Source organism: Vibrio sp. YT-16, from assembly GCF_033337405.1.
In the GTDB taxonomy this organism is placed as follows: Bacteria; Pseudomonadota; Gammaproteobacteria; order Enterobacterales; family Vibrionaceae; genus Vibrio; species Vibrio alginolyticus.
Genome location: NZ_JAWOQQ010000003.1, coordinates 1 through 56452 on the forward strand (window position 1 = coordinate 1; position 56452 = coordinate 56452).

The window sequence follows — 56452 nt, forward strand, 5'->3', positions numbered from 1 at the left end:
GCCGCCAGCGTTCAATCTGAGCCATGATCAAACTCTTCAATTTAAGATTTTGTTCGGCTCAATGAATACTGAACATTACATAAGTAATGCTTGAATTGACTGTGCTGAATCTTTCGATTCAATGGTCACTTCGTTTCATTGAAACCTAATTTGATACCGCTTTCCGTTAAGAAAGAAATATCTAATTGGATTATCATCAACGAGTGCCCACACAGATTGATAGGTCTATATTGTTAAAGAGCTTGCTTCGTAAGCTTTGCTATCGAAGCGGAGGCGTATTCTAAGGAATTAATTTTCAGTGTCAAACACTTTTTTAAATTAATTTTTAGAAGTTTTCTTTCGCCTTCTTGCCAACCGCTTTTGCGTTTCCGCTTTGCCCTGACAACGGAGGCGCATTATAGGGAGATGATTTTTCTTGGCAACCCCTTTTCAGAAAAAAAATCAAAAAAAGCGTCGAATGATTAAATCTCACTCAAACGCTTATTTTTAGCACTCAGTTGTTAACTTCAAGTAGCAAATAGGCAATCAATATGTGTCTAGCCAAGACTCTTCAAAGCCTGTGATATCGAGACTCATTGATTGCGCCGCTTCGATTTGCTCGATAGCCTCCAATTCTTTATTTACACTGCTCATCGTCAGTGTGTTGTTGTCTAGCTCAAACACCTGACTTTGAGTCGTATAGTAGAACTTAAGGATCGTCAGCGCTTTTACATCGCCATTGTTCGCGGCTGCTTTAATGCTTTTTAGTTTACGAAAGATCTTGTTGTGCAGCTGCTTGAGTTTCCAAACGTACAGCACTTCTTCCATGTATGGTCGAGTTTTAATTTGATTCAATAAAGAGAGGGAAGTTGCAACTGCGAGAACGACACCAATCAAATTCCAATGGAAATTGCCCGTTGATTGTTCTGGTACGACTTCAGTGTTGCCAAACAAAACAATCAACAAGGTACTAAAGGCAAGAGAGGAGATGGCGAGCAACGCAACAAAACCGCCAATCACAAGGTTTACTTTCTTTTTATAAATGTCTTTATTTATCTGTTTGATTTCCATATACCACTCCTAACAGGGTTGCCTCCTATTCTAGCCAGCACACCCAGCTCCACAATCGAAGCTTTGTAAGTAAGTTCACATTTGCTATTAAACTCGCATCCCTTCCCTGCTTGGGTATATACTTCCGCGCATTCACTCTTCCTATATAGAGGCTAAGTTCATGCGCTCTTTTGTTTTACGAGCTCGCGCGGCGCCAACCACCAGCAAAGCACTGTTAGAAGGTGTTGGTAATGAAGCGCATACAGAGATTCTTGCTCATACCATGATGAACACTATGTTCGTTGCTCAATCACACCGTGAAGATGTGGTTGTTCACTTGGTTTTAGAAAGCACAAAAGATTTCTCACGCACCATTACTATTCGCTCTAACGACATCACCAACATTGGCGGCTTCCATGAGTCAACCTTGATTGCAGCGGTGGCTCGCGCTTTGGATGCTTCGGTTGGTATGGGCAAAGAGCAACTTCGTGAAGTCGAACCTGGTATCACCGTTCGTACCGTCAGTTTTGAACGCCTAGTGCAAGAACTGGCAGAAGATCACCAACTATATATGTTGGATAAAAAAGGCGAATTTGTTCGTGATGCAGAAATCGGTGGAAACCCATGTTTCTTGCTAACCGACCATATTCCGATGCCGAAGAAGTCTTTTAACAGCTTGAAGCGCCTTGGCACAGAGAAGATCAGCTTAGGTCCTAAGATGCTGTTCGCTTCTCAGTGTGTGGTATTGATCCACAATGAGTTGGACATTCGCGAATTTTAATTCTCACGAGTTAATCATTCGATAAAAGAAAGAGGACTCCATTGAGTCCTCTTTTTGTTTCTATAGTAATGCTAAGTTTACTTACCACCAATGCTCAAACGAGCAAAACGAACGTCTGGCGAGAAGAAAGTTCGGCTATCGTTAATTAGCTGAGTATCACCCACTGCCTCAACTTCTTGCAGCATCTTGTAGAAGTTACCCGCTACAGTGATACCACGCACTGGTTGAACGCGCTCACCATCACGGCACAAGAAACCACTCGCGCCAAATGAGAAATCACCACTCACTGCATCCGCACCAGAATGGACACCTTGAAGTTCGACTAACTCTAGGTACTCACCCGCTTTTACTTCTGACGCACTGCTGTTACCTGTCGTAATCACTTTGTGATTCGCTGATACGTCTAGGCTCGATTTTGCATCGCGAGCGGCACTTGCTGTCGAGACCGCGCCCAAGTAACTTGCGGTCTGGCTGTTGTGTAGCAAGGTTTTCAACTCACCATTAGCAATCATCACGTTGTCTTGAGTAGCAAAGCCTTCACTATCAAAACTTGCGATTGCCATACCATTTGGCATGTAAGCCGTATCAGTAAAGGTAATTAAATCACTCGCAACACGTTGACCAAGCTTGTCACCCAGTGGCGTAATGCCTTTCATCGCGCTTACGCCAGAGAAAGCACTGCCGAAAGCACCGAATAGACTTGCTAGCGCATTGATATGGAAGATAGCAGGGTAGTTACCCGTCGCAACCGGTGCACCTTCAAGAAGATCTCGAGCAAGGTTGTAACCGCCTTCTATACAGTAAGCTGGATTCAACTCATCAAAACGGCGACCAAGTGACATTCTCCCCGCCATTGACTGTTTGCCGTCTTTTTCAAACAAGGTATAAGCGTAACAAGTGAACGAGCGCTCGAAGTGTTGACACAATGTGCCTTGAGTATTGGCAATGATTAGTTGTGTTTCGCCATCGCTGTAACCATTGTAAGGTGCGCTAGAAGCGTGAGGTAGAGCGACTACGCCTTGCTCAAGTGCGAGAGACAGCTCAATTTTTTCATCAACAGAAGTCGTATCTTCTTGTGAAATCTCAGCAACATCAGTCGCAATTTGGCTGTTCACGCAACTAATTGTCTGATGTTCATCTTGCTTGGAAAAGCGAGCGCTTTGCAGTGCGTTAGTCAGCATCAAATCTAAGCTTGGTTGCTCTAACGACTCAGAATAGCTCGTTGCAACACGCGCATCTTTCACAACACGAACACCCAGAACTTGGCTTGAGCTTACTTTGTACTCATCCAGCTTTCCTTGGTTCGCTTTCAGAGAAAAGCTGCTGTTGCGGTTTACAATGACGTCCGCTTCTGCACCTTGGCGTTTTGCTTCTGATAGGACGTAATCAACCGCATTAAGAAGTTGTTGTTCTTGGCTCATTAGTTACCGCCTCCTACCAGAATATTATCGACTTTCAGCGTTGGCTGACCGACTGTTGTTGGCACTGAGCCACTCACGGAACCACACATGCCCGGCGCAAGCGCCATGTCCTTACCAACCATGCTGATTTCTTTCAACACTTTTGGACCTGTGCTGATCAGCGTTGCTGTTTTCAGAGGCTTGGTGATTTTGCCATTTTCAATGAGATAAGCTTCACGAACAGCAAAGTTAAACTCACCCGTGCCCGGTTGAACCGAGCCGCCGCCCATCTTCTTCGCATAGATGCCACGTTCGATGCCTGCCAGCATATCATCAAGTGAATGCTCGCCTTCTTCGATAAAGGTGTTACGCATACGCGAGGTTGGTGCGAACTTGTAGTTTTGACGACGACCAGAACCCGTTGGCTCGTAACCTGTCTTCATGCCACCCATTTTATCGACCATGAAGCTGGTTAGCTTACCGTCTTTGATCAATTGAGTGCGCTGAGTCTTCATACCTTCGTCATCAACATGAATCGAGCCCCATTCGTTGGTCATGGTGCCATCATCGACCGCATTCACTGCGGTGTGAGCAACCATTTCGCCCATCTTGTCGTGGAATACTGAAGCTTTCTTCGCAACTGAAGTGGTTTCTAGCAAGTGACCACATGCTTCATGGAAGATAACGCCGCCAAAGCCGTTACCAATCACCACCGGCATTTCACCCGATGGACAAGCATCTGCGCCAAGTTTTACTAACGCTTGCTGCGCGATAGTTTGACCTAGCTCTTTGGCATCAAGCTGTTCACTGAATTCCCAACCAGCAAGAGCGCCAGGACCTTCCATACCAGAAGACTGCTCATTACCTTTTTGCGCGACAGTGTTACCAGCAACACGAATGTAGTGGCGAGTATCGTCAACGTGTAGACCTTCTGAGTTGAAGATAGACACTTGTTGTTCACGCTGAAGCACGCTGCCAATAAACTGGCTGATATGCTCACTCTCAGCACGTGCGGCTTGGTCAACTTTCAATAGAAACGCGATTTTTGAATCTAGGTTAGCATCCTTACTTAGCGGCATGCGGCAACCATGTTGGATTGGGTAGCGGTTCAAATTCAAAGAACCCGCTGACGCGATTTGCTCACGCTTGTCTTTTGCAGCAAGCAGCGAGGTTACGCGCTTTAGTTCGGCTTCATCTGTGCTGTTGGTGTAACCGTAAAGCACCTTATGACCGAAAAAAAGACGAATACCGATACCAAAATCGATACCCGAGTTAACCTTATCCACTTCACCAGATGCGATCTGGACAGTGTTGGTTTGGTGATGTTCAACGAATAGTTCAGCGAAATCAGCCCCCAAAAAGAGCGCATGATCGATCACTGACTTCGCTGTTACAGAATTAAGCATGAAGTCTCCTTGCTCGATGATCGTCTTAGCCATCCTAATTAACTGTGAAAAAGTTCAACAAAGTTAAATTGGCAACACGTTAAATTTTAACAGTTTTTTAACCTTGTTTTGTGCTAATCCTTGCTTAACGAGACCACGATTATTTATTAAATATTCCAGGTTCTGCTCATTCACCAGAGCGTTGCACTAGTAAATTCCACCCAGCAAACCATTTAGGTGCTTACTTTATCACTCACCTCGCATAATTGAATACTCATTATAATTACGCTCAAAAAACGTATCCCTTCCGCAATGGTCCTGCTATCATCCGAACGAAATAGTCGGGGGGCCACACGACAAGTGTTGGCTGAGATCGAAATTCGAGACCCGTTGAACCTGATTCAGTTAGCACTGACGTAGGGAACTATGCACACTTTGCCTTTCGTCGCCCCTCTTAGGTAAGCGATAGCGATCGAAAAATCGATCTATCTGCAACGGTCAAAGTCAGTTCCTATACGTCTTGTAGTAGGAGCGACCATGACGCAGCAATCACAACCTCATTCACATCACACGCCAGCCTTGCCTACCCCTATCGTATTGACCATCGCGGGCTCAGACAGTGGTGGCGGTGCAGGTATTCAAGCCGACATCAAAGCGATGTCCGCAACCGGCAGTTTTGCTTGCTCGGTAATCACGGCGATTACTTCGCAAAATACCCAAGGCGTTTCTGCGATTTTCCCCATTCCTCTCGACCATGTAGAGAGCCAACTTGATGCAGTATTTACCGACCTCAACATCGTTGCAGTCAAAGTGGGCATGCTGGCCGATTCCAACATCATCAAAGTCGTTGCAGACAAAATTAAGCAATACCAGCCAAAACACCTCGTGATTGACCCTGTAATGGTGGCCACTAGCGGTGATCTATTACTGGAACAGTCGGCAATCAGCACTTTAAAAGAAGAATTGATTCCGCTCGCAGACATCATTACCCCTAACCTACCCGAAGGCGCAGCATTGACGGGTAAGCCAATGCCTCAATCAGAATCTGAAATGAACGATATGATTACCGACCTTCGTGCGCTTGGCGCCAAAGCTATTCTGCTCAAAGGCGGTCACCTTGAAGAAAATGAAAACAGCAACGATCTGCTTATCATGCAAGACAGTGCCGAGTTAATCAGCGTTAAACGCTTTCCAACCAAAAACACTCATGGCACAGGCTGCACGCTGTCTTCTGCTATCGCGTCTTATCTTGGCCAAGGCAACAACCTACACAAAGCGGTGCACCTGGGTAAGCAGTACATCAGCCAAGCTATCGCACACGCTGATGAATTGGATGTAGGTAAAGGCCATGGCCCTGTGAACCACTTTTTTGCGGGTCATACTTATGTTCGCTAACGCGATTGGCATTCAGCTTTCCGATGCTAGTCTGCGATACAAAGACAGCCAAACACCAACGCTAGCAGGGTTGAGTATGACTATTCCTGCTAATCAATGGACAGTGTTACTTGGTCGCAGTGGCTGCGGGAAAACCACAATATTGCGTTACTTAGCTGGCCTACTGGATGACCAAGTTGACTGGCATGGCGAACTCATCACAACGGATGGCGCTGCACTGCATGACCGTATCGCTTACATGGCTCAGCAGGATTTATTGCTACCGTGGTTGAATGTGTTAGACAACGTCTGCCTCAGTTCTCGATTTTCTCAAGTGCAAGCACCAGAGCAAAATAGACAACGTGCACTGACTTTACTAAGCCAAGTGGGACTCGCCGATTACGCGGATGCTAAGCCAGCTCAGCTCTCTGGCGGCATGAGACAACGTGTTGCCCTTGCTCGCACTCTGATGCAAGACAAGCCTCTAGTTCTGATGGATGAGCCTTTCTCTGCACTGGACGCGGTTACTCGTCATAAGTTGCAAACCTTGTCTGCCGAATTGCTGAAAGATAAGACGGTTGTTCTGATTACCCACGACCCACAAGAAGCGGTGCGATTAGCTCACCAACTCTATGTGTTGCAAGGCACACCTGCGCAAGCTCAGCACTTGGTCGTTCCAGACTCCAAGCCGCCCCGAGTTCTCGATGGAGAGTGCGCGGCGTTACAACAAGCGATTTTGGATCAACTGGAGAAAGACTATGAGTGATATGACTCAGTACAACTCCGTTTCGGCACGCATTAGTAAAAAAGAACGCGTGACCCATCCGGCTCTGCGCTTGGTCATTAGCACAGCGGTGATCTTGGGATTGTGGCAGTTGGTTGTTGTGGTATTCGACATGCCAAGCTTCATCTTACCTTCACCAATTGAAGTGCTGGATAGATTGGTCACTCGTTACGATGTCTTGCTCAAACATACTTGGGTTACCGCGCAAGAGATTTTACTTGGTTTGGCGCTTGGATTATCAATGGGTTTGCTGTTCGCATTGCAAATGCTGATGTTCGAACCGCTGAAGCGTTGGTTACTGCCCATTCTGATTGCTAGCCAAGCGATCCCTGTGTTCGCCATCGCGCCAGTACTCATGCTTTGGCTGGGTTACGGCATTGCATCGAAAGTCGTCATGGCGGCGATCATCATCTTTTTCCCCGTCACCACATGTTGCTACGACGGCTTACGTAATACACCAACAGGTTACCTCGACCTTGCCAAGACCATGGGCGCGTCTAAATGGCAGTTACTTCGTCATATTCAATTGCCAGCCGCCCTACCAACTTTAGCCTCAGGCATTCGTGTTGCCGTCGTTATTGCGCCGATTGGAGCAGTGGTCGGTGAGTGGGTAGGTTCAAGTGAAGGCTTGGGTTATCTGATGCTCCAAGCTAATGCTCGCATGATCATTGATGAGATGTTTGCGGCGCTGTTTATCCTAGCCGTGCTGTCTATCTCACTCTACTTCATCACCGATAAATTATTGAAAAAAGCCATCCCTTGGGAAAGCAAATAATTACAGAAAATAACCAAAGAAAATTGGGAAAGAAAAGGAAGAACCCCGTGAATAAAAACAAACTTATGAGCGCTGCTGCTCTACTCGCTTCAGTGGTATCAACCAATGTGCTTGCAGCAGAAAAAGAGATGACACTGATGTTGGATTGGTTCGTCAACCCAAATCATGGTCCTATCGTGATTGCCAAAGAGCGTGGTTACTTCAAAGAACAAGGTTTGAAGGTCAACATTCAAGAGCCGGCAGATCCAAGCACGCCACCTAAGTTGGTCGCGGCGGGTAAAGTCGACATGGCGATTTCTTACCAACCAAGCCTAACTATCGATGTCGCGGCGGGTTTGCCACTAATCCGCTCTGCGACTTTGATTGCTACGCCACTCAACACGTTGATGGTGCTGGATAACGGTAAGAATGAAAACCTTGGCGACTTGAAAGGCAAGAAGATCGGTATTGCGATCGCAGGCAACGAAGAAGCGACAATCGGCACCATGCTAGCGCAAGAAAACGTGAAGTTTTCTGACGTACAAATCATCAACGTAGGTTGGGCGCTGTCTTCGTCTCTTGCGTCTGGCAAGGTGGATGCGATTTGGGGCGGTCTACGTAACTTCGAAACCAACCAACTGGCACTAGAAGGTTATAAAGCTAAGGCCTTCTTCCCTGAAGAACACGGCGTGCCAGCGTATGACGAGTTAGTCTTCGTAGCCAATGCAAAAACCTACGACAAAGAAGCCATCAAGGCATTCAACAAAGCGCTAGAGCAAGCAACCACTTACATCGTTAACCATCCAAAAGAATCTTGGAAAGAGTTTGTTGCTTATTCACCAGACACGCTCAACAACGAGCTTAACCAAGCGTACACGCATTGCTCGATTCTGAAATCGCCCACCACGTGACTTACTGTGAGCAATGGGGACTGACAGAATCCGACTTAGAAAACGAGCCAGAAGATTTCGGCACTGTGGCTTACACCCGTTACGTATTAGATGCTGGCATGACGGGCGATCTTGTTGATCTATACGCGGCACTAGCGCCATGCTCCATCGGTTATGCCGTAATCGGTAAGGTGCTGATTGAAGATGAAAAGACCGTAATCGAAGGCAACCCATATGCAAGTTGGATCAACCTCTACGGTGGTGAGGAATTCCAATCTGGTGTCGCAAAAGGGGCAGAACACTTTAATCAGTTGCTAGCAGAAATTGATATCAACAGCCAGCGCGGTCAAAACCTGATTCAGGTATTCAAAACCGCAACGCGTATGGAAGTAGCATTCTGGCAACAAGGTCTGAACGCTCAGCAAGATTAATCGGAGAGTCTCATGTTAATTGAACAAATCACCCAAGCATTAACCGCAGTACGCCAGCAAAAGCCGTTAGTCGTCAACATCACTAACTACGTGGTGATGAATAACACAGCAAACGCACTATTAGCGATCGGCGCTTCTCCAATCATGGCGCACTCCAAACAAGAGATGGCAAAGATGATGTCGTTCGCTGGCGCACTGGTTATCAACATCGGTACCCTAGACAGCGTTTGGACACCGCGCATGAGCTATGCCGTAGAGCAAGCCAATGCCAACGGTAAAATCGTTGTACTCGACCCTGTCGGTTGCGGAGCAAGCTCACTACGTACCGAGACATCACGTGAGATCGCACGCCTTGCCGACAAGTTGATCATTCGTGGTAACGCCTCAGAAATCATCGGTCTCGCTGGCGAACAAGCACAAAGCAAAGGCGTCGATGCGTTAGACAGCAGCGACGCAGCACTTGGCGCAGCGAACTTCTTAGTTTCAGAGTATGGTGCAAGTGTGGTGATTTCTGGCGAGACTGATTACATCATCACGAAAGAGCAAACTGTGCAGCTAAACAACGGTCACGAGATGATGCCATACGTAACCGGAATGGGCTGCACACTAACGGCACTGACGGGTGCTTTCGCTGCTGTTGGTGATCACTCCGGACTTGCTGCCGCGGCGGTACTGGGCGTTGTGGGTGAAATTGCGGCTGAGCAAGCGCGAGGGCCAGGCAGTCTGCAAATGAACCTGTTGGATGAGCTTTACCAACTGGATGAAGAAACACTGGCAAAACGCCTAAAACTCCAAGTGAGTTAAGCTTTCTCTAACAAATACCGGCCTCTCACTCCCTGTAGATGAGAGGCCCAAAGGAAACAAAATGAACGCCTATCGTTTATATTTGGTCACCGATGACCAACAAGATTTAGCCACACTAAAGCGTGTTGTGAGAAAAGCCGTGGAAGGTGGCGTGACCATGGTACAAGTCCGCGAAAAACACGGCGATGTGCGTGCGTTTATCGAACGTGCTCAAGCCGTGAAAGACATCCTTAAAGATACCAATGTGCCTTTGATCATCAATGACCGCGTTGATGTTGCACTGGCAGTTGATGCCGATGGGGTTCACCTCGGGCAATCAGACATGCCCGCAACTATCGCTCGTGAGTTGATTGGACCAAACAAAATCCTCGGCTTATCCATCGAAAATGAAGAGCAGCTTGCAGAAGCGGACTCTCTTCCGATTGATTACATCGGCTTGAGCGCAATCTTCGCGACGCCGACCAAAACCAACACCAAGAAGTTCTGGGGTATTGATGGCTTGAAGATGGCGTTAGAGACGACTTCACTGCCGATTGTTGCCATTGGCGGCATTAACGAAAGTAACATTCCGCAACTCAGCGCCACTGGTGTTCATGGCTTAGCTTTGGTTTCAGCGATTTGCCACGCAGAAGATCCAAAAGCCGCATCAGAATATTTATTAGGGTTGATGAGCTAACCTTGCTCACGCCTGAACAAAGCGCTTATGGATGAGCGCGTTTGCCTTTCAGTACTTTCAACAACCTCTCCTTTCACAACGAAGAGCTGCAATGTCACTTTCACGCTCGAATTGACAGAGCGTTGATAAGTTTTTCACGCCAGATAACGTAAGATAAGCCCCTTATTTTCACGTGGTTGAATAACCCTCAATAAAAACAAAACGCTCTCAATGAAAACCAAAAAATATGGATTGATGATGCTCGCCTTGTTTGTTCTTGGCATCATCCCAATGTCGCTGTTTGGCTCTTATCACAATCTCACTTCACAGGTGCCGGAAAGTCTGGGTATTACTTTTACTTTGCTCACAGATTCTGCTGGTAGCAAAGGCTTTTTAATTACGTTAACACTGCTACTGCTTTCTTTATTTCGCTTTAAACCAAGTCGCATTGAGTGGATACAAAAACTCTCAATGTTAGGGTTGTTACTGGTGATTGGTTTTGCCAGCAAAACGGGGCTAAAACTGATGACAGAAAGCCCGCGTCCCTACACGGAATTGCTCGCAGCAGAACAATTGATTGAGCACCCAGACGCGTTTTATCAGTTGGATACAAAGCAGCAAGCCAACGTAATTAACCAGATTTCTGAACACGTCAGTGATTGGCGAACGCGCCATTGGCAAGGCGAGAAAGACTATTCTTTCCCATCCGGCCATACGATTTTCGTTTCGATTTGTTTGGCTTTCTTTGGCGGGTTGTTCTTACAGAACAAGTGCTATATCTCTGCACTGTCATTATGGATGTGGGGAATGAGCGTCGCATATAGCCGCTTATGGCTGGGGATGCATCGCCCTGAAGATTTAATAGGCTCAGTCTTGTTTGTCGCGATTGTATTTACTTTACTCCCGACATTTCAAATTAAGAAACAGATGCCATTTGTTTCTCTCGCTTCGCGCTAATGTGAACGATTACTAGATAAAAAAGAAGCCAGCGATTCGCTGGCTTCTTGCTTTAAAACGCTACTTTTTTCTAACCATTTCTTGGTGGTTCAAACGCTGTTAGTTCTAATTCTGGGCCAGTGTATTTTTCAATACGAACCAGCGCCGAGTTCGCCGCACAGCCGTTTGCAAGTCGAGAGGTCGGAATATCCAACGTTAACACGTTACAACCGCCGTTCTTACAAATGCCGGTTTTCGGATCCAGATCCGGCCAGCCGCCTTCATGAATACACACTGAACCTTGCTTGATTCGGTCAGTCACTTCTGCACCTACCAATACTTGGCCACGGTTGTTAAACGCACGAACTAAATCGCCCGTTTTAATACCACGCGCTTTCGCATCTTCAGGGTGAATCCAAATAGGTTCACGGTTTGCAATTGCGTACTCTTCGCGAATCTTCGCGTAGTTAAACTGGCTGTGTAGACGATGCGCTGCGTGCGCGGTCATTAGCTGCAACTCGCCGTCTTTTGCATTGCCAGTGTACTCGGTTGGTGCCATCCACGTTGGGTGTGGAGGACAGTCTTCCAACTGATAACCTTCAATGGTTTTCGAGAAGATTTCGATCTTACCACTTGGTGTACCGAGTGGATTCATGATCGGGTCTTCACGGAAATCTGCGTAACGAACAAACTGTGCGTTCTTCTCGTTCCACTTCATCTCGATCAGTTGGTTATCTTCCCAGAACTTGCTGAAGTTCGGCATTGCTACGCGAGAGCCACGGCCACCTTGTTGCGCCGCCTTGTAGAAGCCGTACAGCCATTCCATTTCGGTTTTACCTTCAGTGTATACGTCACGGCCACCCGGAGCTAGCATCTCTGCCATGTCCGCGAATACATCGAAGTCATTACGCGCTTCACCTTGCGGCTCAACCACTTGCTTCATTGGCACCAAGTGTTGGTTACTGTAGTCACCCGTCATCGTTAAGTCGTTACGCTCGAACGATGTGGTGATTGGCAGAACAATGTCCGCGTGCTTCGCAGCCGCCGTCCAGTAAGGCTCTGAAATCACGATCAGTTCAGGCTTTTGCCATGCTTTAATCAAGCGGTTGGTATCTTGGTGGTGAGTAAAGTTCGCACCACCGGCCCACCAAATCATCTTGATGTCCGGGAACGTCAGTTCATGACCGTTATGATGGTAGGATTGACCTGGGTTTTCCAACGCCTCGACAATACGCGCTACAGGGAAGCTTTGCACCGCGCCAGACACCGCCCAGTCGTTCCCCGCAGAAGAGCCACCACCCAGTGATGCCGAAATCGCAGGAAGTACGCCAGCATCACGAGCAGGGTTACCACCGTTTGAGTAGTGGTAAGAGAAACCAAAACCACCGCCCGGTAAACCGATTTGACCCAACATCGTTGCCAGTGTAACCAGCATCCAGTGACGCTGCTCACCGTATTGTTGGCGCTGCATGCCCCAACCCGCCATCAGCATGGTGCGGTTTTTACTGAAGATGTCAGCCAGTAGCTCAAGTTGCTTCGCAGGTACGCCACAGATTTGTGATGCCCATTCTGCTGATTTTTCTACGCCGTCTTCTTCGCCCATCAGGTACGCTTCAAACTTGTCGTAACCTGCGGTGTATTTATCGAGGAAGGCTTTATCGTGCTTACCTTGTTTCACTAAGGTGTGTGCGATACCCATCATCATTGCCACGTCGGTCATTGGGTGAGGAGCAATCCACTCCGCATTCTCGCCAAAGAACTCGATGGTTTCAGAACGAATTGGGTCAATCGCAATGATCGTCTTGCCTGATTTTTTCAATTGATGGAAGAATTCAAGACCAGCACAGTCTGTTGAGCTCCACGCGATTTTTAGGGTGTTGATTGGGTTTAAGCCCCAAAGCACAACCACATCACTGTGCTCTAGTACCACTGGGTACGTGGTTTGTTGCTCGTACACTTCGATAGAGCCCACAACGTGCGGCATGATGATCTGCGCAGCACCCGTTGAGTAGTCACCCAAGTGGCCTGAATAACCGCCCGCCATGCTCATGTAACGTTGCAGCAAGGTTTGTGCTTTGTGCAGCACGCCACTTGAACGCCAGCCGTAAGAACCAGCAAACACAGAAGCCGGGCCATATTCTTTGCGAATTCGCATGTGCTGTTCGTGGATCAGCTTGTAAGCCTCATCCCAAGACACACGCACAAACTCATCACTACCGCGCACACCTTCTGGCGACGATGGGTTTGCCAAGTAACCTTTGCGAACCATTGGGTACTTAACACGCGCTTTAGTGTGCACTTGGTCAGGACCGGTGCTTTGTAGGCTGTTTGGTACCGTTTGTGGCAATGCGTTCGTGGTTGAAACCAGCTTACCGTCTTGCACTTCACACAGCATTGGGCCCATGCGGCCCGCCGTTAGAATGCCTTTGCCGCGAGCATTAGAAGAAGCAACAGACATAGGTGCAAATGAAGTGAATGCCATTGCACCAGCCGCCATACCAGTGCCTTTTAGAAATCCGCGACGGGTCATATTAGTCATAATCTTATCCTTCTATTTATCGTTAGTGACCAACCACATCTTTCGCGTGGTGCTGGAAGAACTTGGTTAGAATTTCTAGGTTCTCGGCTGAAATATCAGTTCGATCACCCATACTTTTCGCTACCGGTCCCCATGCATTCACTGTGAAGTGATTTGAAGGAATTTTCGCGTGACAAGTTGCACAGTAAACGTTGTCCAACTCTTCTGCGTATGACCATACTGGTTCAAGCGTGTCAACAACTGGAGAATCAATAGCGCCAGTTAGAGAAACCGCGCGCCATTCGTTGCCGTAAACATCTGCCTCAAATTCACCAGTTTCAAGCGCTTGTTGGCCTTGCTCTGTTAGCGTTGCAACGATGGCACGTTGACCTTCTCCCATGTAAAGCACTTGCTCTGCGCCTTTCATTTGGAATGCCTTCAACTTAACAGTGCGGTTGTCGCCTTCAGAGCTGATTACTTCCAACTTCGTCGTTGGGTTAATTTTACCCATCTCACCCATTGCGATTTCAGTCACAGGGTAAACGACTTTGGCACCAGGTGATGTTTTTGTGGTGAAGCTCATCAACGTTTCAAATGCCTTGCTGTCTAGCTCTGCTTCTGGTGCAAAGTGCGCCACACCTTTATGACAATCGATACACGTTTGATCGTTTGCTTTCGCGTAAGCGTGCATCTTCGCCGCATCACGTGATTGCTCAAACTCTTCCATTGCATCGAAATCATGACACGAACGACACGTCGCTGAATCATTTTCACGGAACTGAGCCCATACCGTTTCAGCCATGTCTTTACGATGTGCTTCATATTTCTCTGGCGTGTCGATCTTACCTGTCACAAATTCATGGTAGATGTCTTTCGACGCGCGAATTTTGGTGATCAGGTAATCCATTGGTTCTTGAGGAATATGACAGTCAGAACATTCCGCGCGAATGCCTTTCGCATTACTGAAGTGCACTGAGCCTTGGTACTCTTTGTAAGGGGTTTCCATAGAGTGGCACGAGAGACAAAATTCAGTATCTGAGGTGTAATGCATTACTGCCGCACTCCCCCCCAAAGTTAACCAGCCCACACCAATGCCGGCAGCAACCAGCAGTGCAACATATCGTTTTTTTATTGACATAATTAGCAACACTTCCAAATAAAATGTAATTATAGGTCGCAAATTACTACTTTATGGGTAGTCCTCTCTTGATCCACATCATTTCCGTGTTGCTCTGTATGCCTCAAGTATGAAATTTTGTTATTTGCATCTCAAAGATGAATATATGGCAATAATCCATTACCCAGCCAACTATTCACCACATAAATCACTTTTATGAATGCAACTATTTGATTAAACAGATAAGAGGATGAGAGACTGAATCTCCACATTGATGCAGTAAGGACACGCATGTCAGTTTACATCGAGACGCACAGAAGCCAATTAAGACCCATCAAAGCCAGTGACTGGGAACTCTTTCAACGATTACTCTCCGAACAAGAGGTTATTGCGCTCTGTTTCGATCGTCCCAGCGAAACAGAAATAAGAGAAAAATTTGCTTCGCGATTATTACCATGGACCCCAAATTGTCAGCATTGGCTTTGCCTTGTAATACTCGATAGGCAATCTGAGCAACCCATCGGCATCACTGGCTTTGCTATTGAAAACGGTAAGGCAGAGGTAGGTTACTTACTTTTGCCGGAATTTCATGGCCAACAGTTTGGAACAGAAACTCGTCAAGCGCTTCTATACTGGGCAACCTCGACACATAACATCAACCACTTTTCCGCGACGGTCACTGAAGGCAATATTGCGTCAGAGCGTGTCCTGATAAAATGTGGTTTCGAACTCATTGAGGTCATTCCAGACGCATACCAAATTGGTGGCAAACCCTACGCCGATAAAATCTACTCACTACAAAAATAAGGACGTATTTTGAATAAAGTAGTCATCATTACCGGCGCAAGCCGAGGCATTGGAGCCGCAGCGGCGAAAAAGCTGGCCGAGCAAGGCTATCGCGTTTGCGTTAATTACCGCACTCAGCAAGAGGCCGCCGACCAAGTTGTGGCAGAAATACAAGCAAACGGTGGCAAAGCGATTGCCATCGCCGCAGACGTAGCCGATGAGAAGCAAGTGCTCTCCTTGTTTGATGAAACAGAACGTGAATTTGGTGCAGTGACGCACTTGGTCAACAACGTTGGCATCCTATTTACTCAATCGCCTTTGTCAGAAATCAGCTTGGAACGCTTTCAGAAAGTAATGAACACCAATGTGAATAGCTGTTTTCTCTGCTGTCGAGAAGCGGCGAAGCGATTCAGTGCAGGCGGTGCAATTGTGAATGTCTCCTCTGGAGCGTCGCGCTCAGGCGCGCCATTTGAGTATGTCGATTACGCCACATCAAAAGGCGCGATGGATACCTTAACTAAAGGGCTCTCGCTAGAGTTGGCAGAGCGCAATATTCGCGTCAATGGCGTTCGACCTGGTTTCATTTACACTGATATGCATGCCGACGGCGGAGAACCAAACCGAGTAGATAGACTCAGCCCTCAAATTCCTCTTAAACGCGGTGGCACGGTAGAAGAAGTGGCAAATGCGATCGCTTGGCTATTAAGTGACGAAGCCTCTTATGTCACAGGATCATTTATCGATATTGCAGGGGGCAGATAGAATGCAAGTCCATATCCGACAAGCGATTCCCGATGATTTAGACGGAATTTTTCAGCTTAATTTTCAAATTAATTCACTGCATTTTGCGAATGCGCCAGAAGCCTTTGTTGCGCCTTCAGAAGCTGACCGTGAATTTCTTGCACAAGCACTAGAGAACAAAGAGCGACTCTTTTTGATTGCCGAACGCGAACAGCAAATTCTCGGCTTCTTAACCGCGATGATCACCCAAAACGACACCATCAGTTTTCTGATCAAAGACCCAATTTGTCGCGTGGGAACAATTGTTGTCGATGAAGCGCAAAAGCAGCAAGGAATCGGCCGCCAACTGCTCCAAGCCTGTGAGCAATGGGCGCGCGATGCCAATGCCACACAAGTTCGATTGGAAGTGATGGAATTCAATCAGCCAGCACAGCGCTTTTACGATAATCAAGGTTTTAAAACTAACTCACGCATTATGCTGAAACATTTGTAACGATAACGACAATTAAGCGCTTTTCACGACTAAACCCACCTAAATCGCATTTATCGATGCAATTTACCCCCTGATTTTAGAAAAAGACGATATGATGTGCGGATAAGGAGATTCGAACATGATTTATCTTTTCGATTGGGGGAACACCTTGATGGTAGATTTCCCTCACGCACAAGGAAAAATGTGCGATTGGGAACACGTAGAAGCAGTTCCTCAAGCCAGAGAAACACTGGCAATACTTTCCCAAAATCATCCCATCTACATTGCGACCAGTGCATCTGATTCCAACATGGAAGAGATTCAGCGTGCATTTGTTCGCGTCGACTTAGACCAATACTTAAATGGCTATTTTTGTTTTGCCAACCTCGGTATCGCTAAAAACCAACCTGAGTTTTATCTCGCCATCGCAAAACAGTTAGGGGTTAACGTAAGTGGAATAACCATGGTTGGCGATTTACCTCACAAAGATATTTACCCTGCGATGAAAGCGGGCGTAAACACAATTTGGTTTAACCCAACGGGCGCTGATGCACCAGCCGAAGCCATTCCTAACCAAATTCGTTGTTTATCTGAGCTTATCCCCTAACCGTTACTAACCTGCACTAATCAAGGAAGATGAATGCAAATCAGATCCATCAAGGTGAGCGATATCGCGCGCTTCACCGCGCTGTGGAATCGAGTGTACTCCGAAGGGGAATTTTTGATTTCTCCGGCACCCGATAACGCAACGCTTCGCAGAATCCTGCAACGTGTGGAAAACGAGTCCATCCCTCAGTTTGTCGCGTTTGACCGCCAAAAACTTATCGGTAGTGTTGAAATCTACCCAGCTGAGATGTGCGGTTACGAAAGAGGGCAACGCCTTCGCGTCGGTATTCTTGGTATTCACATCGACAAAAACTACCGAGGCAAAGGATTGGGGCGGAAACTATTGGCAGTCGCGATCGCACGTGGTTGGGAATTTGGTTACGACCAAATCGCACTCTACGTATACACAACCAACACACCAGCGATTGCTTTGTATGAACGGTTTGGATTTGAACATCAGGGGGAACTTGGGGAAGTGACCTTGCCAAATGGTAAAGTCTTGATGAGTCAAAAAATGGTATTGTATAAAGCGCAAAGCCGTTCGAAAAACCCCGATTTGTAGAGTCACGATAACCGTTGTTCGCAACACTTATTCGGGGTTAACACCCTTGCGTCACATGCCCTCGAACAATTGAATCGTTAGAGGCTTGATTCACGTAGTAGAAATAGCATGCTTCTTCTGCCAGTGTGTAACCTTGCGGCCAAATGTACACAACGCGATCAACACCCGATTTATCTAAGAACTGATAATCAGGAATCGCGACAAAATGAGCACTGTTTGGGTGCTGCTGACCGATGATGCAAAAATCACTGCCTTTGCACGGCACGTCAATTTTCGAATAACCTCTGGCTGGTAGATCGATTTCTAACAAAGCTCGAATACTATCGGCACTCGCTTCTGGCATGCCTTTGCGTGTTTTGACATGTCGGTCAATGTAGTGAACGTGCTCTTGGCCGTAAGCGTTATCAATCACTGATTGAGCATGAAAGAATTTGAGAGCCGTACCCAAAGAAGACTGAGAACTGTGCAGCATCGCAGCGTATGCTTGGCGATGAATATCGAGTAGTACTGGTAAAGCAGCTAATGCGATGAAAGCCAAAGTGGTAAGCACTATGGTGATTTCCATCAGCGTAAATCCCTTTGATTTCACGTTTCTTATCTCAACTAGCCCAAGACAATAGCCCCACATCCATGTGAGACCGAGCCAATATATCGCCAATTTCTTACGATTAAAGGCTTAAGGGGTAAGAAGAGACAAACACCACTCAAACTTGAGAACAGCAGCCAAAGAGCAGTGTAACAAAACGACGCTATGTGTCAGATATTAGACGGTTTTTACTCTCTAGTTACTGAGTAAAGGCACATTATTTCGCACCAGACCACGACGAACATTCGTGCACATTTTGCCAAAACGACGAATCTCATCGAACTGCGGAACAATGCCGCGCTCCATGGCTGACTCCCAATAAGTGACTTCTGAATCGACCATTTCCAACAATTTCTTCGGACAGCCAATGCACTGCCCTTCTGGTCCACATACAAACGTTTCTGGTTCATAAATTGGTAGTTCCGCTTTTACTTGCTCGATGATGCTACGCATGGCGGTCATTCGATCTGGCTTTACCTTCATCATTCTGCTCCACGGATTAAGATGAAGCAGATTGTACCCACTGGTACGCAAATGTCCCTACCCAATTTAGGTATATTCTGTTTGAATCGATTTCTTTATCGTCAGATCCGGCTTTTTAACCACCAAATACACCGCCGTAGCTGCCAGTACGAAACCAGAAATCCCCATCCAATCAAATGACTCTCCAAACGCGAGCCAAGCCTGAATCGCCGTCGTTGGCGGCACCAGGTAGAATACAGAAGCTACGCTCGATGCTGCACCGTTCTTAACCATGTACAACAGCAGTAGAATAGCTACACAAGAGAGCACGACGACCAACCACAACACAGTCAAAATAAACTCCAGTTCCCACTGCACTTGCATGGTTTCAAACTGCATCGCAACGGGCAGAAACATGATGAGCGCGGCCAAATATTGCACCGTCGCACCACCGACCATATCCACTTGTTGGCAATGTTTTTTCTGATAAAGCGTCCCTAGCGTGATACCAACCAAAGCCAATAAACACAAACCAATAGCCAGCACTTTATGCTGCTCGGATTGCCACTCCATTTTGCCCATCAACACCATAGCGATACCGACAAAACCAAGAGCCAAACCCAGCCATTGCGAGGGCTTAAACTCCTCACGAACAAACGCCACCAGCAAAGCCGCGGTTAAAATCGGTTGAATACCCACCAACAACGAACTCAACCCAGCAGGCATACCCAAGGCGATAGCAAAATAAGTACCGCCCAGATAGAAACCGTGGATCAACGCACCAACTACACAGCTGTGCCAAAAATCTTTTCCTGTCGGCAACCTTCTACGCAATACCGCCACAAGAACCAAAAACAGTAAGACATTGAATGCCATACGGATAGAAAGTAGTGTCGCTGGCTCGGCATATTGCAAACCAAAACGCGCACCAACGAATCCAGAAGCCCAAAGGATGACAAATACAAAAGGGATGGCTCGGATTAACATGATCGCCTCACTCACGCTTGTTTTATGTTTTGAGATACTGCTAATGTAATTAGGTACAGTGTTTTCAAAAAGTGACAGATGGAAGTATTTTTATGGGTACAGATTTATTGGGAAGCGGTGAAGGGAATAAGTACCTCGTGGTGGAAAAACACCTCAAACAAGCCATCAATGGTGGCGTTTATCAGGCGGATGATCGACTGCCCTCCATTCGCTCGTTGAGCCAAGAATTAAACGTCAGTAAAAATACCGTGATTCGTGCGTATCAAGAGCTGGAAGCACAAAACTTGGTTTACTCGGTTCCCAAATCGGGTTATCGAGTTAAAGTCGCCTTGCCGACCTCTCGCTCAATTCCGGATCCGACTCGCGTGGATTTGCTCTCGATCTGCAAAGAAATCCTTACTTATCCTGAATACCAAGAGCGTTTGCCTACCGGTTCTGCCCACCCAAACATTGACTCCCCCGCGATCAAAAGCTTGTACGCCGAGATCGGCCGCCACAGCCGGCAGCAAACGCATGTACCGAGCCATTACCAATTACCACCCGGTGATCACCTCTTAATCAAACAACTAGCGAAAATCACACAAGATTTGGGCACGCCAGCCAAGTTGGATGAGATCATGGTGACGCACGGCGCGCAACAAGCCATTAGCCTAGCGCTGCGCGCAACGACACAAAAAGGCGATATCGTCGCGGTGGAGTCCCCTTGCTATTTTGGCAACTTATTGATGCTAGAATCACTCGGCCTCAAAGTGGTGGAAATTCCGAGTTGCCCACGCGACGGTATGTGCCCCGAAGCCTTAGCAAAAGCAATGGCGACATGGGACATAAAAGCGATCATCGTAACGCCAAACTTCACCAATCCAACTGGTGCCATGATGCCGCTAGAAAAGCGTCAACAATTACTATTGGCGTCCGGCAATATTCCTATTATCGAAGACGATGTGTTTGGCGGGTTAAGTTATGATAAGCCATTGCCAAGCTTGAGATTGCTCGATGACAAGCAACGCGTAATTTACGTGAATTCGTTATCCAAAACGCTCGATTCGCGTTTGAGAATTGGTTGGATGTTGGCGGGGCGATATCGAGACCAAATTGAACAATATCTACTGTGTGAGAACATGGGCAGTTTGAACCTGATGCAATCCGCCGTGGCAACGTTTCTAACGTCAGGCAAGTATCGAACGCATACTGCGCGAATGGGGCGGGTTTATCAAAACAACATGCGACGATTTATCCAGATGCTTCATCAATACTTGGATGAATACGAACCTCTAAAAAATCGATACCAGATCAACGCCGTACAAGGCTCGTTCTTACTTTGGTTGCGACTGCCCGAAGACACGGACAGCTATGCGTTGTATCAAGCATGCAATAAGCACAGAATCAGCCTACTTCCCGGCACCGTATTTGGCACTCAAGGGCAATATCGGCATTGCGTACGCCTCAGCGTGGCAAACTTTGGTCATGAAACCGATTGGAGTCAAGCGATGCAAACACTGGCAAAATTGATAGCAAAGCATGCCTGTTAACTCGCTCTTGCTAAATGAACTTATGCCTACACACGCAAACACGTAACAACAAAAAACTCCACGCAAAGGTGGAGTTTTTCATATCGTCATCGCCTTCAGTGCGACTTAATTTGCCACATTCTCGCGACGTTTTCGGCTAAGTTAGCAACGTTGACGTCGGCCTCTTTCATGGCCTCAGGTAAGCTCATCGCCCTTGGTACACAAGCAAACACCGCATCAATGCCGCACTCATAAACCGCCTGATAGTTGTCGCCCACACAGCCTGCTAATGCAATGACTGGTAAATTACACTGCTTGGCGACCTGAGCAACGCCCATCGGCGTTTTGCCATGTGCGGTTTGATGATCGATTCGACCCTCGCCTGTAAATACGATATCCGCATCCGCAACATGCTGAGCAAGTTTGACCGTTTCAAGCACAATCTCAATTCCCGGTTGCAAACGTGCTGGCGTGTACCCGAGCAAGGCCGCGCCCATACCACCAGCAGCACCCGCCCCTTCACGAGTCAGTACATGCTTACCCGTCGCTTGTTCCGTCAACTCGCCAAACTTGCGCAATGCGTTATCGAGCAGAGTGACGTCTGATACGGTCGCTCCCTTTTGCGGGCCAAAGATAGCCGACGCGCCTTTGTCACCACAGAGTGGGTTATCAACATCGCACGCTACCAACACTTCGCAAGTTGCTAAACGAGGGTCAAGACCAGAAATATCGATGGACGCAAGCGCCGCTAACCCGCCTCCATTTGGGGTAATTGCATGACCAGACTCATCAAGAAACGCCACCCCCAACGCGGTCAACATGCCCACGCCACCATCATTGGTAGCGCTGCCGCCCAAACCAATGATTAAGCGTTGAATACCTCTATCTAGCGCGTGTTTGATCAGCTGTCCAGTACCAATGCTGCTGGTCAGTTTTGGGTCGCGAGCGTCACTCGGCACAAGGTGCAGCCCACTGGCCTCCGCCATTTCAATAACTGCGGTTTCGCCGTCGCCGAGGATGCCATAAAACGCTTCAACATCATTCCCTAATGGCGCGGTCACTGTTGTGAAGACTTGTTCGCCTTGAGTTGCATCTATCAAAGATTGAACCGTGCCTTCGCCACCGTCTGCGACCGGAACCGTAACAAACTCAGCATCATGCCATACGCGAGCAAGACCCGTTTTGATCGCCTCGCTCACTTGTTTGGCGGTTAAGCTTTCTTTAAATGAATCAGGTGCAATTACCACTTTCATACGTACTTCCAGAGACTTATAAGAGAACGAGGCTCAAAATGTACACCAATGCCATTGCCGTGACACCTTGAACGAGCGTAGCCATGGTTTGCGCGCGGTACGCTAAGCCCACCGACATGCGGCTAAACTGCGAAACTACCCAGAAGAAACTGTCGTTTGCATGAGAAACCGTCATCGCACCTGCACCGATCGCCATCACCGTTAATACGCGGCCCATTTCTGAATCGAGCCCCAATTGCGTAAGCATAGGCGCAACCAAAGCCGATGTGGTCACCAATGCAACCGTTGATGATCCTTGCGCCGACTTTAGCGCAGCCGCAACGATAAATGGCATGAAAATACCCACGCCCAGCGCCGATAGCGTCGTACCTAAGTATTCACCTAGCGGCGTGGCTTTTAATACCGCGCCAAATGCACCACCCGCACCGGTAATCAAAAGAATAGGCGCAGCAGCCGTAATACCTTGGCTGATTCGCTCGCCAAATTCTTCAATCTTGTTGTCTGATTTGAGTAGGCGAACAGAAAGGAACAGGCCAATCACCAATGCCGTTAGTGGCTGCCCTAAGAAAGTCAGAACATCAAACACAAAACCTTCGCCCAGCGGTAGGCTTGGGAATTTCGCGATAGAGCCAAAACAGATCAATAAGATAGGAACAAAAATAGGAGCGAATGCTTGGCTCGCCGTTGGCAATTTGCCGTAAGACGCTTTGAGTGCTTGCCAGTCTTGCTGAATTTCTTCTGCGGCTTCAATGCCATCTGGTTCAACATGTTGGAATCGGTTCGCCCACAACATCCCCGCTAACGCCGCAACCGCTGCAACAAACACACCCACACCAATCACTAAACCAAGGTTAGATTCCAGGCCTAAGTTACCCGCAGCGGCAATCGGGCCAGGAGTTGGCGGCACAAACGTGTGCGTTGCGTATAGGCCAGTTGCCAACGCCACACTCATCGCAACGCTTGAGGTTTTTAAACGCTTGGCGAGTGATTCTTTGAGCGAGTTCAGAATGACAAAGCCTGAATCACAAAATACTGGAACAGAAACGATGTAACCGATGATGCTCATGGTCAATGTTGGGAAACGCTCACCCAACACTTTGATGACCGTATCGGCCATGGTGATCGCCGCACCACTTTTTTCCAAAATAACACCAATGATGGTACCTAAAACGATAACCAAACCAATGTAACCAAGGATACCGCCAAAGCCAGAAGCAATGGTTTTGGCAATGCTATCTGCCGGTAATCCGTAAGCAAATGCCGCAAGAAACGCTGCGATGATCAGCGCTAAAAAGGGATGTAATTTGAATTTGGTGGTCGTGAGCACAATAAATGCGATCACCCCAAGAAGGATTAATATAAGGTTCATGATAACTCCATTTATTCTTATTTTGCTGAGCGAGTCCGTGTTGGCTCACTCAACATGTAGGGACGCATGAATTATTAATCGTTTGCTTTCGAATTCCTTTAGGCGGAGTGACAAATGATGTGGTCAAAAAATAACGCGTATTGTGCAAATGCACAACATCACGACATTTTTGAGAGCCGAGTCGCAATATAAAGCTCCGCTAACCCCACAAAATTGGTTGTTGGTAGCCCTGTTATCTCGGTGATTTTCTCTAACCGATAGCGCAGAGTGTTCCGGTGAATAAACAGCATTTTAGAGCATTCTGTTACATTGCCATTGCATTCAAACAGTGCATCTAGGGTTTTCAATAATTGCCCAGATTTGTCTTTCTCTTTCAACCGTTTCACACCATCAATAATTTGTTCACCTTGCCAAATATCCGCCAACGGCGCTAACAAAACAGGCAAACGAAGTTCATCGAACAGGTACTTACGTTTCTCTGGGTAGAACTGCTTGCCAATGGCTAATACCTGCTTCGCACTTTGGTATGACAACGCGACATCTTTAGGCTCATTAAACAGCTGCCCTAGCGCAATGTGAAACGTATGCGAATCGTGATCGCTTAAACGCGACATCAACTTATCAATGCGCTCACTTTCAACTTGGCTATCCCACTGCTTGGCGGAATGACACGGTTTCAACACCACAATTTCATTCACCGAGACAATCGCAACTAGGTTGTTACGCTCTGGGTATTCAAGCAGTTCAACAATATTGCGCACACTCTTCATGCTTTTTGAGGCCGACGGCGTCGAGACTTCAATCACCGTTGCCACCCGTGGTTGAGTAACATCGATAGAAAGACGCATCGCCCAATCTTTCAGCTCTTCATCGGTCAATTTCCCATTGATCCAAGCCAGAATAAACTCTTCGCGATGACGTCTGTCCCACTGAAATTTTTCCACCAGCGCGGCTTGCTCGATTGTCAATTCAGCGGTCATTTTAACCAGTTTGGCAAAATCTCGGATTTTCTCCGGCTCGCCTGTGACACCAACAATACCGACCACGTCACCATGCAATTTCAACAGCATATTGATACCGGGTTTGACACCCTGCAACGTCAAACATTGCTGCTCATTAAGCTCTAGCGAATCGCCATGATTCAGAGCCAGTACCGCGCCATCATGCACTTGCCCAACACGTTTAGGGTCGCCACTGCCAATGATGATGCCTGCCGAGTTCATCACATTCACATTGTGACCAATGATGGACATGGTTCGATCAACAATTTGTTGTGCTAAAGCGTGGTCGAGAATCACCATTTCGAGTTTCCAAATTGACCGTTTAATCACTCAATAAATCACAAATGGCAAACTATCGCGATGCTGCGGTTCTAAATAACGGAAGCAGCTCAAAGCATTATCCAATTACCCATATTTAAAAAGTGGATTAAACCTTCATTTTTAGCAGAGGGTTATATACTTAGAACAAAGGTTACCAATGCATTCTTCACTGTGCATTGATGCCACTCGTCTACCTACAGAGGAGAGCTCAACATGGAGTTACGGAATAAATCGGGGGAAGTTGCAAATATTGCTGATAACCTCACTTTGAAGGAAATCACAGAAATGGGCTACACCGTAGATTTATGCGATGAAGCATTTGCCCCTGGAGAGCATTGGAAAGCGGAAGGTAAAACGCAAGGTATGGGCGAGTATCCAGAGGAGTAAACGTCCTGACTAACCAGCGCACAAAGCGCTCCACAAACAGAAAAGCCGAGCGACTTAACGCTCGGTTTTCTACTTTTGAACTTCTTGAATAAACAAGCCCATCTCTTCAAGATAATTGCCGTTTGAGCATCCCCAATCGGTGACTTCAATCAGCTCGGTAACTAACTGTCCAGATTCATCATTTTGTACTCGCTGCACAAACGCTTCAAAGCGTTCCAGTTGCGCCTGACTCTTAACGCCATGCACGGCATATTCTACAAGCAAGCCGTTGTACGTCTGCCAGCGCTGATCGCCAGCAACATCATTGCCTAAAATCACAGAACACTTTTGTTGAATGCTTTCAACCGCATCATTTCTTGGCGGCGCGACTGTGGAACATCCAACTAAAATCGTACCTACCGCCAATAACGTAACTTTTGTCTTATTTATCATATCGTTTCCAACTGTATCGCCACGATATGGAAATCTTATTACACCTGATAAGGATCATCGATAGCGCACCGCAGATTAATTACTTAATAAACTGTAAACTCCATACCAGTCTTAACACTGCAAGCTCATAACTCCTATTAACTCACCCAAATGTAAACAAATAGTAAAATCACCTTTACGCGATGCAAAATCGACAAATGAGATTAGCGTTCCTTTCTCGCGACCAAGCGTGCAATAATCAACTGTCTACATAACGAAACCATTTGAAGGATCAAAATGACCGCAACGGATTACCTCAACGACCTCAATCAACGTTACCTTGCGATTCACCGCACCAAAGAAGATTTCTTTTGGGAAACTTACATGGGGATCAGCGATGACCATGATGGCTCGACGCAAGCACAAACGGCATGGACAAGCTTTTTAAGCAACGCCGAGCAAATTACTGCCATCAAACAACAGCTTGAAGCCGCGGACTCAATTACCGACCCACAAGAGAAACAACAAACCATTACGGGTCTATCTGGTTGGCTGGCGATGTTTGAATCTCACGCTATCGAGGGCGAAAAAGCACAAGCGTTGAAAAATCAGCTCATTGCCTTTGAAGCTGAGCTCTTCGAGAAAAAACAGAACCACGTACAAACATTTACCGATGAGAACGGCGAGCAAGTAGAAGGTTCACTTCCAGTATTGAGCTCAACCATTCGCACTAGCAATCATGAAGAAGTTCGCCAATCGGCTCATCAAGCGTTGCTGAACCTTGAACAATGGCTACTGCAAAACGGCTTTATAGAACTGATCAAACTGCGCAACCAGTTCGCTCGCTCACTGGGTTATGCGACCTTCTTTGATTACTCCGTGCAAAAAACGGAAAAGATGAGCTCCGAGCAGCTATTCGAAATTTTGGAAGATTTCGAACAACGCACGCGAGATGCGCATCTAAACAGCTTAGAAAACTTGGCGAAAGAGAAAGGCGCAAGCGCACTAGCAGGCTACAACTTTGTTTACTCATTCGCGGGTAACGTTATGCGTGACCTTGACCCATACGTGCCGTTCTCAAAATCTCTGAGACGCTGGGTAGAATCATTTGGTCGCCTAAATATTGATTACTCTGGCGCGACGCTAACGCTGGATTTACTAGATCGCAAAGGTAAGTACCCGAATGGGTTCTGCCACGGCCCTATCCCTTCTTTCTATAATCAAGGCGAATGGGTCGCAGCGCAGGTGAACTTCACCAGTAATGCCAAACCAGACCAAGTGGGCAGCGGCTACGATGGCATTAACACGCTGTTCCACGAAGGTGGCCACGCAGCACACTTTGCGAACGTAAAAATGAACGCGCCTTGTTTCTCGCAGGAGTTTGCGCCGACGTCAATGGCTTATGCAGAAACTCAGTCGATGTTCTGTGATAGCCTATTAACCGATGCCGATTGGCTAAAACAGTACGCACTGGATGATGAAGGGAATTCTGTGCCTGATGAGATTATTCAAGCAATGATCAACAGCCGTCAGCCATTCAAAGCTTATGAAGAACGTAGCATCTTGGTTGTACCATATTTTGAGCGCGCGTTGTATCAATTGAGCGATGACGAGTTAACGCCAGAGCGCATCACTAAGCTCGCTCGCGATTGTGAAAAACAGATCCTTGGTTTGGAATGCAGCCCTCGCCCACTGATGGCGATTCCACATTTGCTATCCGACGAAGCAGCTTGTGCGTATCAAGGTTATCTACTCGCGCACATGGCGGTGTATCAGACCCGTGCATACTTCCTTGAGAAGTTTGGTTACCTAACGGATAACCCAGAAATTGGCCCACTGCTGGCAAAACACTACTGGCACGCAGGCAATCACTTGTCGCACAACGAAACCATTGTCAGCCTGACTGGCGAAGGCTTCAATGCCAAATACCTTGCAGACGTGTGTAACCTGTCGCCAGAACAGGCATGGGAAGTGCAGCAGAAGAAAATCGACTCACTTGCGACGCGAGAGCGAGCATCAGTCGCTTCACTGAACGCCGCGATTAAAGTCGTCGACGGCAGTAAAGAGCTGGCAAGCAACACCATCTCTGACGAACAAATGTGTGACGATTTTGAACGTTACATCGTAGAGACTTACGGTCGATAACACGCAGAAAGCCAGGAGCTTGCCTTCTGGCTTTTTATTCTTTAGCTAATGCAATAGGAAGGAAGATCCATGTACCAAGAAGTCATCAAATTTTGGTTCGAGGAGCTATCGCCCCAAAATTGGTTTGAAAACAACCCAGAACTGGACAAGCGTATTGCATCGCGATTTGCCTCGGTATTAGAACAAGCCGCTCGTTGTGAACTGTTTAATTGGCGTGACAGCGCACAAGGACGATTGGCCGAAATCATCGTCCTCGACCAGTTTTCACGTAATGTGTATCGCAACACCCCAAAAGCGTTTGCACAAGACCCACTCGCATTAGCATTGGCTCAAGAGGCTATTCGGTTAGGTCACGACAAAGAATTAGCGCCCGAGCAGCTAAGCTTTTTGTACATGCCGTTTATGCACAGCGAATCTCGCCTCATTCATGTCCAAGCTGAAAAATTGTTTCGCGCATCAGGGCTTGAAAATAACTACGATTTTGAGCTAAAACACAAAGCCATCATCGACCAGTTTGGGCGCTATCCTCATCGCAATGCGATACTGGGAAGAAAGAGCACTCCCGAAGAGTTATCGTTTTTGCAACAACCTGGGTCAAGTTTCTAAATAACAATGAATAATGAGTTAACCATGAGAGACCACGCAGTATGTTGGCCATGCTTGCTAAAACTAGACGGCGACGATGAGCTGATCTACACGCATTCCCAGTCCGACTTAGACTCTGAATGCGAAGCCCTCATTTTTGGGCAAGATGATTACGTTATCGACTCAAATGGCAACACGTTCGAATTGGAAAATAATGGTTCGAACGCCACTCTTTTACATCCAAAAGAACGAACGCTGTCCGTAGAAGAGGTTACGTCATTAATCCAATCGCATGAATTCAGCCTCGCGCAACGGTGCATTATCAAGATTCATTTCACCTCGGTGAGGCAAGCTGTTGAGGCCTTAGCTCACTAAATCAATCCCAACATGCACATCATTAAATAAAATTATCATTTTTATAATTTATGATAATTTCATGTAATCAACATCACACCATATACTCTCCCACATCGAAACAAGACAACGTTCAAACACACATGTTGGGAGCAAACAAATGAAAATGAATCATGTCGGTATTATGGTCGGAGATATGGACAAAGCGGTTGAGTTTTACACGCAAGCGCTAGGTTTAAAAGTCGTTATGGGCAACACGAAAGTGATTGAAGAACGCGAAACGGCAATTGGCAGAATGTGTATTGCGGTCTTTGGGGAAGGCTTTAAAGGCTTCAACATTGCGCACCTTGTGACAAGTGATGGCATCGGCCTTGAATTATTCGAAATGAAAGAGCGTCAAGAGCGCCATGAAGTGGATTTTTCTCGCATCGGTATCTTCCATTTCTGTTTGCAGACAGACGATTTTGAAGGTGCTATCAAACGCACCGAAGCACTAGGTGGCAAAGTGCGCATGGACATCATGCGTTACCACCCAGAAGACGATAATAAGCCTGCGAAAATGGTTTACCTAGAAGACCCATTCGGCAACCTATTCGAGCTTTACTCACACTCATACGAAGAAACTTACGCTTCTGATTACGAGTAATAGCCCCATCCATATTCCAAAAGGCTAGCAATACGCTAGCCTTTTTTGTTTGCTTTGAGTTGCAGTGTTTCTGCACTCGCTCTAGCAAAAAAACATCTGGAATTTGATCATTTATCTCACCACTTTTAAGGTCACTTTATACTTACCTCAACACAATGCAAAAAGGAGTGAAGCATGCCCACCAAAAATCCAATCGCCATCAAAGCGCTTGATCATGTTGTATTAAGGACCTGTAACCTCGATGCTATGTTGCATTTCTATCGAGACATTTTGGGCTGCCCTGTCGAACGCGAAGTAACGGAACTTGGTTTAACTCAACTTAGGGCAGGTAACGCATTGATTGATGTAGTGACGGTAGACAGCGAATTGGGCCAACTCGGCGGTAAGCCACCAGTTCAAAATGGTCGTAATATTGACCATTTTTGCCTGCAATTGGCGCCTTTTTCCGAGGATGAATTACTGGAATATCTGCGTTCGAACGGCATTGAAACCGAAGAGTTTGCGAAACGCTACGGCGCACAAGGATTCGGTCGCTCACTCTATATTCATGATCCGGAAGGAAATGTAGTCGAGTTAAAGCCTCAAGTGATTGATGAGTAAGCGAGTAAAAAACCTTGTTATATTCTGAAAATAACAAGGTTAATTTCTAAAATAATTATTGAAGTAAGATCATATTATTAAGTCAAAATTCTAGCTGGTTCACCTATTTCTTTTTCTCGCCACCATTGTTTATTTATATGTTCTTGATGAACGTAAAAACTCTCCCCCGGCATTGGCGTCAGCAGCGTTATATGTTCTTTTTGACAATGGGTAAGCAAATCTAAAATCGGTTCGTCCCAACGGTGAGTAAATAGCTCGTATGTAGCCCAATGCACGGGCAACAGTTTTTTCGCATTTAAATCGTGAAACGCTTGCACGGTATGGTGAGCCTGCATGTGCCCCCAGTTTTCGACCGGATAACCTTGGCCTTTCACATCGGCAGCCACTTCCAAACAAGCAATGTCGATTGGCCCACATCGCTTTGCGATCTCGGAAAAGTGCGAATCGTAAGCTGAATCGCCACTAAAATAGAGCGTCTCTTCTTTACCTTTGATGACCCAAGAAGCCCACAAGGTCGAGTTTTTATCGAAATAAGTACGACCAGAATTATGATTAGCGGGCGTACAAATCAGTTCGATTCCGGCATAGTGCACGCTATCCCACCAATCGAATTCCACGATGTTGTCTGCGCAAACGCCCCACTTTATCAGATGCTTGCCAACCCCTAAGGGCACATAAAACGTCACGGATTTATCAGCGTAGAAACGTATGGTCGATGCTTCTAAATGGTCGTAATGATCGTGCGAAATCACGATAATTTCAGGAATCGGCAAACAATCTCTGGCATGGGTATTGGGAACATTGCGTTCAAACCACGCTTTTGCGATGAACGGAGAAGCGTAATCAAATACCGGATCGGTCAGAATTCGAATGCCATCGACCTCCACCAGCATGGTGGAATGGCCCAGCCAAGTAACGCGCATCGATTCACTTCGCTGCGCAAACTGCGTAGGTTGAATTGGGAAATGTGGCAGATGTTCGTTAGGACTCAATGGCGTTCTACCACCAAGATAGCTCCAACACACCTGCCAGAATGATTGCGGGCTAGGGACATTTGGCATCTCGTTTTTAACGCGGCCGTTTTCAAATTGAGGCGAGTGGTGAACACGGTGCGCCAACTGCGCATGGTAGGTTTGAGGGGAAATCAGTGAACTTGGCTTTTGTGTCTTTTGTTCACTCGTTAGGTATGTGCGCTTAAGTATCGTCTCAGACATATCGTAGTTTTGTCTCGCTTGTGAACGCTCAACAGTAAGTTTATTAAAACGTGCGTGTATGTCTATTTCGTGACCAAAATGAGGTGTAAGATGAAGATTCAGTTTCAATCAAACGTCTTCTATTTAAGGATACGGTTCTCAAACCTTCTGAATACTGCGTCGGTTTGAAAGGAGAAAACTATGGTGACTTGCAGCCAATACGATTTTATTGAAATCGCCTGTATGTTTAAGCTCCCTATCGAGATCACACTAAAAAATGGTGAAACTCATCAGGGCAACGCGTTCGACACAGGCTACGACATGCAGCGACAAGAGTGTTTGTTTTTAGATATGGATGGAGAGCACACCGCCTTCCCGACTGAACAATTAGTCGCAATGCGCGCGCTCAAAGCCAATCCGCATTTTGACGAAGTGACGTTTGAGTAAACGTCCTTCTTTCACTGACACCGTCCAATAAAAAACGCCTCTCAAGCTGACACAACTTGAGAGGCGTTCTCTTACACTATTCACCGGAACTTCATGTTATTCACGCGACCGAATGAAAACCAGCATCGGCATCATGATCACGAACATCACTCCCACAAGCTGGAAGGTGTGCACAAAGGCGACCATTTGCGATTGCTGCTGCAACATCTGTTGGTATTGGTCTAACGCAACCGGGTCGGTAATAGAAAGCCCCTGATTGGCCGCCCAGTCATGCAAGTTAGGATTATAAGGATTAATACCCTCTCCCAGCGCATGCCATTGCTGCTGACTATCACGATATTGGAACGTGGTTGCGATAGAGATACCAAACGAACTACCAATGGTACGGAACAGATTGTAAATACTCGCCGCCGCAACAGATTGCTCTTTCGGAATCGTTAAATACGCCAAGGTGGATAGCGTCGAGAAGGTTAAACCAAGCCCCATCCCCTGAATCATACTCGGCATCACAATCCAAAATGTATCGATCTGCAGTGAGTACTGCGTCATCAAATAGCTACCAATCCCGATGCAGCTCAAGCCAAAGACTATTTTGATTCTGGGATCGAATTGCGGATTGAGCTTAATCACCAAAATCAACATCGCCGCTGACGCCAACCCACGCGGTGCCATTAATAAACCAGTGGTTGAGACCGGATAATCCAGCAAGCTTTCCAACAGCATTGGTTGTTGAGTCGTCAGACCAAACATCGCCATCGACACCACGGCAATCATCAATGACGAGACCATAAGGTTTCGGTCTTTCAGTAGCCACAATGGCGCTATTGGACTTTTGGTTTTCCAACTGCGATATATCCACATCACCAATCCCATGACTGCGAGCAATATCGCCGTCTGAATCATACGTGAGTCGAGCCAGTCGTCTTCATTCCCTTTATCCAACACAAACTGCAACGCGCCCACACCTAACGCCATGTAACCGATGATCCACCAGTCAAAGTTAGGTTTGGATTTGTTGTCGATATGGATATAGCGATAAATCAAAGAGGTACAGATCAAACCGAATGGCAAGTTGATGTAAAAAATCCAGCGCCAGTTAATGTTGTCGGTGATCACACCACCCACAACTGGGCCCAAAATAGGACCAAGCAAAATGCCGATGGAGAAAATCGCCATCGCTTTGCCTTTTTGCTCATACGGATAAATCTGCACTAACGTCGACTGCGCCAATGGAATCACCGACGCGCCGAAAGCGCCTTGGATAATGCGAAATAGCACCATCTCTTCAAGAGACTGTGCTTGCCCACAAAGCGCACTGGCAATCACAAAACCGATCACAGCAACCAACATGACTTTGCGTTCACCAAAACGCGACACCCAGAAACTGGTCATCGGAATGAAGATCGCTTCCGCCATGCTGTAACCCGTCAACACCCACGTAATTTGGTCTGCCGTTGCGCCCAACGCGCCCATCATGTGCGATAGCGACACGTTCGCAACGGTCATATCGATTAACACCATGATGGCAGAAAGCATCACGGCGACGGTGGCAATCCCCCGTTTGTCTGCCGTAATTTGATGGCTCATTGCACGCTACTTTGCAAATCAATGGTGACTTCTGAGCTCGCACCCACGCGAAGTTGCGGCGCATCGGCCGGTACTTCTAATGCCAAACGTACAGGGAAACGCTGTTTGATTTTAACCCAGTTACCCGTTGCGTTTTCTGGTGGCATCAAGGAGAACGATGTACCACTCGCAGGCGACAGCTGCTCTACCGTTGCTTTCCACACCACGTCTGGGTACATATCAATCACCACATCCGCATGCATACCAGGTTTGATGTGAGTAAGATCGGTTTCTTTAAAGTTCGCGCGTACCCAATAGCTGTCTTTTAAAATCACAGGGAACAGCGTTTGACCCACGCTAACAACCGAGCCTACGTGCGTATTGATCTCACCGGCAATGCCATCCACTGGTGACGTAATGTCGGTGTAGCTCAAGTTCAGCTCTGCTTGCGCTAACTGTGCTGCCGCTTGTTGAACAACCGCAGCCTCTGCGCCTTCTTCACCACGGTTCGCAATGGCTTTTTCTACCGTCGCGCGCTTGCTCCAGGCTCGCTTGGGCATTGGCTAGTTTGTTTTTTGCCGTATCTAAATCTTGGTCCGACGCCAGTTTGCGTTTCACTAGGGAATCCGTACGTTTGTACTCTACTTGCGCTTCTGTCAGGTTAGAGCGCGCCGCATCTAAGCCCGCAACAGCTTCAGTTACCTGCTTATCGGCAACGTCATGTTGCTGGACCGCCAATTGGTATGCCGCTTTTGCTTGCTTCACTGCCAACAAATATGGGCGTGAATCTATCTTCAGCAGTAGGTCACCTTTGTTAACAGATTGGAAATCTTTAACATTCACAGAAACCACTTGGCCTTTTACCTGAGGCGCTACCGACAAAATTTTTGCCCTAACGTAGGCATCTTCCGTGCTTGGGTGACTGTCTGAATACTGCCAAGACCAATACATCGCACCAAATGCGATAACACAGAGAGTAAAGAAAAGAGTTTTTACCAGCTTAGATCTGGAGGAGGAATGCTTTGCGATGTCGTCGCTCATTTATATTGTCCACTTGTTCAATTATGTGATCAGTGTAGGACTTTTCGATCTTCCGACAATAAAATGATCTGCAAGGTAAAGATCCAATTTTGCATGTTGCTAAGTGGAGTAAATGATGTGCAATCAAAACGAGGATAAAAAAGAGGGGCAGTCCCCGTAACCGCCCCCAAAGTCATGCCAATAATAGTAATGTGCGTGTAACTACTGGTTTTTCTTAGAACTTGTAACCGCCGCTGATCATAAATACCCAAGGGTTAATTTTGACGTCGGTTTTTTGCTTCACTCCACCTGCTTTGTAAGTTGCTTCTGTTTCAATGTTTGCGTACCACGCAGCAGCGTTGAAGAACCATTGATCGTTGATCATGTAGTCCACACCAATATTCGCTGCTAGACCGAATGAGTCATCCAACTTAAGATCTGAAAGACCAGCGCCTTTACCCGTACTATTGAAGCCCTCATCAAAGAACATGGTGTAGTTGAGACCTGCACCCACGTATGGACGGAACTTACTTTGTGGCTCGCCAAAGTAGTACTGCACCATAAGCGTTGGTGGAAGGTGTTTGGTGTCCGCGATATCACCAAGACCTAACAAGTCTGTTGAAATATCGTGGCTGAATGGTGTTGCTGCTAGAAGCTCTAAACTGATGTTGTCTGTAAACATGTAGCCAAACGTCAAACCAAGCTGCGTATTTGAATCCACTTTCAATTCTTCTTGAGAACCAAGAATCTTATCGCTGCTGTCGTTTGGAACGACAGACGCCGCACCAACACGAAGAACGAAGTCACCTTGTTTATGAGCGAAAACACTTGGTGACACGAGTGCAGCAACCACTGCTAGACTGCAGATTGTTTTTTTCATTTTTATTTCCTTTCGTAGGGCTTCGTTATGTCGTACCCAAAGGGGTGCCTACTAACTGATCTGAGATTTCAAGTAAACTCAGCGCCTTGAAGCACACGGGTATCTATATCTTTTTGAGCTGTGCGCAATCTAGCACATAGAAACCCTACTATTTTGATGGAAATCAATTTGTGAAAAATATAGGTTTTTTGTATGGAGAAACGCCATATTGATCAACAAATTATGCAAATAGGATACAATTCTGTAATGCAAACTGTGCGTGTGAGTTGCCATGCATACCCATAAATGCGAATCCTCTCGTTAAGGCTCGTAGCCAGCAAAAACTTTTTTCGTCCTCTACGTCTTCTATTTTCAAAAAACAACCCACTTAAAACGCTCGTTTGCCCCCTTAAAATCGCGATTTGAGGGGTTTGTAAAGCACTGAAATAAAAGAAGTTATTTTTATGGAAAATCAGTCACTTGGAGTGCTAGTCTGCTCGCAGCTAAGGAGAAGACATGTTAAAAACCGATCTCATTTTTGAACGAGAAAACTTTTCTCATCACGATTTTCAGAATGCCACCTTTAAAAACTGCCACTTTTATATGTGCAGTTTCGACCATGCCGATCTGCGCGATGCTAAGTTCATCGACTGTCGCTTTATCGAATCCAAAGCGCTAGAAGGGTGTAGTTTTCGTTTCGCGAACTTAAAAGATGCCAGCTTCACGAACTGTATGTTGGCGATGAGCCTGTTTAACGGCGCAAATTGTATGGGCTTGGAGCTGCGTAAGTGCGATCTCAAAGGGGCAAACTTCCAAGGTGCGAACTTTGCTAATCGCGTCAGTAACACCATGTTTTTCTGTTCTGCTTTTATTACTGGCTGCAACCTCACCTACTGTAACTTCGAACGAGTGTTACTAGAAAAATGTGACCTCTTTGAAAACCGTTGGAACGGTGCGAACCTCGCAGGGGCAACTCTCAAAGGCTCGGATTTATCTCGCTGCGAATTCTCGCCAGAACAATGGGGAACCTTTAACGTTGAGCAATGTGATCTGACTCATGTCGAACTAGACGGGCTGGATGTGCGCCGCGTTTCTCTGTTTGGTGTTAAGATTTGTGATTGGCAACAAGAGCAATTACTTGCGCCTTTTGGACTGATCATTCTCTAAGGAAAGGCCATGAATCTTTTTAAAGACTTACCGAATAACCTCGACGAGGAAGTGTTCGAAGACCTGCTGACCCACAAAAACCTGCGTATAGAACGCATTGTCTCTACGGGGCAAACCTCGCCCGAAAGTGGCTGGTACGATCAAGAAGAACATGAATGGGTCTTGGTTCTTAAAGGAGCTGGAGAGCTGACTTTTGAATCAGATGTAGTGCAACGACTTGAGGCAGGCGATCACGTTACGATTCCAGCTCATACCAAACACAAAGTGAGCTGGACTGACCCAACGCAAGAAACCATCTGGTTGGCGGTGTTTTATCAATAAACACAAAACGATCTTAAACCAAAAAATAGGCGCGAGTTTGCTCGATACTACTAAGCCGTCACTGGCACTGTTTGATTTTGATGGCACCATCACCCGAGAGGATATGTTTAGCCTTTTCCTCCACTATTCTGCTTATGGCCTGCGCAAACGAGTAGGAAAGGTCGCTATCATGCCATTTTATGCGCTGTACAAACTCGGAGTGTTACCCGCTCGTGTTATGCGTCCTCTCAGCAGTTTTATTGCATTTTCAGGGAAAGAAACGCAGAAAATTGAAGCGATTGGCACTCAGTTTGCCCATGAAGTGATCCCGCTGTACTTACGGCCAGAAGCGATGGAAAGGCTGGCTTGGCATCAACACAGAGGCGATACCATTGTGGTGGTGTCGGCATCACTCAATGCGTATCTCAAGCCTTGGTGTGAAGCGAACGGTTACCACTTGCTGTGCAGTGAACTGATCTCAGAGCAGCCAAAACTGAGTGGCTTTTACCAGCAAGGTGATTGCAGTTTAGAAAGAAAAGTCTCGCGCGTGAAGGCGGCGTTTTCGCTCGACGAGTTTGCGTCTGTTTATGCCTACGGTGATACACACGAAGACATTCCGATGCTCAAACTGGCAGACTACGCGATGCTCAACTGGAGCGAGTGGAGAGCAAGCGAATAACGATATGTGCTCTGATTTTCAAGGCAACCACTCGACCAAAGTGATCGTTTTAGGCTAAAAAAAACAAACCCTTCTCACATGAGAAGGGTTTTATTGATCAGGGCCCGAATAACTGGCTTAACGCCATACCCCCCATTGACCCGTTGTGCCTGGTTCCTCACCAGACGTCCACCACTGAGCGGTCCATTCTTTACCGTTGTGCGTCACCACATCACCTTGGTCGTAAACAGCCGTCTTGTCCCACAAGTTGGTTGGTTCAACTGGTGGCGGTACATCCGCTTTGATCAGTGACAACGCATAACTGAAGTCTGCGCTTGGCGCTAATACTTGGTTCGCATTCACGTTGTTACTATCGAACATGTAGTGGCTCATCTCTTGATGCCAAATGCCCACGTACCAATCGCCCGTTTGCTGCGCATTAAATTGATCCGCAATTTCTGCCGCCCAAGTCGCCGTATTGTTTGCACTGATTGGTAGTAAAATATCGACAATTTCATTGCCTGTCGCATTAAACGTACGAAAACGAATGGTGTCACCCGCTTCTACTGGTCCGAAACCTTGCTGAACAAAGTAGCCTAGAGATGTCAGATTATTGCCCGGTTCGGTTGGATCAACAGGGTCAGTCGGTGGCGTCGTGCCTGTTCCGTTTAACGTAATGTCACTACAGTTGTAGAAACCTTCCCCAGAAACATCAATGCGCTGCCAACGAGTATAAAGCACCGCATCGCCGGAACGATCAGCAGGGAAAGTCACCTGAATACGGTAGCGTTTTTCCGCATCAACATACACATCACCTGCGGTGTCGATCAGCTCTAAATCACTCCAAGTAAGAGGCTTTGAATCATCATAAGTTGGCTTGGTGAGATAGAATTCCCAGTACGATGGGTTGTGCGGCGCTTTGCCGTAAAACACCAATTCAATCTGGTTATTTGCATCTGGCGTAACATTGGTGCGCTGCCAGTTTGGAGAAGGAAAGTTCAAGCCTTTCTTAGCGGCATCGCCAGCAGAACATAGCTCACCGTCGCGAACCACGGCTTTCACATGCTCCATATCTCGGTAATTTGGTACGTTTGCTGCAATTTCGCTGCGTTGCACAAACGGGTACGCACCAGATTCTTCAAAAGCCGCTTTACACGCTTGGTTAGGGATCTCGTTGGTCCAAAAGCCACCGTCTAAATAACACGTATTTTGACGAGCACTTGGAAACTCTACCCAGCCGTGGGCGTTGACATTAAATGAGCTCAATGCGGCAACAGCGCTTAAGCTCAAAAGAGGAAGTGTTACATGTGATTTCATCGTGCATCCTTAATTTTGCTGACTCGCCGCTCTGAAACACAAGCGGTTTAAGCAAAACTAGCAGGATGGGATTATTTAGAAGGTGAGAATAAATATGGAAATTGTAAGAGTGCCATCTGCTTTCCAGCATTTGTTGTGAACCATTCTCATACTCGACTGACTCTTTCGAGTCACTTCAAATTCATGTGCCACAAAAACTGTCACCCTCGTTTGGCTATCGCTCGTCTTTTGGTGTGTCCATCACCACCATCGTTGTGATCGACTTGACGTGTTCGCACTCACCCAACACATCAGCATGGAACGCTTTATAAGCGGCGAGATTTTGCGTCTCTACGCGTATGAGATATTCGTTAGATCCCGTAATGTTGTGACATTCCACCACCTCGTTTACAAAACGCACATGCTCTTCGAAACCCAGCTGTGCCTGCTTAGAGTGCGAGGCCAAACCAATCGACACATAAGCGACAAAACCCACGCCAAGTTGCTGATTATCCAGTACTGCTCGGTAGCCTTTGATCACGCCTTTACGCTCTAAATCATGCACTCGGCGTAAGGTTGCAGACGGAGATAAACCAACGCGTTCCGACAGCTCCACATTGGAGATTCTTCCGTCTCGTTTGAGCACTTGCAATATTCTTTCGTCAAATCTATCCATGATGATGTTTCATTGCTTATTTAGTTTCTAATCATCAAATAAAAGCACAATATTGACCTCAGTTCTACTTATAGTTGTTCTCAACTTATCGAGAACTGATTCAAGGAACAATCTATGGAATATCATCAACTGGGTGCTTTGGCGTTGTTCGCTTTTGTCTCCACTTTTACGCCGGGTCCCAATAACATTATGTTGATGACCTCAGGGGCAAATGTCGGCTTTAAACGCACTATCCCACACATGTTGGGCATTACCTTCGGCTTTGGTGCCATGCTAATTTTGGTGGGTATTGGCTTGATGAGCCTGTTCCATGCCTACCCGCTAACCCACTCCATTTTGAAAGTATTGAGCTTGAGTTATTTGCTGTACTTGACGTACAAAATCGCCACCAGCGACAAAACCGAAGCAAAACACGATTTTCGCCCAATGTCTTTTTTAGGGGCTGTCGCATTCCAATGGGTGAACCCGAAGGGTTGGTCGATGGCGTTGACGGCCATTACGGTATACAGCAGTGGCGGTGCATGGCTCGAACAGACTTTTATCGCCGGTATCTTCTGCTTAGCTAACTTGCCATCGGTAACATTTTGGACGGCGGCAGGTATGCAATTGCAGCGTTGGTTGACCACCGATAAACGCGTTAAGGGGTTCAACTACAGCATGGCTGCGCTGTTGCTTTTGTCTACGATTCCAATGATATAAGTCTATTTGGGGTTAAAAACGACTCACTTTACGTAATTGGGAAAGGACAGATACTGCATTTTGCTTGAGGCTTTGGCGTTAATTCACAGTGTAAATTTGTTTAAAGACGCTACCCTCTTGTTAGGGAACTTGATAATCTTTAAATGAGAAAGAGAATAATTATCGAGTAAAGTAACAATGAAAAAGAAGCCTCAACCTAAAACGCTTGTTGTCACAGACACAGAAACCATCACTCCAAACATGCAGCGCATTACCTTGCAAGGTGAGGCGCTGAGCCACTTTCCTCGTGACTGCGAAGGCAGTTACATCAAATTACTGTTTAACGATATGGGCGGCGCGGATCTAAGCATCCTGTCAGAAGACGACCGACCAATCATGCGCACCTATACAATTCGACGCTTTCATCCAGAAACCAGTTCAATCGAAGTGGATTTCGTCCGACACGTAACGCAAGATCTGCAATGCGGATTTGCCGCACGTTGGGCAATGGCCGCGCAAAAAGGCGACACGATCAGCATCGTAGGGCCAGGTAGCATCTCCAACTTAAATACGGAGGCGGATTGGTTCTTCATGGCTGCCGATATGACCGCACTTCCAGCGCTTTCTGCGAAAATTCGTACGCTGCCAGAAGAGGCCAAAGGCTACGCTGTGATCAGCGTGATGTCTCCAGACGACATCCAACCCCTACACTCGCCAGCAGGCATGGAGTTGATTTGGCTAACTGAACAGCAAACCTTGGCTGATAGCGTTCGCGAACTGGAATGGTTAGATGGTAACGCTTCGGTATGGTGTGCGTGTGAGTTCGATTCAATGCGCGCGCTGCGCCAATATTTCCGCAACGAAAAAGAAGTCGATCGCGAGAATATCTACATCAGCAGCTATTGGAAAAAAGGCGTGTCTGAAGATGGGCACAAAGTGATTAAACGTGAAGACGCGGAATCCAACCAATAGTGATTCATGTCTTTTCGATTCCAGCTCTCATCCTAATAAAAACGCCCGGCATCACCGGGCGTTTTAGCGACTTCAGTTGTATTAAAGTTCATGAAAACTCTAATCCGCTAGTTCCTGCGCTAAAAAGTCGATCAACAACCTCACTTTGGGCGATAAATTTCGGCTTTGTGGATACAGTGCCCAAATGCCTTCACGGTCATCTCGGTAATCGGTCAGCACCTCGACTAGCTCACCGTTATCTAGAGCTTCTTGAACGTAATAGTCCGGCAACTGCACTAAACCCAAACCACGCTTGGCGGCGCCCATTAGCGCAAAACCACTATTGCATTTAATCCTCCCCGACACACGCAAAGACTTATCGCGTTTATTTTCCTTAAAATGCCAATAATCGACCGAACCAACTAGGCACTGATGTCGAGCCAGTTCGGATAATGTGTGAGGCTCGCCAAATCGCTCCAAATACATAGGGCTAGCACACACGTAATTTTGACGCGACGAAAGACGCTTTGCGATCATGCTGGAATCTTGCAGGCGGCCAAGACGAATCGCCACGTCTACCCCTTGCTCTATCAAATCCAGTTTTTGATTGGTCAGAACTAAATCGAGGTCCACACGCGGGTATTTCTCCAAAAACTGATGCAAGAGCGGTGCGAGGTTCATTTCCCCATAGGTCACAGGCGCTGTCACACGCAGCAAACCTCGCGGTTCGGTTTGCATTTGCGTTACAGCAAGCTCAGCCAGTTCTAGCCCTTCGACCAAGTGTTTGCACTGCTGATAATAAAGCTGTCCAGCTTCAGACAGAGAAACTTTTCGCGTCGTGCGATGCAGTAACTTAACCGCAAGACGCTCTTCCAGTGCCGATACGCGGCGACTGATTTGTGCCACTGACGTTTTCAGTTTAGCCGCGGCAGCTGTAAAGCTGTTAGTTTCCGCTACGGCAACAAACTCGCTGACTCCTTCCCAATTCGCCATGCTGTATTCCTGTCGACCTCTTCTAGACAAATAGTGATTACATTGTTCTCGTCGAGCTACGCTTTGAAAACGGGAAAACTTTACGCGTCAGGTAACGGACGAAGATCGTCGTATTGCGCATCAAGCTCAATACCAAAATATTCTTTCAACGCATCCAGGTAGGCTTGACCTGGCTCTAGCTCTATTTCTGTTAGCTCTTCATGATTGGTGCATCTGAGTGTGTAGTTAAGCAGCGTCACCAACCCACTTTCTGTCGCTCTAGCAGCGACTCTTGCGCTAGTAAAACGCGAATTAGGCGAAGTCGAGGTAAAGAAGTTGCTACATGCAATGTCACCAGCAAACACAAACTCTAGGTCAAAGCTGTATAGATTGTTCCACGTGTCCGTTCCATCGGTTGAAAGCACTTGGAGGAAATAACCAAACTGAGCATCTTTGACAAAACGGAAGGTTTGTAAATCCGTCTGAATCACTTGGTCAAGGATAAATGGCAATGGCGCTCGAGGGGTATTGGAGCCAAAACCCACATCGACAATCCATGTTTGTTCCTCTAACGTCACTAACGTGATTTGATGACTACGACCTGTTGGTGTACCAGCCACATGTACACGCCCTAGCAAACTTCGCGCTTCAAACCCAAGAGTGTTGAGCACATCAAGCATTAAACCATTTAATTCAAAGCAGTAACCACCGCGAGAGTGGTACACGGTTTTTTGAATAATATCTTCAATCTCAACAGAGACGCCTCGCTGCAATGCGATGTCAAAATTCTCAAACGGCAGGCAACGATGCTGCGCCACGTGAATTCTGTGCAATGACTCCAAATCGGCGGGCAATTCACTAGGCAAGCCTAGCTTGGTTAAATAGGCACTCAGATCCGTCTTATTCATAATGACTCTTACTTAGCTGATGGTTTGACTGTTTTCTACTTTAGCCCCTCTATCTAACTTCAGGTCAATCACCTTTTCCATTTCCCTTCCGCTTTAAGGAGGCATAGCACTCTTTTTACACGCTCACCTTATCATTATTACGCATATGTAAAAATCATTTTCAAAATGGACGGATTATCATTTTTACTGAAACACCTAAAATGAGCACCAACAAAACGACGAAGCGCGGTAAGCAAACCTTAACTACGCTTATTACGTCACTCCATATACTGAAAATATAAAGGAAACATCCAATGTCGCTTGAAATCAAACCTGGTCAAACTCACATAAAATCAAAAGCAATGGTCGCTTGGGCTGCAGGTGAGCCGCTTAAAATGGAAGAAGTGGATGTACAACTTCCAAAAGCCGGCGAAGTGCTAGTACGCATCGTAGCAACTGGTGTTTGTCACACTGACGCATTCACACTATCAGGTGACGATCCAGAAGGTATCTTCCCTTCAATCCTTGGTCACGAAGGTGGCGGTATCGTTGAAATGGTTGGCGAAGGCGTAACAAGCGTTGAAGTTGGCGACCACGTTATCCCACTTTACACTGCTGAATGTGGTGAGTGTAAGTTCTGTAAATCTGGCAAAACGAACCTATGTCAGGCCGTTCGTGAAACGCAAGGTAAAGGCCTAATGCCAGATGGCACAAGCCGATTCTCTATCAACGGCGAAACTATCTTCCACTACATGGGTTGTTCTACTTTCTCTGAGTACACGGTTCTTCCAGAAATCTCACTAGCGAAAGTAAACAAAGAAGCACCACTTGAAGAAGTTTGTCTTCTAGGTTGTGGCGTAACCACTGGTATGGGTGCGGTATTAAACACAGCTAAAGTTGAAAAAGGCGACACAGTGGCAATCTTTGGTCTCGGCGGTATCGGTCTTTCTGCAATCATCGGTGCTCGCATGGCTGGTGCCAGCCGCATCATCGGTGTAGACATCAACGAAAGCAAATTCGACCTAGCGAAACAACTTGGTGCAACTGACGTAATCAACCCACAAAAATTCGACAAGCCAATTCAAGAAGTGATTGTTGAAATGACAGACGGTGGTGTTGACTACTCATTCGAATGTATCGGTAACGTAAACGTGATGCGCCAAGCACTTGAGTGCTGTCACAAAGGTTGGGGTGAGTCAGTAATCATTGGTGTTGCTGGTGCAGGTCAAGAGATCTCAACTCGTCCATTCCAACTGGTAACTGGTCGTGTATGGCGTGGCAGCGCTTTCGGTGGCGTTAAAGGTCGCTCTGAGCTTCCAGAAATCGTAAACCGTTACATGGCTGGTGAATTCGGCTTACAGGAGTTCATTACCCACACAATGGGATTAGCAGACGTCAACAAAGCGTTTGATCTGATGCATGAAGGTAAGAGCATCCGAACAGTTATCCATATGGATCAATAATGCTGCCTCAGGCTCTCCTTTTGGGGAGCCTGAATTCCTTCTGCTAATTAGAGAGTTTATTCATGACCATTGAAAATGTAAGCCAAGCCAAAGTGTTTGGCGGTTGGCACAAGCAATATACACACGAATCAAATGCGCTAAACTGCACCATGCGCTTCGCGATATTCTTGCCACCTAACGCAACGAAATCAAACCCCGTACCCGCGCTATACTGGCTCTCTGGTTTAACGTGTACCGATGAGAACTTTATGCAGAAAGCGGGCGCATTTCGTATGGCGGCCGAGCTTGGCATTGCGATCATTGCACCAGACACAAGTCCGAGAGGCGAAGGTATCGCTGACGACGAAAGCTATGACCTAGGAAAAGGAGCTGGCTTTTACCTTAATGCGACGCAAGCACCTTGGTCACTGCATTACTGTATGTACGACTATGTGACTGAGGAGTTGCCTGCGATCATCGAAAGTAACTTCCCTGTCTCTGACGTGAAGTCGATTTCCGGTCACAGCATGGGCGGCCACGGAGCGCTCACCATTGGTCTGAAAAATTCAGAACAGTACCGTTCAATTTCAGCGTTCAGTCCAATCAGTAACCCAATGCAATGCCCTTGGGGACAAAAAGCCTTTACTGCTTACTTAGGCAAGGAGCTTGAAAGCTGGAAGCAATACGATGCAAGTGAACTTCTAAAACAACAACAATCACCATTACCAATTTTGGTTGATCAAGGTGATGCTGATGGCTTCTTAAATGAGCAGCTTAGACCGGAAGCGCTTATTGCTGCGGCAAAAATACACGATTCAAACCTAACCTTGAGAATGCAACCAGGCTATGACCATAGCTATTACTTCATCTCAAGCTTTATTGAAGAGCACCTCAACTTCCATGCAAAATATTTGTTTGCATAGTTAATTTAAGTAAGCTCATGAAATAAAAAATAAAGTCACCAAAACTAGGTGACTTTATTTTCTTTACGTACTAACAAATACATATCTGAATATCGATGATTTAAATATGTAAAATAATGTAACTTAAGAACAAATTCGACGTCCATTTCTCGCCTTATTAGATTCTCATTTCCGACACAGTATCTTTATTAAAAATGACACAAAGTTGCACTAAAAACCTATTAAATACCGCGAGATCATTACGAAACTCTACCATCATCCCAATACTCTGAGCTTTTAATTAAGAAGCAACTTAATAACCTTGACGTGACGTAAACCGACAGTTATTTTTGAAACATAACGTATTATAAAATCTCATCCGGTTGGCTCTATAATTATAAATAAATTACCGCTAGCACCTTTGTCCTAGCTAAGAAAAAAGAATAAAACTCAAAAGGGCATATGATGAAAAAAATAGTCGCGCTAGGTCTGTTTTTTGTTGCGCCATTCTTGTCTGCAAATACGATCGTATTTAGTAGTAGCCAGCAGCCTAGTGTCATACTGGAACTGGAAGAGATCCAAGCTTTACCTACCACTAGCTACACGATGACATTGCCTTGGCTTCCTGCCTCGTCAGAGTTTTTAGGCGTTAAACTCAGCACGCTTCTTACACACGTCTACGGAAAGGTACCAGAGCAGGTTGATATCAGCAGCTTAAACGACTACCACTCGACATTGTCCCGACAAGATATTCTTCGATATCAACCAATACTGGCTTATCAACAAGATCAGAATTACATAAAAGTCAGGAATAAAGGCCCTTTCTGGGTGATATATCCACTCAATCTCTATCCAGAGCTAAACTACAATAAATATCATGCGCAAATGGTATGGCAAGTAAATGAAATAAAAGAAAAATAATAAGAATGAAGTTATCAGAACCCTATTCTAAGAAACAAAGAATATTGCAATATTCTACCACCAGCAAAATGCTGCTGGTGGTGTTTGCCGTTTCTTTGCTTCTCGCGAATGTCGTGCTTTTACAGCAAACACGTTCACTCTCACAAAATTTTAATAACGAACAAAAACAAGCGACTTGGTTTTTATTCCAACTCTCCAAAGAACTATCAGAACTTGTCGGCGAGGCCAGACGGTTAGATGAAAACGTATTGAATATTGATGGTGCAGAGCTTCAATACGAGTTAGCGTGGAGTCGCTTTGACTTATTGACCAGTAGCACGAAAGCCAATAAGTTCTTTTCTCGGAACAACATGCACCTTTACTTCATTAACCTTTTTGAAGAGTTCAAAGAGCTAGAAAAACAACTGGTAGAAGCTAGAACAGGTGATAGCCAAGCTGCTGCTGCATTTTATCGTTCAACTCAAACACTATATTTAGGCTTAATAGACTTCGTTAATCAAAACTTCCGTCTAAGCAGTAAAGCTTATGAAGCACAAAAAGGTCAAACCCAGCGCTTAATGCAAGCACAATATATGTTGTTTGCGACGTTCGTTTTGTCGATTATCTCTCTAACTTATTTCTTTTATCGTGAATCCCATTTTCATAGAAAATTGGCGCTAAGCGACCCTTTGACGAACCTAGGGAACCGCAATGCACTATTCATAACCCTAAACAAATTTACTCAAGAAAAAAGGCCCTTTTCTCTCTGGATTCTAGATTTAAATGGTTTTAAAGAAGTCAACGACACACACGGACACCAAGTTGGCGACACTGTACTGCGGGAAATCGCTAGGCGGCTTAATTCTATGGCACTCAATGATTTTACTGTTTATCGCATGGGAGGAGATGAGTTCGCGGTTATCCTTGAAGGTGAACATCTCAATGAAGAGAACGTACGTGAGCAGATAAATACCGTCTTTGATGCACAAATATTAAACTCCGATAAAGTCTCAACACTTTCAACAAGCATGGGCTTAGCGCAATACCCTAAAGACAGTGACAATGTTGACTTTCTTATCAGCATAGCGGATAAGCGCATGTACAAAATGAAATTTCAACGTTAAACGGTATATATGATGAGAAAGTTCATGCTAGTACTGCTTCTACTGGCAGTCATTGCGGCAGGTGTGTTGGCTTGGGTATTTATTCCATCGCACGAAACCATCGGGCAAAAAACGCTTGAGCAGGCACTCAACGACGACTACAGCCTAGTTGGGCATCGAATCTACTCAACCGATCCGGATGCTGGCAACCGATTCGGCTACTTCGTATTGGCAACGGGCCAGAGCATTGAAGAGCAAGAGCCGTTTTTGGTCACTTCAGATCAGTTTATTCGCATGGAGCAAACGGGTGATAATACCTTGTCTGTGACCGTCAATGGCCGTATTTACCATTATCATAACGACTTGTGGGTGCCAAAATCAGACGGGAAATTGCAACACTTTTTAGTCAATGCAACCGCCAAGTACGTACGCTAAAACGGGAACCTTACTCCCCCCAAAAAAACAAAGCCCCGCATACACTGCGGGGCTTTTTACGTGAAGAAGAAAATAACATCGAAAGAATGAGCGTTACTTCGCTAATACTTTCTCTTTAATCACTTTGAGTACCCCAGCCTCTTGGTTGCTTGGCGCAGAATAACGAGCAATTTTCTTAATCTCTTCGTGCGCGTTGGCAACCGCGTACGAATGCTCACTGACTTGCAGCATTTCGAGGTCATTGAGGTAATCACCAAACGTCATGGTTTCTGCCGGAGTAAAATTCATCGTCTCTTGAAGATGCTGAATGGCCGCACCTTTAGAGGCCTCGGCATTCATCACATCCAGCCAGATTTTTGCACTCACCACGACTTTATGCGTTGCGCCAAACTTCGCGTTCATGGTCGGAAACAGGAGCTCTTCCGAACCGTCAAAGTGACAAATTGCTACCTTAATAAACTCGTCTTCGACCTCAAGCAAATCCGGCACATATTCACAGCGGTGGTAGTACTTTTGAAATTCTTCCAGCGATTGCTGATCATGCGTTTCGATGTACGCCGAGCGCTTGCCACACAATACGATGTTCGCCCCGTCAATCTCACGAGCCGCTTTCACAATCTCCAACACTTCCGCTTTAGGAATGGTACAACTGTAGAGCTCTTTGTCTTGGTACATCACTAAGGTGCCGTTTTCAGCCACATACAACAGTCTGTCTTTGATTGGCGCGAACGTGTCTCGCAGACTGTAATACTGACGACCAGACGCAGCGGAGAACAAAATACCTTGCTCTTCCAGTTGCAAAAACAGATCGAAAAACTCCGGATCCAAACGACCGTATTGGTCAAGCAATGTGCCATCCATATCGGAAGCAATAAATTTGATGCGAACTTGTGACATTAACTAAAACTCTAAATGACGCTGCGAAAATATATCCATGTAAGGTACAGGATCTTGTATGAATCTCAAGTCGGGATGACGACGCCTTTCGCTATTACCAAGGATGCTGTTTAAAGTAATCTTCACTGTGATCGATGAAAGCTCTCACCGCAGGAGACAAGTGTTTACGTGATGAATACAGCGCGTAAATGTTGAGATCATTTGGCTTCCAATCCGGCAACACCGACTCAAGCTGACCTGATTTGAGATAGATATTGCTCAAGTAAGTTGGCAACATCGAAATACCCATGCCTTGTAAAGCGCCATGCAATAACGCCGTGGCCTCATTGCTGGTTAGGCGACACTCAATTCCCACCGATTCGAACTGGTCGCCCTGAGACAAATGCCACACGTGACGCTCAAAGTTTTTGTATCCCAAACAGTCGTGTGAAGATAAATCTCGCGGATGCGCGATCGCGTGGTGAGTTTGTAAATATTGCGGTGATGCTACCAACACCGATTCGCACACCGCAATCGGCTTACCAATCAAAGAAGGATCGGGATCTGACGCAATTCGGATCGCCAGATCGATACGTTGTTCGGTTAGATCACTCACTGAATCTTGCAGATCTATGTCGATATGCACTTTGGGGTGCTTTTGCATAAAACTGTTTACTACGGGGATCAACTGTGAGAATCCAAATGAAGTACTAGACGCAAGACGGATTTTTCCGGACAGCTCACCATCAGCGGCAATGTTCGACGTTAATGTATCGGCCTGTTTTAACCAGCGCTCAATCTGAGGCAAGCTGCGCTCCCCTGCGGTGGTGAGCGACACCTTGCGCGTAGTGCGGTGCAACAAACGAGCTTGCAGCCAGTTCTCCATCGCCTCTACATAACGAGTCACCATTGGCCGAGACATGTCTAACCGCTCTGCGGTCGCGGTAAAACTGCCAGAATACACCACATCCACAAACACTTTTGCTGCCGTTACTCTATCCATACATTTGATCGAAATAAGAAATAGTGATGCACATTATTGTGTATTTTTCCGAGCGTATCAATTTCCTAATATAGCTCCCGTTCCCAAGCCATGGTCGCTTGGCCCCAAATTCTTTAGGAGCTTATTATGAACAAATTAACTTTGATTGCTGCATCCATTTTAATGGCAAGCCCTGTCCTAGCGGCAAACCACTCTCCCCTTACTCTTGAGGTTTACAACGCCGACGGTAACAGCTTCCACGTAAACTCAACCTTGGTATACGGTGAGACTGACGCCATGGTTATCGACACTGGCTTCACCAAAGCTGACGCGATGCGCATTGCCGCTAAAGTGCTGGACTCAGGCAAAACGCTTAAAACCATTTTTATCAGCCAAGCGGACCCAGACTACTACTTTGGCGCAGAGGCCTTACACCAACAGTTCCCTGATGCGCAGATCATCACAACGCCTGCGGTTCAAAAAATTATTAAAGAGAAATTGGCTGGAAAGCTGGCGTACTGGGGACCAAAGCTTGGCGCAAACGCACCGGTAAAACCAGTGATCCCTGTCGCGTACGACAAAGCATCATTGGAACTAGAAGGTCATAAGATTGAAATTCGTGGTAACCATGGCACATCAGCACACCGCCCTTACCTATGGATTCCAGATAACAAAGCAATTCTAGGTAACGTAGCCGTGTACTCAAACGTACATTTGTGGATGGCAGATGCCGCTGACCAAACCGCCATCAATGCTTGGGAGCAGCAACTTAGCGAGATGCTTGCGCTTAAACCTCAAGTGGTCATTCCTGGTCACATGAAAGCAGGCACAAAGCTGAACGCAGACACCATTCGCTACTCGCAACAATACTTGCAGGATTTTCAGCAAGCGAAAAAACACAGCAATAACAGCGTTCAACTCATTGACACCATGTCTGCAAAATACCCAGAAGCTCAATTGCCAATCGCGCTAGAAATCGGTGCGAAAGTGCATACTGGTGAAATGTCATGGTAACCGTGCATTACTTCTTCGATCCCATGTGTGGTTGGTGCTACGGGGCATCACCACTCATCGAAGCCTTGATGGACACCTCTCAATTTAAGGTGGAGCTTCATCCCGGCGGCATGATTGAGAAGCGCGCAATTGAGCCTGAATTTCGTCAGCACATCATCAACAGTGACGCTCGTATCGCAACCGAAACCGGAGCAACGTTTGGTGAAGCATATCTACAACGCGTGAAAAGCGAAGATGCGTTTGTTCTTGATTCTTATCTACCAACACAAGCGATCTTGAGTGCGGAGAAAATGGGGCTGAATCCATGGCACATGCTAAAGACCATCCAATCTGCGCATTATCAACTCGGGTTAAAAGTGAATGAAGCATCGACACTCAAAGCCATTGCAGAATCGCTAGGTTTAGCAAGTGATGCGTGGGAGCAAAACATGACGTTAAGCGAAGCCGAGCTAAACGAGAGAATTCACTCTAGCCGACAGTTGATGCGCCAGTTACACGTTGGTGGTTATCCAACCATGATTGCAGAAGTAAATGGCGAGTACTTGACCTTGCCGCACTCGACCTACTACGACAAACCGGCACTGTGGAAGCTTGCATTACAAAAACTGCAATAAGCTCTTCCCCACTCGCTCTTGTTCTTAATCCAAGAGCGAGTGCCAACACCGACATGGCAATCCTGACTCAAACAGGTACAATCCTCGCTCGAATTTTTACTCGCGCGGATACCCACCATGCACTCGCCTGAACATTGTTTTACTCGTTTTACTGCTGATACTTCTGATTATGAATTACCAACGCAGTTTACGTTTCCGTTCTACTACACGCCGCATCCTCTTTGCGTTATAGCCGCAAAGCAATTGCAACAGCATTTATTAGCGCAAACCGACTTCGAACACGATTTTGGTTTGGTTAATGAAGAAACGGGGCGAGGCAAAATGTTTGGCGTATTGCTGGTAGAAAGCCCTCAAGGCGAGCTCGGCTTTTTAAGTGCGTTTTCTGGCAAAATTGCTGACCAAAACTTGATTCCAGGATTTGTCCCTCCTGTGTACGACATGCTGACCGATGAAGGCTTCTTCCGCGCAGAAACGGATGCCATCAACGCCGCCAATGCGGAGTACAAAACCTGTGCCGCGAATCCGGAATTAGCGGATCTTAAAGCGCAAATCCAAGCCGACCGAGCCGCTTATCAGCAAGAGGAGCAAACACAGCGCCAAGTGATGATTGATGGCCGCGCCGCACGCAAGCGACAGCGCCAACAGGGCGAGCAAACGCTCAATGCCGATGATCTCAAAATCTTGTTGGATGAGTTGGGTAAGCAAAGTGTCGCTGAGAAAAACGTTCTCAAATACTTAAAGCAAGCGTGGGATGAAAAGCTTGCAATCAAAGAAGCGCGATTGGCCGAGTTAGAGCAGCAACTTGCTCACCTGAAAGAGCAGCGCAAAACGCTCTCCAACGCTTTACAGCACAAATTGCATAAACAATACCGCTTCCTAAACAGCCATGGCGAAGCACGCGACTTGGTGGACATTTTTGCAGACACCACAAACCCAGTTCCACCAGCAGGTGCGGGGGAATGTGCTGCGCCAAAACTGCTCCAATACGCGTTTAAACACGGATTCAAACCGCTGGCGTTGGCAGAATTTTGGTGGGGTGTGTCGCCAAAGTCTGAAGTTCGCCAACACAAAAAATTCTACCCATCGTGTAATAGCAAATGTCAGCCGATTTTGGGCCATATGATGCAAGGGCTGGATGTCGAACCTAATCCATTGGCGGAGAATTGGGCAGAAGACAAAGAACTAGAGATAATCTACCAAGACGACGCTATGGTCGTCGTCAACAAGCCCTCGGGCTTACTTTCAGTGCCTGGTAAAACTATCAAGGACTCTGCTTATACGCGCCTACAAGCGATGTACCCTGATGTGGAAGGGCCGTTTGTGATTCATCGCCTCGACATGGCGACCTCTGGCATTTTGGTGTTTGCCTTAACCAAGCGCGCGAACAAAAGTCTGCAAAAACAGTTTATGGCTCGCGGCGTAAAAAAACGTTATATGGCACTGCTCGAAGGCGTATTAAACGAGCCTGAAGGGGAAATTTCACTGCCAATGCGTGGTGACCCCGACGACCGCCCACGTCAACTGGTGTGTTTTGAACACGGGAAACATGCAGAAACCTACTGGCAACTGATTGAAGTCAAAGATGGACGCAGCAAGGTATACATGTATCCGAAAACAGGGAGAACTCACCAACTACGTGTACACAGTGCTCATCACATGGGGTTAAACATGCCGATGGTTGGTGATGGTTTATACGGCGAAAAAGCGAATCGCTTGCACCTGCATGCTGAGATGCTAGAGCTGGATCATCCATACAGCAAAGAACGCATGGTGTTCCAAGCTGAGTGCGAATTCTAACGTCTTCCCAAGTTTAAATAACAAAAAGGCACTGACTATCAGTGCCTTTTTTTTCTAACACCAGAATAAGCGTGATGCGCGATACCGAAAACCGTTAGCTCACCTTAAACTTGGTCCACACCTGAGAGCGCCAACGCCTTGCCATGATGATACCACGTACCCATTCATCGAGTGCGATTGCCATCCAAGCCCCTAAAACGCCATAACCCAAGTGGATGCCAAAGATGTAAGAGAAAAGCACGCCTAATCCCCACATACTCAAAATCCCCATTTGCACAGGGAACTTGATGTCACCCGCGCCTTTGAGCCCCGCGATAAAAATCAGGTTAAACACACGTCCGGCCTCGAGCAAAACTGAGCCCATGACTAACGAACCTGCCAATGCGAGTATCTCTGGTTGATCGGTAAATACGCGTAGAATCTCTTCTCTAAACAGGTAAATCAGTGTGGTTACCGCCGTTGATGCCACAAATCCCACTAAGAAGTAGATTTGTACGCGTTTTAAAATGCTACTCACCCAACCTTTACCGATGTAGTAACCGGTCTGAATTTGCGCAGCCTGACCAATTGCCAGCGCGAAAGCAAACGAGAAACGGGCAATGTTTTGCGCATAAGTGAAAGCCGCCAACGATGCCGTCCCCATTTGCACCACAAAGTACACAATGCAGATTTGCGCCACGTTGTAAGACAGCACTTCACCCGCGTTCATACCGCCGATTTTTAAGATTTTTTTGTAAATCTCTGCCGGTACTTGTTTCATAGTCGACATTGGTAGTTCAATGCTACTGCGAGCGAGAATAAACCATAACATTAACGTACCGATGACTTGGCTGACGACGGTTGCTATTGCCACGCCTTGCACACCATACACAGGTAAACCGAATGGCTGGTAAAGCGCAATATAGTTACCAATGATGTTGAACACACCCGAGATCAAATTCACCACCATTGGGGAACGTGAATAACCATGACTACGCAGAATAGTTGTAAAAACAACGCCAATCGTAACGTTAAACGTCATCGCACCGCTTATCAGCAGATATTCATGAGCGTACTGCTCAACTTGCGCTTCCAAGCCGTAATACGGGAGTAGATATATCGCACCAAGCACGGCAATCACACTCAATAGCACACCGACGAGCACAGACAACGCAATACTCGCAACACCAACGCTCACTGACTCTTGCTCGCGTCCAGCGCCATTGTATTGGGCAATCAAAATCCCCGTACCGCTACTGACAAACGTCGAAACGATGATTAAAAAGAAGGTAATCTGCGTGATCACACCAACAGCGGATACGGCTTTGTCTGAGTAGCCACTCAGCATGAACACGTCACTGGTTCCTAAAGCCGTCCGTAGCAAAATTTCGACAAGAATTGGCCAAGCTAATGCCACAATGGACATTCGTTGGTTGATGTTTTGGCTTTTAGGCATGCTTGTAACCTTTCCTACAACTAAAAACTGCCTCACAATTTTGTGAAGCAGTTTAAAAATAGTGACTCGAACGAAGCTCGATATGAGGTTGTGATTTAGCGCGGATTCTAGTCGCATATTGGTCATAACGACAACAATATTTCGCCCTGTTTCGGAAAAATATTTCTAATGCATTTTCGAAACGACATATGCCTTGACGATACGTAGAGCAGAGATTGGTGAACAATACTCTCAATCAACGAGCACCGAACAGAATTAGGATAATCAATACAAATTCGTCTAACTAGATACATTACTTTGAGTTATCATTCCAACCATATAGAGCCATGAAGAACCGTCATGAAAACCTGCATGCGCCACCATTCCTCTTTGAACACTCGCACCAAATCACACTGATGGCTTTGCACTAAAAATGACTGATATCACATTTGGAAACTTTGTTGTTCTATTTATCGCGAAAATACCGCCTAGAATAAGCGTACACGTTAATTAAGCAAGGATACGTAATGTCGACATTGGCTGGAGCGCGCTTAGAAGAAATGGCGGACATCCGCTCAACAAGAAAAAAGAAAATTGTCTTTTTATGCTCCAGTATCGCCGCTGCCTGTTTAACTTATGGTTCCATTGCTCAATCACTTGAGAATAACTGGGGTTTAAGCTTTTTCCATGCTTTGTGTGCCTTGGCATGCTTAGCAATCAGTTATGTAATAAAAGTCCAGCGGCACCATCAATACGCCGACTTATGGCTAAGTGCTGTCTTAATGTTCGAAGGGTTATTGTTACTTCTGTATAACGACGCTCCGTCAGGCAAAATGTTATGGCTATATCCTATTGTCGCCACTCTGGTATTAATTAATGAGTTTAAGGTCGGTCTGTTGTTCAGTGGCACCTACATTTTACTGATCTTTTTTGGGGTCGCTTTTTTAGATCGACTGCCAACAGCCACAGAAATCATAGAGCGGAGATTGATGCTGACCCTGATAGCGACCGCGTTTGTGTGTCACACGTTCTCGTATTACTACACGAAAGTCCTCAATTACATTCAAACACTGTATCGTGAGGGGATTGAGGAGTTAGCATATTTTGACCAGCTCACTGGGCTTGCCAATCGCTGGAGCTTTGAGACTTGGGCGCGCGCAAAGCTCGATGAAATCAAGCACTCATCTGATGACAGCATCACCGCATTGGTCTTTCTCGATATCGATAACTTCAAGCACATCAACGACACCTACGGGCACGATATTGGTGACCAAGTACTTCAAGCCTTCGCAACTCGATTAAAAAATAACATTCGCAACAAAGACAGAAAAACAGATAAACACGACTACTCCATCGCTCGATTTGCGGGCGACGAGTTTGTAATCATGCTTTACGATGTAAAAAGTAAAGATGACCTCGACAGCATCCTAAAACGGATCGTAAATATGTTTCCGACAGGTTACCGAAGCTACGATATGATTAACGAGTTAACGATGAGTGTAGGTGCTGCTATCTATAAGCAAGATGCAAAGGATTTGTCTGAATTGACTCGATGTGCAGATAAAGCAATGTACGCAGCTAAACATACTGGTAAAAACCAGTACGCCTTTTATGAGCACTGCAATACGGAAGAACAGTCAACATCTGATGCACCAGCGGTACC

Annotated in this window: 56 protein-coding genes, 3 pseudogenes and 1 riboswitch (1 of these 60 cut by a window edge); of the genes and pseudogenes, 36 read left to right on the plus strand and 23 right to left on the minus strand. The window is 46.5% G+C overall.

What is annotated here, in order from left to right; genetic code table 11:
• Positions 1–525: 525 nt before the first annotated feature.
• The gene (locus R7F07_RS06100; RefSeq protein WP_033907183.1) at positions 526–1050 is read right to left on the minus strand and encodes a DUF3087 domain-containing protein; all 525 of its coding nucleotides are present in this window, start codon (positions 1048–1050) and stop codon (positions 526–528) included.
• Between the two features lie 160 nt (positions 1051–1210).
• Between R7F07_RS06100 and trmY the strand changes: the two genes are divergently transcribed.
• Positions 1211–1810 carry a tRNA (pseudouridine(54)-N(1))-methyltransferase TrmY gene (trmY, locus tag R7F07_RS06105; protein ID WP_005374282.1) on the plus strand — a complete coding sequence of 200 codons (600 nt, stop codon included), beginning with the start codon at positions 1211–1213 and terminating at the stop codon, positions 1808–1810.
• Between the two features lie 77 nt (positions 1811–1887).
• On the opposite strand, the gene R7F07_RS06110 is transcribed toward trmY, so the two are convergent.
• Both R7F07_RS06110 and R7F07_RS06115 read right to left on the minus strand, forming a co-directional pair.
• The gene (locus tag R7F07_RS06110) at positions 1888–3231 is read right to left on the minus strand and encodes a TldD/PmbA family protein (RefSeq protein WP_171342374.1); all 1344 of its coding nucleotides are present in this window, start codon (positions 3229–3231) and stop codon (positions 1888–1890) included.
• Positions 3231–4616, minus strand: a complete 1386-nt coding sequence (locus tag R7F07_RS06115) for a TldD/PmbA family protein (protein WP_031780818.1) — start codon at positions 4614–4616, stop codon at positions 3231–3233. Before R7F07_RS06115 ends, R7F07_RS06110 begins: the two co-directional genes overlap by 1 nt.
• A gap of 311 nt (positions 4617–4927) precedes the next feature.
• Positions 4928–5035, plus strand: a riboswitch (TPP riboswitch).
• A gap of 97 nt (positions 5036–5132) precedes the next feature.
• Here R7F07_RS06115 and thiD point away from each other — a divergent pair.
• From thiD to R7F07_RS06155, 8 genes and pseudogenes are all read left to right on the plus strand, one after another.
• Entirely contained in the window at positions 5133–5990 is an 858-nt protein-coding gene (thiD, locus tag R7F07_RS06120; protein WP_171342375.1) for a bifunctional hydroxymethylpyrimidine kinase/phosphomethylpyrimidine kinase, read from the plus strand.
• On the plus strand, positions 5980–6735 hold the full coding sequence (locus R7F07_RS06125; protein WP_033907185.1) for an ABC transporter ATP-binding protein: 756 nt from the start codon (positions 5980–5982) through the stop codon (positions 6733–6735). The genes thiD and R7F07_RS06125 overlap by 11 nt, the downstream gene beginning before the upstream one ends.
• On the plus strand, positions 6728–7528 hold the full coding sequence (locus tag R7F07_RS06130; protein WP_009706843.1) for an ABC transporter permease: 801 nt from the start codon (positions 6728–6730) through the stop codon (positions 7526–7528). The genes R7F07_RS06125 and R7F07_RS06130 overlap by 8 nt, the downstream gene beginning before the upstream one ends.
• Before the next feature lie 47 nt (positions 7529–7575).
• A pseudogene (locus R7F07_RS06135) lies at positions 7576–8376 on the plus strand (ABC transporter substrate-binding protein); the annotation flags it as partial.
• Positions 8373–8828 (plus strand): annotated as a pseudogene (locus tag R7F07_RS06140) (TenA family protein); the annotation flags it as partial. The pseudogenes R7F07_RS06135 and R7F07_RS06140, both read left to right, overlap by 4 nt.
• A gap of 12 nt (positions 8829–8840) precedes the next feature.
• A complete protein-coding gene (gene thiM / locus R7F07_RS06145; protein ID WP_171342377.1) occupies positions 8841–9632 on the plus strand; it encodes a hydroxyethylthiazole kinase in 792 nt (263 codons plus the stop codon).
• Between the two features lie 61 nt (positions 9633–9693).
• On the plus strand, positions 9694–10308 hold the full coding sequence (gene thiE, locus R7F07_RS06150) for a thiamine phosphate synthase (RefSeq protein ID WP_005374296.1): 615 nt from the start codon (positions 9694–9696) through the stop codon (positions 10306–10308).
• Between the two features lie 210 nt (positions 10309–10518).
• Positions 10519–11244 carry a phosphatase PAP2 family protein gene (locus R7F07_RS06155; RefSeq protein WP_005374297.1) on the plus strand — a complete coding sequence of 242 codons (726 nt, stop codon included), beginning with the start codon at positions 10519–10521 and terminating at the stop codon, positions 11242–11244.
• Between the two features lie 70 nt (positions 11245–11314).
• Here the strand turns inward: R7F07_RS06155 and R7F07_RS06160 are convergent, their stop codons facing one another.
• Positions 11315–13762, minus strand: coding sequence for a trimethylamine-N-oxide reductase 2 (locus R7F07_RS06160; protein ID WP_104976335.1), 2448 nt, complete (start codon positions 13760–13762; stop codon positions 11315–11317).
• Between the two features lie 22 nt (positions 13763–13784).
• On the minus strand, positions 13785–14879 hold the full coding sequence (locus tag R7F07_RS06165; RefSeq protein WP_171342378.1) for a NapC/NirT family cytochrome c: 1095 nt from the start codon (positions 14877–14879) through the stop codon (positions 13785–13787).
• Between the two features lie 270 nt (positions 14880–15149).
• Here R7F07_RS06165 and R7F07_RS06170 point away from each other — a divergent pair, with 270 nt between their 5' ends.
• The 5 genes from R7F07_RS06170 (at position 15150) to R7F07_RS06190 (ending at position 18025) form a co-directional block, all read left to right on the plus strand.
• Positions 15150–15665: a GNAT family N-acetyltransferase gene (locus R7F07_RS06170; RefSeq protein WP_171342379.1), complete on the plus strand. Its 516-nt coding sequence runs from the start codon at positions 15150–15152 to the stop codon at positions 15663–15665.
• 9 nt (positions 15666–15674) lie between these two features.
• Positions 15675–16406 (plus strand): glucose 1-dehydrogenase, encoded by a 732-nt coding sequence (locus R7F07_RS06175; RefSeq protein ID WP_005383319.1) that lies wholly within the window; start codon positions 15675–15677, stop codon positions 16404–16406.
• A gap of 1 nt (position 16407) precedes the next feature.
• Complete coding sequence (locus tag R7F07_RS06180; RefSeq protein ID WP_047102512.1) at positions 16408–16878, plus strand: GNAT family N-acetyltransferase; 471 nt, start codon at positions 16408–16410, stop codon at positions 16876–16878.
• A 118-nt stretch (positions 16879–16996) separates the two neighbouring features.
• Complete coding sequence (locus R7F07_RS06185) at positions 16997–17464, plus strand: HAD family hydrolase (RefSeq protein WP_047102511.1); 468 nt, start codon at positions 16997–16999, stop codon at positions 17462–17464.
• Between the two features lie 33 nt (positions 17465–17497).
• Positions 17498–18025, plus strand: coding sequence for a GNAT family N-acetyltransferase (locus R7F07_RS06190; RefSeq protein WP_025768768.1), 528 nt, complete (start codon positions 17498–17500; stop codon positions 18023–18025).
• Between the two features lie 37 nt (positions 18026–18062).
• Here R7F07_RS06190 and R7F07_RS06195 read toward each other — a convergent pair whose 3' ends face one another.
• From R7F07_RS06195 to R7F07_RS06205, 3 genes are all read right to left on the minus strand, one after another.
• Positions 18063–18653 (minus strand): type II secretion system protein, encoded by a 591-nt coding sequence (locus R7F07_RS06195; protein ID WP_225455765.1) that lies wholly within the window; start codon positions 18651–18653, stop codon positions 18063–18065.
• 153 nt (positions 18654–18806) lie between these two features.
• A complete protein-coding gene (locus tag R7F07_RS06200) occupies positions 18807–19094 on the minus strand; it encodes a hypothetical protein (protein WP_005374318.1) in 288 nt (95 codons plus the stop codon).
• A 66-nt stretch (positions 19095–19160) separates the two neighbouring features.
• On the minus strand, positions 19161–20060 hold the full coding sequence (locus R7F07_RS06205; RefSeq protein ID WP_047102508.1) for a DMT family transporter: 900 nt from the start codon (positions 20058–20060) through the stop codon (positions 19161–19163).
• A 92-nt stretch (positions 20061–20152) separates the two neighbouring features.
• Between R7F07_RS06205 and R7F07_RS06210 the strand changes: the two genes are divergently transcribed.
• Positions 20153–21589, plus strand: coding sequence for a PLP-dependent aminotransferase family protein (locus R7F07_RS06210; protein ID WP_005383306.1), 1437 nt, complete (start codon positions 20153–20155; stop codon positions 21587–21589).
• Between the two features lie 95 nt (positions 21590–21684).
• Here R7F07_RS06210 and R7F07_RS06215 read toward each other — a convergent pair whose 3' ends face one another.
• The 3 genes from R7F07_RS06215 to R7F07_RS06225 form a co-directional block, all read right to left on the minus strand.
• The gene (locus tag R7F07_RS06215) at positions 21685–22821 is read right to left on the minus strand and encodes a glycerate kinase (RefSeq protein WP_042522351.1); all 1137 of its coding nucleotides are present in this window, start codon (positions 22819–22821) and stop codon (positions 21685–21687) included.
• Between the two features lie 16 nt (positions 22822–22837).
• Positions 22838–24190: a GntP family permease gene (locus R7F07_RS06220; protein WP_017634362.1), complete on the minus strand. Its 1353-nt coding sequence runs from the start codon at positions 24188–24190 to the stop codon at positions 22838–22840.
• 158 nt (positions 24191–24348) lie between these two features.
• Positions 24349–25491: a sugar diacid recognition domain-containing protein gene (locus R7F07_RS06225; protein WP_005374330.1), complete on the minus strand. Its 1143-nt coding sequence runs from the start codon at positions 25489–25491 to the stop codon at positions 24349–24351.
• Between the two features lie 234 nt (positions 25492–25725).
• On the opposite strand from R7F07_RS06225, the gene R7F07_RS06230 reads away from it, so the two are divergent.
• The gene (locus R7F07_RS06230; RefSeq protein ID WP_005374332.1) at positions 25726–25899 is read left to right on the plus strand and encodes a hypothetical protein; all 174 of its coding nucleotides are present in this window, start codon (positions 25726–25728) and stop codon (positions 25897–25899) included.
• A 69-nt stretch (positions 25900–25968) separates the two neighbouring features.
• Here the strand turns inward: R7F07_RS06230 and R7F07_RS06235 are convergent, their stop codons facing one another.
• A complete protein-coding gene (locus R7F07_RS06235) occupies positions 25969–26331 on the minus strand; it encodes a hypothetical protein (protein ID WP_042522348.1) in 363 nt (120 codons plus the stop codon).
• 276 nt (positions 26332–26607) lie between these two features.
• On the opposite strand from R7F07_RS06235, the gene R7F07_RS06240 reads away from it, so the two are divergent.
• The 5 genes from R7F07_RS06240 (at position 26608) to R7F07_RS06260 (ending at position 30640) form a co-directional block, all read left to right on the plus strand.
• Positions 26608–28455 (plus strand): M3 family metallopeptidase, encoded by a 1848-nt coding sequence (locus R7F07_RS06240; RefSeq protein ID WP_171342380.1) that lies wholly within the window; start codon positions 26608–26610, stop codon positions 28453–28455.
• 69 nt (positions 28456–28524) lie between these two features.
• Positions 28525–29061, plus strand: coding sequence for a DUF924 family protein (locus R7F07_RS06245; protein WP_064354462.1), 537 nt, complete (start codon positions 28525–28527; stop codon positions 29059–29061).
• Between the two features lie 24 nt (positions 29062–29085).
• A complete protein-coding gene (locus tag R7F07_RS06250) occupies positions 29086–29415 on the plus strand; it encodes a DUF4144 domain-containing protein (protein WP_053350102.1) in 330 nt (109 codons plus the stop codon).
• 139 nt (positions 29416–29554) lie between these two features.
• Positions 29555–30040 carry a VOC family protein gene (locus tag R7F07_RS06255; protein ID WP_025768760.1) on the plus strand — a complete coding sequence of 162 codons (486 nt, stop codon included), beginning with the start codon at positions 29555–29557 and terminating at the stop codon, positions 30038–30040.
• A 174-nt stretch (positions 30041–30214) separates the two neighbouring features.
• Positions 30215–30640, plus strand: a complete 426-nt coding sequence (locus R7F07_RS06260) for a VOC family protein (RefSeq protein ID WP_017821017.1) — start codon at positions 30215–30217, stop codon at positions 30638–30640.
• 77 nt (positions 30641–30717) lie between these two features.
• Here R7F07_RS06260 and R7F07_RS06265 read toward each other — a convergent pair whose 3' ends face one another.
• Positions 30718–31854 carry an MBL fold metallo-hydrolase gene (locus tag R7F07_RS06265; RefSeq protein WP_171342588.1) on the minus strand — a complete coding sequence of 379 codons (1137 nt, stop codon included), beginning with the start codon at positions 31852–31854 and terminating at the stop codon, positions 30718–30720.
• A 180-nt stretch (positions 31855–32034) separates the two neighbouring features.
• Here R7F07_RS06265 and R7F07_RS06270 point away from each other — a divergent pair, with 180 nt between their 5' ends.
• Positions 32035–32280, plus strand: coding sequence for a Rho-binding antiterminator (locus R7F07_RS06270; protein ID WP_005460845.1), 246 nt, complete (start codon positions 32035–32037; stop codon positions 32278–32280).
• 96 nt (positions 32281–32376) lie between these two features.
• Here the strand turns inward: R7F07_RS06270 and R7F07_RS06275 are convergent, their stop codons facing one another.
• From R7F07_RS06275 to ompW, 3 genes and pseudogenes are all read right to left on the minus strand, one after another.
• A complete protein-coding gene (locus R7F07_RS06275; RefSeq protein WP_005383288.1) occupies positions 32377–33867 on the minus strand; it encodes an MDR family MFS transporter in 1491 nt (496 codons plus the stop codon).
• Positions 33864–34887: pseudogene (locus R7F07_RS06280) on the minus strand (HlyD family secretion protein). Before R7F07_RS06280 ends, R7F07_RS06275 begins: the two are co-directional and overlap by 4 nt.
• A 214-nt stretch (positions 34888–35101) precedes the next feature.
• The gene (gene ompW, locus R7F07_RS06285) at positions 35102–35746 is read right to left on the minus strand and encodes an outer membrane protein OmpW (protein WP_158155629.1); all 645 of its coding nucleotides are present in this window, start codon (positions 35744–35746) and stop codon (positions 35102–35104) included.
• Between the two features lie 495 nt (positions 35747–36241).
• Between ompW and R7F07_RS06290 the strand changes: the two genes are divergently transcribed.
• The 3 genes from R7F07_RS06290 to R7F07_RS06300 are packed head-to-tail and all read left to right on the plus strand — an operon-like array spanning position 36242 to position 37871.
• Entirely contained in the window at positions 36242–36892 is a 651-nt protein-coding gene (locus R7F07_RS06290; RefSeq protein ID WP_005460782.1) for a Qnr family pentapeptide repeat protein, read from the plus strand.
• A gap of 9 nt (positions 36893–36901) precedes the next feature.
• On the plus strand, positions 36902–37213 hold the full coding sequence (locus R7F07_RS06295) for a cupin domain-containing protein (protein ID WP_047725283.1): 312 nt from the start codon (positions 36902–36904) through the stop codon (positions 37211–37213).
• Between the two features lie 37 nt (positions 37214–37250).
• Positions 37251–37871: an HAD-IB family hydrolase gene (locus tag R7F07_RS06300; protein ID WP_033907205.1), complete on the plus strand. Its 621-nt coding sequence runs from the start codon at positions 37251–37253 to the stop codon at positions 37869–37871.
• 117 nt (positions 37872–37988) lie between these two features.
• Here the strand turns inward: R7F07_RS06300 and R7F07_RS06305 are convergent, their stop codons facing one another.
• Both R7F07_RS06305 and R7F07_RS06310 read right to left on the minus strand, forming a co-directional pair.
• Positions 37989–39167 (minus strand): lytic polysaccharide monooxygenase, encoded by a 1179-nt coding sequence (locus R7F07_RS06305; protein WP_171342382.1) that lies wholly within the window; start codon positions 39165–39167, stop codon positions 37989–37991.
• A 214-nt stretch (positions 39168–39381) separates the two neighbouring features.
• Positions 39382–39822 carry an Lrp/AsnC family transcriptional regulator gene (locus R7F07_RS06310; protein WP_171342383.1) on the minus strand — a complete coding sequence of 147 codons (441 nt, stop codon included), beginning with the start codon at positions 39820–39822 and terminating at the stop codon, positions 39382–39384.
• Between the two features lie 114 nt (positions 39823–39936).
• Here R7F07_RS06310 and R7F07_RS06315 point away from each other — a divergent pair, with 114 nt between their 5' ends.
• Together R7F07_RS06315 and R7F07_RS06320 are read left to right on the plus strand one after the other, a co-directional pair.
• Complete coding sequence (locus R7F07_RS06315; protein WP_171342384.1) at positions 39937–40521, plus strand: LysE family translocator; 585 nt, start codon at positions 39937–39939, stop codon at positions 40519–40521.
• Between the two features lie 177 nt (positions 40522–40698).
• Positions 40699–41472, plus strand: coding sequence for a siderophore-interacting protein (locus R7F07_RS06320; protein WP_171342385.1), 774 nt, complete (start codon positions 40699–40701; stop codon positions 41470–41472).
• Positions 41473–41571: 99 nt separating this feature from the next.
• Here the strand turns inward: R7F07_RS06320 and R7F07_RS06325 are convergent, their stop codons facing one another.
• Both R7F07_RS06325 and R7F07_RS06330 read right to left on the minus strand, forming a co-directional pair.
• Complete coding sequence (locus R7F07_RS06325) at positions 41572–42444, minus strand: LysR family transcriptional regulator (RefSeq protein ID WP_017633836.1); 873 nt, start codon at positions 42442–42444, stop codon at positions 41572–41574.
• An 80-nt stretch (positions 42445–42524) separates the two neighbouring features.
• The gene (locus R7F07_RS06330; RefSeq protein WP_171342386.1) at positions 42525–43331 is read right to left on the minus strand and encodes an arylamine N-acetyltransferase family protein; all 807 of its coding nucleotides are present in this window, start codon (positions 43329–43331) and stop codon (positions 42525–42527) included.
• Between the two features lie 293 nt (positions 43332–43624).
• Here R7F07_RS06330 and R7F07_RS06335 point away from each other — a divergent pair, with 293 nt between their 5' ends.
• From R7F07_RS06335 to R7F07_RS06355, 5 genes are all read left to right on the plus strand, one after another.
• The gene (locus tag R7F07_RS06335; RefSeq protein WP_017633834.1) at positions 43625–44773 is read left to right on the plus strand and encodes an S-(hydroxymethyl)glutathione dehydrogenase/class III alcohol dehydrogenase; all 1149 of its coding nucleotides are present in this window, start codon (positions 43625–43627) and stop codon (positions 44771–44773) included.
• A 62-nt stretch (positions 44774–44835) separates the two neighbouring features.
• The gene (gene fghA / locus R7F07_RS06340) at positions 44836–45675 is read left to right on the plus strand and encodes an S-formylglutathione hydrolase (RefSeq protein WP_005374382.1); all 840 of its coding nucleotides are present in this window, start codon (positions 44836–44838) and stop codon (positions 45673–45675) included.
• A gap of 444 nt (positions 45676–46119) precedes the next feature.
• A complete protein-coding gene (locus R7F07_RS06345) occupies positions 46120–46575 on the plus strand; it encodes a hypothetical protein (RefSeq protein WP_005374384.1) in 456 nt (151 codons plus the stop codon).
• Between the two features lie 5 nt (positions 46576–46580).
• The gene (locus R7F07_RS06350; protein ID WP_005383270.1) at positions 46581–47678 is read left to right on the plus strand and encodes a GGDEF domain-containing protein; all 1098 of its coding nucleotides are present in this window, start codon (positions 46581–46583) and stop codon (positions 47676–47678) included.
• A 24-nt stretch (positions 47679–47702) separates the two neighbouring features.
• Positions 47703–48092, plus strand: coding sequence for a hypothetical protein (locus tag R7F07_RS06355; protein WP_373921584.1), 390 nt, complete (start codon positions 47703–47705; stop codon positions 48090–48092).
• Between the two features lie 93 nt (positions 48093–48185).
• On the opposite strand, the gene R7F07_RS06360 is transcribed toward R7F07_RS06355, so the two are convergent.
• The gene (locus R7F07_RS06360; protein ID WP_053303993.1) at positions 48186–48989 is read right to left on the minus strand and encodes a Cof-type HAD-IIB family hydrolase; all 804 of its coding nucleotides are present in this window, start codon (positions 48987–48989) and stop codon (positions 48186–48188) included.
• Between the two features lie 94 nt (positions 48990–49083).
• Positions 49084–49971 carry a LysR family transcriptional regulator gene (locus R7F07_RS06365; RefSeq protein WP_171342388.1) on the minus strand — a complete coding sequence of 296 codons (888 nt, stop codon included), beginning with the start codon at positions 49969–49971 and terminating at the stop codon, positions 49084–49086.
• Between the two features lie 126 nt (positions 49972–50097).
• Here R7F07_RS06365 and R7F07_RS06370 point away from each other — a divergent pair, with 126 nt between their 5' ends.
• The 3 genes from R7F07_RS06370 (at position 50098) to R7F07_RS06380 (ending at position 53375) form a co-directional block, all read left to right on the plus strand.
• The gene (locus R7F07_RS06370) at positions 50098–50964 is read left to right on the plus strand and encodes an MBL fold metallo-hydrolase (protein ID WP_171342389.1); all 867 of its coding nucleotides are present in this window, start codon (positions 50098–50100) and stop codon (positions 50962–50964) included.
• Positions 50958–51578 carry a DsbA family protein gene (locus tag R7F07_RS06375; RefSeq protein ID WP_171342390.1) on the plus strand — a complete coding sequence of 207 codons (621 nt, stop codon included), beginning with the start codon at positions 50958–50960 and terminating at the stop codon, positions 51576–51578. The genes R7F07_RS06370 and R7F07_RS06375 overlap by 7 nt, the downstream gene beginning before the upstream one ends.
• Before the next feature lie 117 nt (positions 51579–51695).
• Positions 51696–53375: an RluA family pseudouridine synthase gene (locus R7F07_RS06380; RefSeq protein ID WP_171342391.1), complete on the plus strand. Its 1680-nt coding sequence runs from the start codon at positions 51696–51698 to the stop codon at positions 53373–53375.
• 94 nt (positions 53376–53469) lie between these two features.
• Here the strand turns inward: R7F07_RS06380 and R7F07_RS06385 are convergent, their stop codons facing one another.
• Positions 53470–54810 (minus strand): MATE family efflux transporter, encoded by a 1341-nt coding sequence (locus R7F07_RS06385; RefSeq protein ID WP_171342392.1) that lies wholly within the window; start codon positions 54808–54810, stop codon positions 53470–53472.
• 506 nt (positions 54811–55316) lie between these two features.
• Between R7F07_RS06385 and R7F07_RS06390 the strand changes: the two genes are divergently transcribed.
• Positions 55317–56452: the 5' portion of a GGDEF domain-containing protein gene (locus R7F07_RS06390; protein ID WP_171342393.1), read on the plus strand. 13 nt of this gene lie beyond the right edge of the window; the window shows 1136 of its 1149 coding nt (coding positions 1–1136); it begins with the start codon at positions 55317–55319; the stop codon falls past the right edge of the window.

Bases quoted from the DNA above. Each gene is read 5' to 3' on its own strand.
- R7F07_RS06100 (WP_033907183.1), bottom strand. From the start codon at position 1,050: ATGGAAATCAAACAGATAAATAAAGACATTTATAAAAAGAAAGTAAAC.
- trmY (WP_005374282.1), top strand. From the start codon at position 1,211: ATGCGCTCTTTTGTTTTACGAGCTCGCGCGGCGCCAACCACCAGCAAA.
- R7F07_RS06110 (WP_171342374.1), bottom strand. From the start codon at position 3,231: ATGAGCCAAGAACAACAACTTCTTAATGCGGTTGATTACGTCCTATCA.
- R7F07_RS06115 (WP_031780818.1), bottom strand. From the start codon at position 4,616: ATGCTTAATTCTGTAACAGCGAAGTCAGTGATCGATCATGCGCTCTTT.
- thiD (WP_171342375.1), top strand. From the start codon at position 5,133: ATGACGCAGCAATCACAACCTCATTCACATCACACGCCAGCCTTGCCT.
- R7F07_RS06125 (WP_033907185.1), top strand. From the start codon at position 5,980: ATGTTCGCTAACGCGATTGGCATTCAGCTTTCCGATGCTAGTCTGCGA.
- R7F07_RS06130 (WP_009706843.1), top strand. From the start codon at position 6,728: ATGAGTGATATGACTCAGTACAACTCCGTTTCGGCACGCATTAGTAAA.
- thiM (WP_171342377.1), top strand. From the start codon at position 8,841: ATGTTAATTGAACAAATCACCCAAGCATTAACCGCAGTACGCCAGCAA.
- thiE (WP_005374296.1), top strand. From the start codon at position 9,694: ATGAACGCCTATCGTTTATATTTGGTCACCGATGACCAACAAGATTTA.
- R7F07_RS06155 (WP_005374297.1), top strand. From the start codon at position 10,519: ATGAAAACCAAAAAATATGGATTGATGATGCTCGCCTTGTTTGTTCTT.
- R7F07_RS06160 (WP_104976335.1), bottom strand. From the start codon at position 13,762: ATGACTAATATGACCCGTCGCGGATTTCTAAAAGGCACTGGTATGGCG.
- R7F07_RS06165 (WP_171342378.1), bottom strand. From the start codon at position 14,879: ATGTCAATAAAAAAACGATATGTTGCACTGCTGGTTGCTGCCGGCATT.
- R7F07_RS06170 (WP_171342379.1), top strand. From the start codon at position 15,150: ATGTCAGTTTACATCGAGACGCACAGAAGCCAATTAAGACCCATCAAA.
- R7F07_RS06180 (WP_047102512.1), top strand. From the start codon at position 16,408: ATGCAAGTCCATATCCGACAAGCGATTCCCGATGATTTAGACGGAATT.
- R7F07_RS06185 (WP_047102511.1), top strand. From the start codon at position 16,997: ATGATTTATCTTTTCGATTGGGGGAACACCTTGATGGTAGATTTCCCT.
- R7F07_RS06190 (WP_025768768.1), top strand. From the start codon at position 17,498: ATGCAAATCAGATCCATCAAGGTGAGCGATATCGCGCGCTTCACCGCG.
- R7F07_RS06195 (WP_225455765.1), bottom strand. From the start codon at position 18,653: ATGTGGGGCTATTGTCTTGGGCTAGTTGAGATAAGAAACGTGAAATCA.
- R7F07_RS06200 (WP_005374318.1), bottom strand. From the start codon at position 19,094: ATGAAGGTAAAGCCAGATCGAATGACCGCCATGCGTAGCATCATCGAG.
- R7F07_RS06205 (WP_047102508.1), bottom strand. From the start codon at position 20,060: ATGTTAATCCGAGCCATCCCTTTTGTATTTGTCATCCTTTGGGCTTCT.
- R7F07_RS06210 (WP_005383306.1), top strand. From the start codon at position 20,153: ATGGGTACAGATTTATTGGGAAGCGGTGAAGGGAATAAGTACCTCGTG.
- R7F07_RS06215 (WP_042522351.1), bottom strand. From the start codon at position 22,821: ATGAAAGTGGTAATTGCACCTGATTCATTTAAAGAAAGCTTAACCGCC.
- R7F07_RS06220 (WP_017634362.1), bottom strand. From the start codon at position 24,190: ATGAACCTTATATTAATCCTTCTTGGGGTGATCGCATTTATTGTGCTC.
- R7F07_RS06225 (WP_005374330.1), bottom strand. From the start codon at position 25,491: ATGGTGATTCTCGACCACGCTTTAGCACAACAAATTGTTGATCGAACC.
- R7F07_RS06230 (WP_005374332.1), top strand. From the start codon at position 25,726: ATGGAGTTACGGAATAAATCGGGGGAAGTTGCAAATATTGCTGATAAC.
- R7F07_RS06235 (WP_042522348.1), bottom strand. From the start codon at position 26,331: ATGATAAATAAGACAAAAGTTACGTTATTGGCGGTAGGTACGATTTTA.
- R7F07_RS06240 (WP_171342380.1), top strand. From the start codon at position 26,608: ATGACCGCAACGGATTACCTCAACGACCTCAATCAACGTTACCTTGCG.
- R7F07_RS06245 (WP_064354462.1), top strand. From the start codon at position 28,525: ATGTACCAAGAAGTCATCAAATTTTGGTTCGAGGAGCTATCGCCCCAA.
- R7F07_RS06250 (WP_053350102.1), top strand. From the start codon at position 29,086: ATGAGAGACCACGCAGTATGTTGGCCATGCTTGCTAAAACTAGACGGC.
- R7F07_RS06255 (WP_025768760.1), top strand. From the start codon at position 29,555: ATGAAAATGAATCATGTCGGTATTATGGTCGGAGATATGGACAAAGCG.
- R7F07_RS06260 (WP_017821017.1), top strand. From the start codon at position 30,215: ATGCCCACCAAAAATCCAATCGCCATCAAAGCGCTTGATCATGTTGTA.
- R7F07_RS06265 (WP_171342588.1), bottom strand. From the start codon at position 31,854: ATGTCTGAGACGATACTTAAGCGCACATACCTAACGAGTGAACAAAAG.
- R7F07_RS06270 (WP_005460845.1), top strand. From the start codon at position 32,035: ATGGTGACTTGCAGCCAATACGATTTTATTGAAATCGCCTGTATGTTT.
- R7F07_RS06275 (WP_005383288.1), bottom strand. From the start codon at position 33,867: ATGAGCCATCAAATTACGGCAGACAAACGGGGGATTGCCACCGTCGCC.
- ompW (WP_158155629.1), bottom strand. From the start codon at position 35,746: ATGAAAAAAACAATCTGCAGTCTAGCAGTGGTTGCTGCACTCGTGTCA.
- R7F07_RS06290 (WP_005460782.1), top strand. From the start codon at position 36,242: ATGTTAAAAACCGATCTCATTTTTGAACGAGAAAACTTTTCTCATCAC.
- R7F07_RS06295 (WP_047725283.1), top strand. From the start codon at position 36,902: ATGAATCTTTTTAAAGACTTACCGAATAACCTCGACGAGGAAGTGTTC.
- R7F07_RS06305 (WP_171342382.1), bottom strand. From the start codon at position 39,167: ATGAAATCACATGTAACACTTCCTCTTTTGAGCTTAAGCGCTGTTGCC.
- R7F07_RS06310 (WP_171342383.1), bottom strand. From the start codon at position 39,822: ATGGATAGATTTGACGAAAGAATATTGCAAGTGCTCAAACGAGACGGA.
- R7F07_RS06315 (WP_171342384.1), top strand. From the start codon at position 39,937: ATGGAATATCATCAACTGGGTGCTTTGGCGTTGTTCGCTTTTGTCTCC.
- R7F07_RS06320 (WP_171342385.1), top strand. From the start codon at position 40,699: ATGAAAAAGAAGCCTCAACCTAAAACGCTTGTTGTCACAGACACAGAA.
- R7F07_RS06325 (WP_017633836.1), bottom strand. From the start codon at position 42,444: ATGGCGAATTGGGAAGGAGTCAGCGAGTTTGTTGCCGTAGCGGAAACT.
- R7F07_RS06330 (WP_171342386.1), bottom strand. From the start codon at position 43,331: ATGAATAAGACGGATCTGAGTGCCTATTTAACCAAGCTAGGCTTGCCT.
- R7F07_RS06335 (WP_017633834.1), top strand. From the start codon at position 43,625: ATGTCGCTTGAAATCAAACCTGGTCAAACTCACATAAAATCAAAAGCA.
- fghA (WP_005374382.1), top strand. From the start codon at position 44,836: ATGACCATTGAAAATGTAAGCCAAGCCAAAGTGTTTGGCGGTTGGCAC.
- R7F07_RS06345 (WP_005374384.1), top strand. From the start codon at position 46,120: ATGAAAAAAATAGTCGCGCTAGGTCTGTTTTTTGTTGCGCCATTCTTG.
- R7F07_RS06350 (WP_005383270.1), top strand. From the start codon at position 46,581: ATGAAGTTATCAGAACCCTATTCTAAGAAACAAAGAATATTGCAATAT.
- R7F07_RS06355 (WP_373921584.1), top strand. From the start codon at position 47,703: ATGCTAGTACTGCTTCTACTGGCAGTCATTGCGGCAGGTGTGTTGGCT.
- R7F07_RS06360 (WP_053303993.1), bottom strand. From the start codon at position 48,989: ATGTCACAAGTTCGCATCAAATTTATTGCTTCCGATATGGATGGCACA.
- R7F07_RS06365 (WP_171342388.1), bottom strand. From the start codon at position 49,971: ATGGATAGAGTAACGGCAGCAAAAGTGTTTGTGGATGTGGTGTATTCT.
- R7F07_RS06370 (WP_171342389.1), top strand. From the start codon at position 50,098: ATGAACAAATTAACTTTGATTGCTGCATCCATTTTAATGGCAAGCCCT.
- R7F07_RS06375 (WP_171342390.1), top strand. From the start codon at position 50,958: ATGGTAACCGTGCATTACTTCTTCGATCCCATGTGTGGTTGGTGCTAC.
- R7F07_RS06380 (WP_171342391.1), top strand. From the start codon at position 51,696: ATGCACTCGCCTGAACATTGTTTTACTCGTTTTACTGCTGATACTTCT.
- R7F07_RS06385 (WP_171342392.1), bottom strand. From the start codon at position 54,810: ATGCCTAAAAGCCAAAACATCAACCAACGAATGTCCATTGTGGCATTA.